This is a genomic window from Marinobacterium sedimentorum (assembly GCF_024267675.1).
GTDB lineage: Bacteria > Pseudomonadota > Gammaproteobacteria > Pseudomonadales > Balneatricaceae > Marinobacterium_A > Marinobacterium_A sedimentorum.
In genome coordinates this window covers 112,352-170,022 of sequence record NZ_JALDYX010000004.1, presented here as the reverse complement: position 1 = coordinate 170,022, position 57,671 = coordinate 112,352, and the positions used below count along the sequence as shown (strand labels likewise).

40 protein-coding genes and 1 tRNA gene (2 of these 41 running past the window's edge) are annotated in these 57,671 nt (G+C 52.6%); 2 read left to right on the top strand and 39 right to left on the bottom strand.

Features of this window, described 5'->3' with window-relative positions:
• Both MRS74_RS06230 and MRS74_RS06225 read right to left on the bottom strand, forming a co-directional pair.
• Positions 1-589, bottom strand: partial view of a hypothetical protein gene (locus MRS74_RS06230; RefSeq protein WP_254579416.1) — the 5' portion only. Its footprint begins 68 nt before the window's first position; 589 of the gene's 657 nt are visible here — the first part of the coding sequence; it begins with the start codon at positions 587-589; its stop codon lies beyond the left edge, outside the window.
• Positions 590-594: 5 nt separating this feature from the next.
• Positions 595-1,683: a ComEC/Rec2 family competence protein gene (locus tag MRS74_RS06225; protein WP_254579415.1), complete on the bottom strand. Its 1,089-nt coding sequence runs from the start codon at positions 1,681-1,683 to the stop codon at positions 595-597.
• A 382-nt stretch (positions 1,684-2,065) separates the two neighbouring features.
• On the opposite strand from MRS74_RS06225, the gene MRS74_RS06220 reads away from it, so the two are divergent.
• Positions 2,066-3,544, top strand: coding sequence for a sigma-54 interaction domain-containing protein (locus tag MRS74_RS06220; protein WP_254579414.1), 1,479 nt, complete (start codon positions 2,066-2,068; stop codon positions 3,542-3,544).
• Positions 3,545-3,598: 54 nt separating this feature from the next.
• Here the strand turns inward: MRS74_RS06220 and MRS74_RS06215 are convergent, their stop codons facing one another.
• The 28 genes from MRS74_RS06215 to MRS74_RS06080 form a co-directional block, all read right to left on the bottom strand.
• Positions 3,599-4,525 (bottom strand): protein NO VEIN domain-containing protein, encoded by a 927-nt coding sequence (locus MRS74_RS06215; RefSeq protein ID WP_254579413.1) that lies wholly within the window; start codon positions 4,523-4,525, stop codon positions 3,599-3,601.
• 38 nt (positions 4,526-4,563) lie between these two features.
• On the bottom strand, positions 4,564-5,253 hold the full coding sequence (locus tag MRS74_RS06210; protein ID WP_254579412.1) for a uracil-DNA glycosylase family protein: 690 nt from the start codon (positions 5,251-5,253) through the stop codon (positions 4,564-4,566).
• A gap of 154 nt (positions 5,254-5,407) precedes the next feature.
• A complete protein-coding gene (gene brxL, locus MRS74_RS06205) occupies positions 5,408-7,483 on the bottom strand; it encodes a BREX system Lon protease-like protein BrxL (RefSeq protein WP_254579411.1) in 2,076 nt (691 codons plus the stop codon).
• Positions 7,484-7,486: 3 nt separating this feature from the next.
• On the bottom strand, positions 7,487-9,976 hold the full coding sequence (locus MRS74_RS06200; protein WP_254579410.1) for a PglZ domain-containing protein: 2,490 nt from the start codon (positions 9,974-9,976) through the stop codon (positions 7,487-7,489).
• A gap of 141 nt (positions 9,977-10,117) precedes the next feature.
• A complete protein-coding gene (locus tag MRS74_RS06195) occupies positions 10,118-10,732 on the bottom strand; it encodes a DUF4276 family protein (RefSeq protein WP_254579409.1) in 615 nt (204 codons plus the stop codon).
• Positions 10,733-10,734: 2 nt separating this feature from the next.
• Positions 10,735-11,973: an AAA family ATPase gene (locus MRS74_RS06190; RefSeq protein ID WP_254579408.1), complete on the bottom strand. Its 1,239-nt coding sequence runs from the start codon at positions 11,971-11,973 to the stop codon at positions 10,735-10,737.
• On the bottom strand, positions 11,970-15,995 hold the full coding sequence (gene pglX, locus MRS74_RS06185) for a BREX-1 system adenine-specific DNA-methyltransferase PglX (protein ID WP_254579407.1): 4,026 nt from the start codon (positions 15,993-15,995) through the stop codon (positions 11,970-11,972). Before pglX ends, MRS74_RS06190 begins: the two co-directional genes overlap by 4 nt.
• Positions 15,996-15,998: 3 nt before the next feature.
• Positions 15,999-19,637 (bottom strand): BREX system P-loop protein BrxC, encoded by a 3,639-nt coding sequence (gene brxC, locus MRS74_RS06180; protein WP_254579406.1) that lies wholly within the window; start codon positions 19,635-19,637, stop codon positions 15,999-16,001.
• Positions 19,638-19,660: 23 nt separating this feature from the next.
• A complete protein-coding gene (locus MRS74_RS06175; protein ID WP_254579405.1) occupies positions 19,661-20,239 on the bottom strand; it encodes a BREX protein BrxB domain-containing protein in 579 nt (192 codons plus the stop codon).
• Complete coding sequence (locus tag MRS74_RS06170; protein ID WP_254579404.1) at positions 20,220-21,002, bottom strand: BrxA family protein; 783 nt, start codon at positions 21,000-21,002, stop codon at positions 20,220-20,222. Before MRS74_RS06170 ends, MRS74_RS06175 begins: the two co-directional genes overlap by 20 nt.
• Positions 20,999-21,505 (bottom strand): BrxE family protein, encoded by a 507-nt coding sequence (locus tag MRS74_RS06165; RefSeq protein WP_254579403.1) that lies wholly within the window; start codon positions 21,503-21,505, stop codon positions 20,999-21,001. The genes MRS74_RS06170 and MRS74_RS06165 overlap by 4 nt, the downstream gene beginning before the upstream one ends.
• A complete protein-coding gene (locus MRS74_RS06160; protein WP_254579402.1) occupies positions 21,498-22,409 on the bottom strand; it encodes a helix-turn-helix transcriptional regulator in 912 nt (303 codons plus the stop codon). The genes MRS74_RS06165 and MRS74_RS06160 overlap by 8 nt, the downstream gene beginning before the upstream one ends.
• Positions 22,410-22,597: 188 nt before the next feature.
• The gene (locus MRS74_RS06155) at positions 22,598-23,476 is read right to left on the bottom strand and encodes a DUF7281 domain-containing protein (protein WP_254579401.1); all 879 of its coding nucleotides are present in this window, start codon (positions 23,474-23,476) and stop codon (positions 22,598-22,600) included.
• Positions 23,466-24,695, bottom strand: coding sequence for a hypothetical protein (locus MRS74_RS06150; RefSeq protein WP_254579400.1), 1,230 nt, complete (start codon positions 24,693-24,695; stop codon positions 23,466-23,468). Before MRS74_RS06150 ends, MRS74_RS06155 begins: the two co-directional genes overlap by 11 nt.
• Entirely contained in the window at positions 24,692-25,339 is a 648-nt protein-coding gene (locus MRS74_RS06145; RefSeq protein ID WP_254579399.1) for a condensin complex protein MksE, read from the bottom strand. Before MRS74_RS06145 ends, MRS74_RS06150 begins: the two co-directional genes overlap by 4 nt.
• Positions 25,336-29,085, bottom strand: coding sequence for an ATP-binding protein (locus MRS74_RS06140; RefSeq protein WP_254579398.1), 3,750 nt, complete (start codon positions 29,083-29,085; stop codon positions 25,336-25,338). Before MRS74_RS06140 ends, MRS74_RS06145 begins: the two co-directional genes overlap by 4 nt.
• 46 nt (positions 29,086-29,131) lie before the next feature.
• On the bottom strand, positions 29,132-30,946 hold the full coding sequence (locus MRS74_RS06135; RefSeq protein WP_254579397.1) for a hypothetical protein: 1,815 nt from the start codon (positions 30,944-30,946) through the stop codon (positions 29,132-29,134).
• Positions 30,943-33,378, bottom strand: coding sequence for an AAA family ATPase (locus MRS74_RS06130; protein WP_254579396.1), 2,436 nt, complete (start codon positions 33,376-33,378; stop codon positions 30,943-30,945). Before MRS74_RS06130 ends, MRS74_RS06135 begins: the two co-directional genes overlap by 4 nt.
• Entirely contained in the window at positions 33,378-34,835 is a 1,458-nt protein-coding gene (locus tag MRS74_RS06125) for a hypothetical protein (protein WP_254579395.1), read from the bottom strand. Before MRS74_RS06125 ends, MRS74_RS06130 begins: the two co-directional genes overlap by 1 nt.
• Positions 34,819-38,115, bottom strand: a complete 3,297-nt coding sequence (locus MRS74_RS06120; protein WP_254579394.1) for a DEAD/DEAH box helicase — start codon at positions 38,113-38,115, stop codon at positions 34,819-34,821. The genes MRS74_RS06125 and MRS74_RS06120 overlap by 17 nt, the downstream gene beginning before the upstream one ends.
• Before the next feature lie 6 nt (positions 38,116-38,121).
• Complete coding sequence (locus MRS74_RS06115; protein WP_254579393.1) at positions 38,122-39,498, bottom strand: protein kinase domain-containing protein; 1,377 nt, start codon at positions 39,496-39,498, stop codon at positions 38,122-38,124.
• Positions 39,498-40,196 (bottom strand): PP2C family serine/threonine-protein phosphatase, encoded by a 699-nt coding sequence (locus MRS74_RS06110; RefSeq protein WP_254579392.1) that lies wholly within the window; start codon positions 40,194-40,196, stop codon positions 39,498-39,500. The genes MRS74_RS06115 and MRS74_RS06110 overlap by 1 nt, the downstream gene beginning before the upstream one ends.
• The gene (locus MRS74_RS06105; protein WP_254579391.1) at positions 40,196-41,014 is read right to left on the bottom strand and encodes a vWA domain-containing protein; all 819 of its coding nucleotides are present in this window, start codon (positions 41,012-41,014) and stop codon (positions 40,196-40,198) included. The genes MRS74_RS06110 and MRS74_RS06105 overlap by 1 nt, the downstream gene beginning before the upstream one ends.
• Before the next feature lie 34 nt (positions 41,015-41,048).
• On the bottom strand, positions 41,049-41,270 hold the full coding sequence (locus tag MRS74_RS06100; RefSeq protein ID WP_254579390.1) for a hypothetical protein: 222 nt from the start codon (positions 41,268-41,270) through the stop codon (positions 41,049-41,051).
• A 44-nt stretch (positions 41,271-41,314) separates the two neighbouring features.
• Positions 41,315-41,662 carry a DUF4258 domain-containing protein gene (locus tag MRS74_RS06095; protein ID WP_254579389.1) on the bottom strand — a complete coding sequence of 116 codons (348 nt, stop codon included), beginning with the start codon at positions 41,660-41,662 and terminating at the stop codon, positions 41,315-41,317.
• 231 nt (positions 41,663-41,893) lie between these two features.
• Positions 41,894-46,609, bottom strand: coding sequence for a DUF3320 domain-containing protein (locus tag MRS74_RS06090; RefSeq protein WP_254579388.1), 4,716 nt, complete (start codon positions 46,607-46,609; stop codon positions 41,894-41,896).
• 488 nt (positions 46,610-47,097) lie between these two features.
• Positions 47,098-47,763, bottom strand: coding sequence for a D-Ala-D-Ala carboxypeptidase family metallohydrolase (locus MRS74_RS06085; RefSeq protein WP_254579387.1), 666 nt, complete (start codon positions 47,761-47,763; stop codon positions 47,098-47,100).
• 290 nt (positions 47,764-48,053) lie between these two features.
• Positions 48,054-48,323 (bottom strand): hypothetical protein, encoded by a 270-nt coding sequence (locus tag MRS74_RS06080; RefSeq protein WP_084783899.1) that lies wholly within the window; start codon positions 48,321-48,323, stop codon positions 48,054-48,056.
• 128 nt (positions 48,324-48,451) lie between these two features.
• Between MRS74_RS06080 and MRS74_RS06075 the strand changes: the two genes are divergently transcribed.
• Complete coding sequence (locus MRS74_RS06075; RefSeq protein ID WP_254579386.1) at positions 48,452-49,345, top strand: WYL domain-containing protein; 894 nt, start codon at positions 48,452-48,454, stop codon at positions 49,343-49,345.
• A gap of 266 nt (positions 49,346-49,611) precedes the next feature.
• On the opposite strand, the gene MRS74_RS06070 is transcribed toward MRS74_RS06075, so the two are convergent.
• The 9 genes from MRS74_RS06070 to pheT form a co-directional block, all read right to left on the bottom strand.
• Positions 49,612-49,872: a hypothetical protein gene (locus tag MRS74_RS06070; protein WP_067384991.1), complete on the bottom strand. Its 261-nt coding sequence runs from the start codon at positions 49,870-49,872 to the stop codon at positions 49,612-49,614.
• A 177-nt stretch (positions 49,873-50,049) separates the two neighbouring features.
• Positions 50,050-50,259: a hypothetical protein gene (locus MRS74_RS06065; protein ID WP_254579385.1), complete on the bottom strand. Its 210-nt coding sequence runs from the start codon at positions 50,257-50,259 to the stop codon at positions 50,050-50,052.
• Positions 50,260-50,352: 93 nt separating this feature from the next.
• Positions 50,353-50,715, bottom strand: coding sequence for a hypothetical protein (locus MRS74_RS06060; RefSeq protein WP_254579384.1), 363 nt, complete (start codon positions 50,713-50,715; stop codon positions 50,353-50,355).
• A 90-nt stretch (positions 50,716-50,805) separates the two neighbouring features.
• Positions 50,806-51,384 carry a hypothetical protein gene (locus tag MRS74_RS06055; protein ID WP_254579383.1) on the bottom strand — a complete coding sequence of 193 codons (579 nt, stop codon included), beginning with the start codon at positions 51,382-51,384 and terminating at the stop codon, positions 50,806-50,808.
• 442 nt (positions 51,385-51,826) lie between these two features.
• Positions 51,827-54,055 carry a PDDEXK family nuclease gene (locus MRS74_RS06050; protein ID WP_254579382.1) on the bottom strand — a complete coding sequence of 743 codons (2,229 nt, stop codon included), beginning with the start codon at positions 54,053-54,055 and terminating at the stop codon, positions 51,827-51,829.
• A gap of 509 nt (positions 54,056-54,564) precedes the next feature.
• Positions 54,565-54,641 (bottom strand) — tRNA-Pro (locus MRS74_RS06045).
• Positions 54,642-54,727: 86 nt separating this feature from the next.
• Complete coding sequence (locus MRS74_RS06040; RefSeq protein ID WP_254579381.1) at positions 54,728-55,081, bottom strand: MerR family transcriptional regulator; 354 nt, start codon at positions 55,079-55,081, stop codon at positions 54,728-54,730.
• Positions 55,065-55,382 carry an integration host factor subunit alpha gene (gene ihfA / locus MRS74_RS06035; protein ID WP_497536483.1) on the bottom strand — a complete coding sequence of 106 codons (318 nt, stop codon included), beginning with the start codon at positions 55,380-55,382 and terminating at the stop codon, positions 55,065-55,067. The genes MRS74_RS06040 and ihfA overlap by 17 nt, the downstream gene beginning before the upstream one ends.
• Positions 55,382-57,671 carry the 3' portion of a phenylalanine--tRNA ligase subunit beta gene (gene pheT / locus MRS74_RS06030; protein WP_254579379.1) on the bottom strand. It continues 89 nt past the right edge of the window, so only the last 2,290 of its 2,379 coding nucleotides appear in the window; its start codon lies off the right edge, out of view; the stop codon is at positions 55,382-55,384. The genes ihfA and pheT overlap by 1 nt, the downstream gene beginning before the upstream one ends.

The following is a 57,671-nucleotide window of genomic DNA, read 5'->3' as shown; positions in this document are numbered from 1 at the left end:
CGCAATTGTGTGCTGCCAGCCCCATCAGCAATGCTTCAACGTAGATTACAATTAGAAATCCCATTGATACTTGCATCGACTGAAATAAAAACCACGCCTCAGCAAGGTTTGATACGTTCAGCAGCAAAGCTATAACCAGCAGTGCGGTGGCGGTATCACGATAGAGCAGGAATGCTTTATGTACCCCTTTGACAAGCTCAGCATCCCTAACTGGCTGATAGATATGCCGGTACCAATAGATGTTCTGCGCAGTGCCCTCATCAGCCAAAGTAGGCAGGTCCGGCAACAGCGCTTTTAGCCGTAGCTGATCCACGCGAGGATCAAACGCCATCAGACGGCAAAAACGGTGCGCGGGCAGAGCATTGCTGAAACGAAGATATATCAAACAATGTTTCATGTTTGCCGGTAGCAAATAAGTTAGCAGTACACTCAAAGCAGTGATGGCGGCCAGACCGCCCAGTTCAGCAATCACGTGCTTCAATTCAGGTAGCTCATCGACTCCGTAGGTCAAAATTACAGCCAACAACAGCGACGAAAGCACCAGTAGCCCGAGAGGTGCCACATTCTGAGCTTTAAGGTTTTTAAGCATAATCTCTAATCCTCATCCAGCTCGAAGTAATAGGGTTCTGCCGTTACAGGCCCCCATCCTTCCCGTCTGGGCGCATCATTGTGGTGACAGATACAGGAGCCACGAGTTGCCAGCACTCTGGCACCACGATGAGTGAACGCATTGACGACAGCTTTCCGGGGGTGCTTGGGGTCGCCTTGTTTAGCCGTAGACGCAATCGCGATAATATCGCGAGTTTCACCTTCGGCGATTGGTTCTCCTACCAACCTATTCAAAACCGACGGCCCAACATTCCGCTGACTGCCATGGTGCGGAACTTGAATAAAGGTTAGAGACGCCGGGTCAGGGCATTGATCGAGTTGATCAGCAGCATGCCCCAGCGCCTCGACTCCAGCGTCAGCAGTGAAGACAAATCGACGACCATCAATAATGAGTTGAGTAATGACACTTGCATTATTCTTGGCGGAAGTCACACCGTCATCGGAGATTTTGTCCTCCCCCCAACTAACAAAAATCTTACGCAGCTGCTGCATTGCCCTTTCTAGCAAACCGACAGGTCTGGTTCGGGCCTGTTGCTTTGGTCCAGCCATACCATCGAAACTGGGAATCAGCCCTTCGTAATATTGTTCCGAAGGCCCAAGCACTTTCACACACCCTGAAACATCCACGAGCCCTAAAAATGGCTCTTTAACATTCACTCTCTGGGCTTGTGCGACCTTGTACAGGCCATATGCCTTTTCAAGGCTCTCCTTCAACTGCTCACCGAGACTGTTATCAGTAACACGACCATCCTCGAATTTGGATGCCAGACCTGCATTATGTTGCCAGGGTAGATGCATCCATAATTCATTGACGGTCAGTTCCGACAAAACAGTTTCTAGCCCATTGATATGGTCTTGGTCCGGATGGGTACTGATCACCAAATCCACTATCCTGGTCCCGAAGTGAGTTACGATATGATTGACCAGTTCATCACCGGTATCTTTAAACCCTCCATCGATAACCACGACAACTTGTTCTTCACGGTTGCCATGCAGGTTGCCAAAGCGGATGGCAATTGCATCCCCACTTTTCGACTCAGCCCCTACACCAAGAAAATCAATCTGATAGCCCATGCCAATCTCCAAGTTAATATGAGAACATACTAGAGAATGCACAAGGCATACCAAAAATAAAAACTTCTTAATATTCAATCAATTACGAATAAAGTACTGCAACAAAACATCTATTTATGTAATTTTTTTTACAATTTGATAAATTTTTTACAGATCTATTTTAGCGCAACCAAGCAGCTTCCCAGAAAGATCAAGCGACGGTGGCCAACGAGCCTAGCAAGGAGAAGCCTGATAGCGCGCGACGCCAGGGACACAACTGGTAACTACATTAAATTTTCGTAAGCTGCTAAACTCCCGTAAATGATATTTCAATCTTGTAAATAATCTTACATAGCAGCTACTTATGAAACGGATACTAATCAGCTGGCTAGGAAGCCAAGACTTGGCGGCCGAGGAGAAAGATGAACTTGGCCCGATCGGCTCGATCCTTCTTCAATCTGAATGGCCATTCGACGAGCTGCGGTTGCTGGCGAACAATTGGTTCGATCAGATTCCCCGGTATGAGGCTTGGCTGAACAAGCGCCTCAGCGAACAAAATCGTACTATGCGCATCAATTGCCGAGAAGCTGAGATCAGTAGCCCGATCGATTACGACGGCATCTACGATGTGGCCCGTGACGAATTAGCTGGATACAGCCTGCCAGGGAACAAAGTTACGCTGAATCTCACGTCGGGCACACCCGCTATGATTGCAACCTGGCTGCTGCTGGGAAAGGGTGTATTCGACTGCGACCTGGTCCAGACCTCGAGGCAGCATGGCCTCGAAAAGGTCGACCTCCCCTTCGATATTTCTTTGGAGTACTTGAAGCAGCAGGATGGCAGGTTGCAGGCACTGGCATCTGGTATGCCGAACCTGGATGCGCACTTTGAACATATCGCCGCGGTTTCGCCAGCGATGGCCCAGGCTGTCTCTATCGCGAAGCGACTCGCTCCTCGAGATGTGCCCGTGATCATTCTGGGTGCCTCTGGTACCGGCAAGGAGGTAATTGCTAACGCAATCCATGGAGCGTCGCTCCGCTCCGGCAAGCCCTTTATTGCCGTTAACTGTGGCGCAATCCCCCAGTCATTGATCGATTCGCAATTATTTGGCCATAAAAAAGGGGCATTTACCGGGGCGGAGGAGACCCGAAAAGGGTTCTTCGAAGAAGCAGATAGCGGAACGTTGCTTCTCGATGAGCTCGGCGAGCTGCCATTGGAAGCCCAGGTAAAGCTATTACGGGCTCTGCAACAAGGTGAAATCAACCGTGTTGGTGAGAGCAAACCACGCAAGGTAAATGTTCGTGTTATTGCCGCCACCCATCGGGACTTGCTGTCGATGGTCGACGACGGCGCCTTTCGAGAAGATCTGTTTTACCGGCTGGCTGTTGGCGTCATTCAGCTTCCAAGTTTGAAAGAGCGACAGGATGATATCGACATCCTGGTCGATGACTTGATGGGTCGAATCAATGACGATGCTACGTCTCAACCTGGCTATCAGCATAAGACCGTTTCCGACGAAGCCCGGCAGTTTATTAAACAGCAGTCCTGGCCCGGCAACGTACGTGAACTCTGGACTACATTACTACGGGCATCCATCTGGTCAGACGGCGAAACCATCGATGCTGAAACGTTACAAGCCGCGCTATTTCAACGCCAACAAAAAGCTTCAGCAGAAAACCTAAACTTCGATGTACGAAGCGGAATCAATATTCATGAGTTACTCGACGAAACAAAGCGCCACTGCATTCTTGAAGCTCTGAAAGTGACAGCAGGACAACGAACAAAAGCAGCCAAACTACTTGGGTTACCTAACCATCAGACACTGGCGAACTGGATGGAGAAACTAGAGCTTACTGAAGGGACGGGCAGTTTAGAGGGCTGAAGTGTAGTAATGCACCACACACTCAAAACCGCCCAAGTACGCTCTGGCCAACTTCTATTTCGCAACCGCCTCCCAAGCAAACGGTTCTAGTTCAAAGACGCGACTGACCTCACGTGCATTCAAGATTGCCACCTCCGGATCCTCAAGAGCATTAGTTACCATTCCCAGACGCCATTGAGGATGGCGCATATACCTATGCTCATTGCGCGTCATATAGAAATGAGGATGATCTCTAGACGTTCCCTTAACCTCAATATGCAATTCATCACCGTTTTTTTTGTGACGCGCAAGCAGATCATAACCGCAATTGTCTTTCTGACGGTCAGCTATGCTGTATTCACCAGATAACTGCTTTATTACCGCATCGACAGCTGATTTTTCGATCCGTTTTCGAACGTCAGCATCAGGAAAAACAAGTGTCGGCGGGTTATTCGCCAGCAATTCAGCCTGCTCATGTACAATAGCTTCTGCCAGCTCAGCCCCCCCCTCTCGCCACGGATCATCAGCACCATTGCCGCGTAAGTACATTATGGGTGAACGCTTTATTCGGCCACCCGTTATAGTGTGGCGTCGGTCTGAGGTTGGAATCATATATGCTTCATCTGAGCTGATACAGTAGGTGAACGGTTCGTCGTCCTTGTTTACTGGAAAGTCATCTTCCAAATCGTATTCCGGCCTCGGAATGTATTCATCATGGATGATCGCATTTCTGTACCATCCGACAACCGTCAGTGGTCCGGAGCCTTTGCGTGCCGAAACGAAAAGGATCAGCCACCCATACTTCTCTCTTGGTTGAGGGGACCGTTCGTTCTTGCCGATCGGTGGAATATATGCATAGTAGCGGCCATCTTTACACTGTCTAAAATTAAAGCTCTCTCCAGCTTCTTCGTAATCATTAATATGGGAGTGTCTACCAACAACAATTCCACCCTGGTAGTCATCCGACCACCCTGTTTTGACCAACGCAATACGCTCGTACATGCAATCGTTCCTTGTTTGATGACAACAGCCGGGAAAGCCTAGCCTACTTTAGCTGGGCCCAATTGAGAATCCTCCAACAACTGTGCATAACAGTGATAGTTCACGAGCACCTGGTCATACAGATCCCGGGCTTTAAGCGTTCGCTGGGCCGGGTGGAATACGTTGATGAAGATACGTTCGTTCAAGCTGTGAACACGGGCAGAAACCTTCTTAAGTTCAGGATAGAGCTCTTTTTTAACAACGTTGTAAGTGCCACACAGCACCACAATCTCGGGATTGATCAGCTCGATTTGTTGGCGAGTGTATTCTGCATACACTCGGACATCCCGTTCGAGGGCCTTGGCATTTGTCCGCGCGCCACCCGATGTCTTGCGCAGGTTCAAATAGGCAATCGACAGTGGCGCCTGAAACTGTGATTTTTTAGCCTGGGTGAAGTCGGGTATCTCGCCGTCATAATGCGTTAGTCCGTAGGCCCAACGACCGACACGACGCAGTACTTTGCCTTTATGCCAACCGGTTTTCTTTTGCGAAGAGCGCAGAATGGCTTCCCGAATATCTTGCTGCCGCCGGCTATTGGTTTCTTTAAGAACAAATAGCACTTTGCGCGGCGCCATCTCCCAGTGCTCCTCCGACACAACTCCATCGAGGTTGAAGGGCCGCGGCTTGTCCCGATTGTTCGCTTCAAACTGCTTTCGCCAAGCGTCCATTAAATCGGTCATACCCTCCATAGTGAGCTTGCTCCTTGGTTGTGCGAGGAGATTCCACTGTTCACTCCACGCACGTTCGAACCCTCAACCAGTCTGTGCAAACCATCGTATAAAAAGCTATTCAGCGATTTGAGGCCATACTTCAGTCACACCACCGAAAAAACCGGATGCGCTCCTAGCTTTTATAAATATCCACCTTCGTCTCCTGGCACTTACGCAAAGTAAGATCGTTCGCCCCCACACCGAACCAACCATCCGGTCGCTGGAAGAAGTCGAGTCCCCGGCCGATCTTGACGGTCCAGCCGTTGTCGATGCGGATTTCGCGGTCATGCATGTGATTGTTGATCTTGATATCCAGTTCGATATCGATGTCCAACAGGCTTTGCTTCAGCTCTTCGAGGCGCTCTGACAGCTCCTTCAGATCGGTATCATCGTCGTGGCTCGTCGTAAGTGTGATCTTTCGCAAGGTTGGCGATTTGATGCAAGCCTCGCAGAACCGCACGAGGTTGTGTACCTGGTGTGTGGCGCGAATGTAGGGATCCTCAATATCGATGGACTTAGCTCCAGTCAGATAGGGACCCATGATGGACTCATAGCTAAAGCCGGTAGCCCCGTAATGGATCGTGAAGTGTTGCTCCTGGGGCTCCTCGACGCCTGTGGCGACCTCCTCATCACTCTCCGACGGCGCTGACGTTGGGGACTCCACCGGCTCTTTCGCGGCGCTGGGTGCTCGGGGCGTTTGCGGAGCGCCTTCAGACTCACTATGAATATCGCGCCTTAGTGGTTCTTGGGTAGCGGAGGCTAACTTCGATTCTGGACAGTAGACGACGATTTCTTTCCCATGCGTATCAATGTAAGAAAGATTGATCAGCGCGAACTCATCGTCTGATTTACGCTTGTTCATCTGCTCTTTGACGCGGCGACGGCATTCGACCGCGTAGGCCACGTACTGTTCGAACTCTTCGTCGGACGGCGCGCCGGAGGGGTGAAGTATCTTCAGGAGGCCTGCAACCGTCTTCTTGATCCCTTTCTCGTCACGACCTTCGACAGCACGCCCCAGGCGGATGCGCTTGCTGACTTCTTCGTACCGATTGGTGTGCTTCAACTGATAGTGGAATGCCTCTGCCAAATAGTCGGTAATGAAGCCATAGTTGTTGGTCAGGAACTCGCTGCTGTTTTTCGGCATTTCCCAACCCGGCAGATAGCAGGCGAAGCGGTCCATGATCGCTAGATCGAACTCTTTAGGTAACGGCTGGAAGAGGTCATACACCTCGGAATTGACGATCTGTTTAACGGACAGATCCAGGTTTCCGACAAAGGCCATCGAAGCGTCGGCGATGACCTCTACGCCACGTGAAAATCGTCCGTTAGCCATGAAGTCTTTCATGATCTGGATAGTATCCGGATCTTTTACCTTAATGCCCCCCACCTCATCGAAAGCCACCGTATCCCAGAACCCCACCAAGCCGATTTTTTTTCGCTGATTGTGATAGAACAGCGTCGCCTTAGTGGCCTGACCGCCACTGATCAGCGTCGAATAGGGTGAAAACTCGCTAAAGAAGTAGGACTTGCCGGTCCCGCGCGGCCCCAGCTCGATAAAATTGAAGTTGGGCTCCACCAGCGGTAGCAACCGGGCAATAAAGTGCATTTTCACGCGCGGGGTCAGCTTGCTCGGCTCCAGGCCCACCGAGCGCAGTACTACATCGACCCAATCGTCACGGCTGAACTCGTTTCGCCCTTCGCAGTACTGATCGTAGTTGAAGCGGCTCAGCTGGATGGGGCTCAGGTCTTCGATGTAGAAGGCGTAATCGTCGTCTTCGATCTCGTTGTAAGCAATCGTGACTTCGCACCAAAGCCCGCCTTGCAGCAACCGGTCGTTGTCGCGATAGAATTTTTCGCTGATGGCGACCTTACGGGAATCGAAGTTTTCCAACGCGGCCCAGTGCCGTCGATCCTTCTCGACGTAGTTCACGTGTACCTTATCGATAAAGCGATGCTTACCTTTGGTTGCCACCACTGACTGCGCCTTGTTCGCCTCGTTAGGCCGCACGTAGTTATCCTGTAAGGATTCCAACACAGCTTCCATGCCGGCCTGAATTTCCTCTTCGTCATCACTGGCACAGTAACGCGCCAGCAGAAACTCCAGCACGAAAGTCGGGACGTTGGTGCCCTTCTTGATACGGTGCACGAGGTCCTTGCGGACGACTTTTCCGTCAAAAACTTGCGTAATATTCTGGTCAAGAGTGTCCATGGGTTACACCACAAGATAGTCAGTTTCGAGTTCTAGCTGACAGTAGACCGCCAACGTGGTCGGGTTCAGGGCTTTCACTTTGAACTTACCCTCAAATCCCTTCTGCATACGCAACATGATCTTTGCCTTTTCGCCTGGCTGCAGTGTGATCGAGCCGGTGGCAGCATTCACTGCTCCACCTGGCTTAGCTTCACCCACGACCTCACCCTTCTTATCCTGCGCTTCCAGCAAGACCTCAAACCCATTCCCGACAGAGAACATGTCTTGGGTTTCAACACTCAGCTCAATCACAGGCATCGGGGTCGTAATACGTTTAGCACCATTTTTGTAGCTCAGCACCACACTGGCCTGCTGGATCGCCGGCTGCGCCGCCGCTTTCAGCTGTATTTCCAGTACCGGCACCACACATTCCTGCAAGGAAGCGCCGCCGTGGTAATAAAGCAGCCCCGAACGATACGCAGCCATCGAACGTGGGCCTGCCAGTTGGCTAAAGTCACCGCGGATACCGGCTTTTTCAGCACTCATCTGGTAATGATGGCCATCACCCGCCCCCTCACCCAGCAGGCAGCGCTCATGGGTATTCAGCCAGTTACCCTGCAGTTTCTGGCAGGTATCACCGGCACCCGCATGAGTATTCATAAAGAAGCCATGATCGGTGGCAATCACCACCTCATTAAAGCCCTTATCCTGCAATTTATGCACAGCTACACGGATGCGTTTGAGTGCATTGAGGATCTCGTTCGGCGCGGTATCCGGGTGGTTCTCGAAATGGCTGTCGATCTCCACTGAGCGCAAAATCAGCAGCTCTGTTGTCTCGTCCACACCGAATTTGTTACGGACAAAGTCTTCCAGGCGCCCTTCCTGAAAACGCTGACCATAGCGCTTGCGCACCCACTCCATGCGCTGTGCCACTGTGCTGATGGGCTGTTCGCCCATCATCGGCACCATCCCTGAATCCGTGCGCTTGAGGGTCAAACTGGAGGCCGCATCCGGTAGCAGGCTGGCCATGCCCACCAAAGTGATACTGGGCAACTGCACCAAAGCAGGTTTGAGTTCGACCTTACCGTCTTCTTTCAGCTGCTGTTCCAGGGCGACACCCAGCTCGTAGCGCAACGCGTCTACCATCAGGTACGCCACCTTCTGGCCGCTCTGCTGTAGCTTGGGCGCGACCAGTTTGTCGAACACCTCGTTGTTGGACAAGTACCCGGAGACCGGCCAACCACCCTGTTCCAGGTGCTTGGTAAAGGGGATCTGCACCTTCTCAATCAAGCGGCCATAGGTCTGACGCACACGCAGCTTGATTGGCTCCATGACCCCGAAGGTATCCTGCCAGTCGTAGTCACTGACCGCCTGCTCAAACTCGCGATGCAATCGATCCACATCGCGCAGCTGGCACACATAGAACTCCAGCAAGGCCTCCATACTGCGAGCATAACTCGACAACTCCTGCTCACGCTGCTCACAGGCCTCTAACAGCATCAGCGCCGAGCGCAGTAAATCCCACTGCGCCTGACTTTCCCCCTTGCCGGTCCAGACTGAATGAGCATGACGACCCAAAATATCCCGAACGCGGTTACTGTCATCCTGCTGCAGCGCCTGCAATGCCTGAAGCATAAAAGTCCGCTCTTCAAACGGAAAGGTGTCCTTCTGGCCCAGGTCGAACATCTGTTTACAATACTCGACCAGCTCCAGATCAGACTCGATACTCTCTGCCCGATCAATATAGGTGGGTTGAGTACGGCGGTCGCTGCGCAAACGTTCACACAGGTCCTCAATCAAAGGCGCAGCCTGACTCGGTGCGTGCGGTATGTTGTCCAAGGCTTCCGGCAACGCTGCAGGCAGGTCGAAGGCGAATTCACTAAAGAGCAGGTACGACCAAAGCTCATCGGCAATGGCACTCCAGCTCTTCGCTCGGGTCCGCAGCTTCAGGCCGATGCTGTTCAGTAACAGTGTCTTGACCTCAGCCACCCAGGCATCAGTGGTTTTTAGCGCGTCTTGCTGCCGCTCACTAGGTACCAAGAGCGCAAACAGAATGTCGCGGCTAGATTCAACATCCAACAGCGCGCGCAGATTGGGCCATTCCAAACCGCCCCCCACCGCATCAATGACGGCAAAGCTTGGGTTAGCGTCCTTCTCGAATATGCTGCGAATCTGGGTGGCGTGATCCGGCTTCGCTTTCAAGCACAGGTTGAGATACTCATCGCCATCACTGTCCGGAAAGATCGCTCCACAGGCGGCGTAAAGTGCAAAAGGGTCCTTCTGCCGCGCTTCATCCTCAAGTGCCTTGGCGACCGGAACATATACCAGCAGTTGCTCGATCCCCTTCTCTCCCAGGCGCTGCAAGGCCGCCAATGCCTGAGCACGGCTCTCGATACTCGACTCTGTTACATCCACCACAACACGCCGCTCATTGGCCATTTCCAGACAGAGCTGGCGATAGCGTTGATCAGGGTCATACACCACCAATATTTGATGCGAATCAGCACCGGCCAAGCGCGCGGCAAAGACGTCCTGCTGGATAAAGGCTGCTATGTTCATCCTGATAAATCTCCTGCTTGTCGCTCATCTATGAGCGACAACATGCGCTGCGGATCTTTTTGCATGAACCATGATCCACAACGGCTCATATTCTGATTAGTCCCAAGCCCGCGCGGCCTCAACGGCTGCGACCATGGCCTGAAAGCTGGCCGAGCGGTTTGCCTCTGGGATCATGTGAGCCGCCACCTCGCGGGCACACTGCAACTTATTGATGCCGACCGAGAAGTAGCCCGCTTTTTTCAGCACCCGCTCCAGCGCTTCCCAGGTGCCGCCTTTGATGGCATCGGGATCACGAAAAGACGCCTTCTGCGGAATATTTTCCTGCACGCGGGGATAGGCGGCTTTGACGGCCACCCAGTCGCCAAAGAACCAGGCTTCCAGCTCTTCGATCACAATGCGATTGGCCACCTGAAAGCGGGCTACACCCTGGCTTTTGGTCTGCAGCCCTGCGGCCTGAGCAATACCCTCCAACTGCTGCTTCAGTTCACGACAATCACTGTTATCCCGATCCACCAACACCAGAATGGCCCACTCCGGGGGCAGCCAGGTACTGTAGGCACGCAGCCGGGCGGGCAGGTTTTTCAGCAGGTCATCTTTGCACTGAAAGCGGAAGATCTCGAACTCGATATCATCCAGCAACTTGGGCATCAGTTGCTCCAGTGCGGCCTCCATGGAGATCTCTTCCACAAAGACCATCAGCTTTTCCAGCATACTCACTTCCTTGTTTTGTTGCGCGGCGCCCCAAGGTTCACCAGCGGATCGCCCAGCCCAAAATGACCTTCCATCCACAGGTAGCCGAGGCTGGCCCCTTCCTGCACGAACGCCTTGATGCCACGGATATCAGACACTCGTACCGCCTGGGTAAAACCCTGCTCATCGCGGTACAGCACCCGCACCTCCTCCGGGCGCATGGCATTGAGCAAGAACGGCGAATGGCTGGTGATCAGCAATTGGGAATTTGCGGCTGCATTGCGGCACTCTTCTGCCAGCTCTGGCAACAGACGTGGATGGAGGAAATTTTCCGGCTCTTCAATACCGATAAACCGTGGCGGCTCCGGGTCATAGAGTACCGTGAGGTAGGCCAGCATCTTCATGGTGCCGTCAGATGCATAGCGGGACAGCACCGGCTGCTCGAAAGGCGCATCCTTGATCTGCAACAACAGGCGGCCATCCGGCATCGGCTCTGCCTCCACCCGCTCCAGGCGGGGAATGCGCTCACGCAACACGCTGAAGATCTGCTCCAGACGTTCCGCGTGCTGCTCTTTCAGGTACTGAATCACATTGGCCAGGTTCTCGCCGCCTTTGCTCAATCGCTCCTGCGGCCCGGCTTCCGGCTGGTTACGGGTCTGGTCGATGGAGAGATAGGACACATACCAGTCGGTAATAAACTCACGCAGGGCTGCAATCCGCGGATGATCAGAGAGCTGACCCAAGGTGTTCACTGCAATCAAATCAGGCGAGCGCAGATTCACCTCTTCCCGCTGATTATCTTCATCGGGCGTTTCACCACTGGCTGCGCGGCCCTTACCCCGCGAAAACTCCAGAAAGCGGAAAGGCTTGCCCTTGGAACCCCGCCGCCACTGCAACCACTCCTCAACCACTTCCGGCCCTTTGCCGCCTTCATCTATGGCCAGGCGATAGGTGATGATGGGCGTGCCTGGTCGTTCGCGGTATTTGAGCTCAAAACTGATCGGCCCGGTCTGTCCGCGGCTTTTCAACTCACGGCCACGGCCACGCCGGTCCCATGCGTGGCGCAAGCCAAACTGGAAGCATTCCGACAGGAAGTTGAACACATCAAACACCGTCGACTTGCCGCTACCGTTGGGGCCGAGCAGCACCGTCAGCGGTGTCAGGTCTTTCAGCTCGATCTTTTTCAGCGCACGGTAGTTCTCCACCTTGATCGACTCAATGCGGGGAATACTCTTGCGAACAGGTGTGCTATCTACACTCATAAGCCTCGTTCCTGCCGGATACGTTGGATCAATGCCCGCAGCTCGGGCTCAGACAGATCGCACTGCTGCCATTCCAGCTTGGTCTCGCCGGTTTCCTTGCCGCGGCGTGACACCGGTACTTCCACCGCGTCCCAGAAGTTGTCTTCAACATCGTGGGCGATGGCCAGGCTGCGGTCTGCGTGACATTTGCGCAGCACCCGCTCCGGCCAATAGTTCAGTGCCAGATGCGCCCAGTCGTAATCACCCTTCTCCAGCTTCTTCCAGGTGTCTTTCAGCACTTTCTGCCAGGGTTTATGCCGGAACAGCGACCAGAGTGGTGCGGCGCTGATCTGCACGCCGTCGTCCTGGTTAGGGCGATAGCCAGGAGCGATCTCCAGCAGGGTATCACGTAGGTCTGCCAGCTCCTGTTCAAGATCGTCTAACGCTTCGAGTTGCTTCTCTTCTTGCTTGCTGCGACTGCTGCCTTTAGCTCGCAAGGTATTCAGATCTTCACGTACTTTCTCCAGCTTTGGTTCAATGAAATCATTGACCGCTGTAAATAAAGTTTGACCGTTAAGCTCTGGATAATAGATCCACAAGGTATAGGACATGGAAGGTGTAGCGAGCGGCCAATAAATAGGTGCCTTTCTACCACTTTTTGAATATTGCTGGAGATGAAACTCAAAAAAACCATTAACTTTCCGCAGAAAACTTCGCAAGTCTTTAACCTGTAGAAAAGAAGAAAATTCAATCTCTATTGATCCACTATCATCACCCCACAAATCTTCAACCATAGAGACAATAGCTTGAATAATATCCGATTTACTATCAGAATCATCGACAAGAATCGGAATTAAATTTTTCGAATACAAATCAGCTTCACTTTTCAAAAGCGCAGGTAACGGAGCTATTGACTGAAGCCCGAACAAATCTATTTTTGATATTTCATCAATTTGAGAGATTGAAATATTGGCATTCCACCTCCCAAATGCACACCCTATCAACCAGCTAAACAACTGCCCGCCAAGCTCCAATAGATTTTTTGATTCTGATAGACATCGAAAACAATCTTCTTGTGAACTCACAACAACTTCCGACTCATCTAAACCATCAGTTATTTCTTGACCAATAAAAGCAGACCGAGATATTTCTGAAATTGCATCTGAAGAAAGTTCGTAAGCTTTAAAAACCAGACTATCTATTTTCGTTTGGATTTCATCAACAACAACACGCCATTCTTCTTCTCTTAAAATACATGCCTGCGCCGCATCCGCAAGAGTCCCTTCTGCGCGATAGAATGCTAGGCGAGGCGCGAAAAACATGCGATCAATCTCATCAAAAACACTTAATTTTCTACTCGTTACTGCTGCACGCACTGCCAAGTCAGATATTTCGTCTCTGATTACCTTTAACAAAGCAGGTTTAGGTAAATTACGAAGAACACCAACTATAAACTCTGGGAAGTCTGTTCGACCCAGAGCAGCCTTAAAAAGATAGTCTAAGGTTGATGAATTCATTAACCCAAGAAAATAAGGAAGATTATCTTTGTCTGCAAAAAGACACTGACTGCGAGCACTGAATGCAGTTCCCTCGGGAAATGCCTGTGCAGACATTCGTGGCGCTCGAAGCGGCCACATAATACCAGGCTTGAAAAAATAGTCTAGCGAGGCCGGCCTAATATCTGTTCTATGAACTGTACCTAAGTAACCTTTGTAAGTAGGAACCTTAGGATCCCACATAGCCAAGAGATTCACATCGTAATAATATCGTTTACTAGATCCACCTTTCGCATAAGGAACCCAGTTCCCGTTTTCACCAATTGATTTTGAAACACACTCCCAATAATTACGTAAATACCGAAAATTATCTGCGGTAGGATTCGTTACCCGAACAACAACATCATCACTTTCAAAACGACTGTGCTTTTTAAATAAATTCCGAATTTCTTCGCCAACCCAGTAACTAAATGGAGAGCCGGGGATCTTATTAAAAGAACTCGGCGAAACTCTAAAAACAGACTTTAATTCACCACCTTTCTGAAAGTCTTTTATTATACATTTTAGATTTTCATTCCGATTATCTGCCTGACCAAGGCGAATGAATGGAATATCGACTGTTGAATCCGAATTCTTTTTCAAACAATACGCAGCTGTTTCCACCATAGCAGCATCAAGTACACCATGCCCGAGGTCAGCAACAATTAAAGGAGGTGCCACATTCAGCAGTGTCGATTCACGCCACTCTGAGAACGAGGTAAGGAAAAGTACTGTTCGTGAGGTTATGCACCCAAGAAGGCCTCCATCGTTCAATAGCTCCACAGAACGATCTATAAACACGCATAGCAAGTCGTTTCTTGCATGACTGAAATTCCGGTCAATATAACCTTTTGATGATTTACTTGGAGCCCCAAACGGAGGATTCATAACCACCACATCAAACTTTTCCCGCGTCAGATCTATCAGCCGCAACCCCTGCAAGGCGTCCAGGGCAAACAAACGGCCCTGGTAGCTACCGCTTGCCTGTTCGGTAAATGCAATCAATGCCTGTCGCAGCCGCTGCTCTGCCTGCTGCCAAGTTTCCTGTTCCTGATCGGCAAAAAGACCTGTACCGCTGCCACCGTAGATTTCCTTGATCAACTTGGGCAGCTCCTGCTCTACCTGCAGCAGTACACCCAGCTCTGGCAGGTTATGCAGCAGTTGCAGGGTTTTCTCGAACAGTTCGGCGTCCTGGCTATCCAGCCGGGCCGCAAACTGCTGACGCAGATCCTTCTCCGCCGGCGGTGCTATGGCGGCAACCACATGGCCCTGGCCGATCACCGGGCGCAACTGTGCTTTGACATCCGCATCGTGCCAAGCGCGCTGGGCACGCAACCAGAGTGCCAAGGTCGCTATCTGGGCGGCGCGCGGGTCGATGTCCACGCCGTAGATGTTGTGCTCAATAATCAGGCGCGGCACATCGCGCAGGTAGGCCGCTTCATCCCTGTAGGTCTGACTCAGCGGCTTTAGGCCCGCTTCTGGCTGGGTGGAAACATCCAGGCTACCGGGGCCTTTATGTTGTTCCCATTGCCAGGCTTCACGGTATATCTCTAGAAAAAGGTCAAAGGCGTAGAGGCCAAAGTGCATGGAACCACAGGCCGGGTCCAGCAGTTTGAGCGTACGCGGGTCGCGCAGCGTTCGCGGTGCTGCTTCCGCCCGCTTGGCGTCCAGCTCCTCCGGTTTCACCAACAGGTATTGGCAACGGTCGTAGAGGCTGGTCTGGCCAGCGGAGGCATCAAACCAGATGCGCCCCAGAGTGTTATCCACCAGAAACTCCACCACATAGCGTGGGGTGAAGAATTGGTTACGCACCGCCAGTTCGCGGCTGTTACGCGGCGCCTGGGACTCGGCGCGCATCTTTTTGCGCTCTTCCTGGGAATTGAAGTACTGATAGATCCAGCCGATGGTTTCATCCTCACCCCAGAGGTGCTCGATTTCGGGGTGGTTGATCTGCTCCAGCAGTTCCAGCAGTGCTGCCTCCCGCGGGAACAAGCGCCCCTGGGCGCTGTGGCGGTCGAACAACAGCTCCAGGTCGATACTAAACTCATCGAACAGGCTGAAAAGGTAGTTGCGGTAGGCATCACCGGTTTCGCCCTGGCTGCTACCTGCCAGCATTTTATAGAGCTGAAAGCCTCTGGAGTTGTAACCCTGGCCGATGGATTCCATCAGCACACCACGGGCTTCCGCCATACGCAGGGCGGCCATGCGGTTGAGCACGGTAAACGCCTGCTCGCGCACCAGCCGGTCCAGTGCCTGCAGGGTTTTGTCCTTGTCGTTTTTACCCGGAGTGGCGGCAATATAGTGTTGCAGGATCTCGCGCAGCAGCTGTGCCGTCTGGCGCTGACGGTTATCCAGGTGGGTGAGCTCGTCCAGCCGGGCGATAGTGCCGTTTCTCGGGTCCAGGCCGTAGATCGCTTGCAGCTGGCGGGTCAATTCTTCACTGAGTAGCTCCCGGCTGACACTGACAAACTTCTGCAGCCGGTTGCGGGTGCCTTGATCAAACGCCATCGGTCAGTCCTCGTCCTGCAGTTTTAGGGTCAGCTCGAACTCGTGGGCGTAGTGCAGCTCGCCGCGCAGGCGGCTCAGTTCGCTGATCAAGGCATCCAGTTCGCTAAGACTGGTAATGCGCGTTTTGGGCGAGAGTTGGCGCTGCATCCGCTTGGGTTTGCCCTCCTGGACAGCCTTGTCCTGCTCCTGCTTCACCTTCTCCTGCAAGCGCTCGCGGCCAATTCGCTGAATTCTCTGCTTGAGGTCCTGAATTTCGGTGTTGATGTTGTATTCCTGGTTTACCAGGGTTTGCAACCCGGCCAGATCCTCACTGGCCTCAACGATTAACTGTTCCAGATCCGCCAGCAGATTGTTCTGTTCTTGCTGGGTTAGCTCAGGCCATTCCGGCAAGCGGCGCAGATCCGGCTCGATGGATTTCAGGCGCTGCTTCTGCTCTTCGAACAGCGCGATCACGCCATCACGCACACGGGATTTGAGTGTGGTCAGGGTGCTGGCAAAGTCGCTGCTGTACTTGAAGAAGTCCGCCTGTTGCAGCCGTGCCTGGGTGTTGCTGATCTCTTCCACCAGCTCAGCCTTGAGTTGGCCGGGTATACCGCTGGCCGGCAAGGCATTGACGCCGCGGATATGGATTTGCAACTGCCGCAGCGTCTCTTCCAGCCCCTGCTCCAGCTTAATACGCAGATCAGCCGCCCATTTCAGGTTGTTGAACAGGTCGGACTCTTCCCCACCCAGTCGCTGCGGCGCATCGGAGGCATCATTGAACAGAATATCGCGGATATCCTGAGCCAAGCTGTCGAGACGGTCACTGCCCGGCAGGCCCAGCGCTTTGAGCTTCTCGGCCAGCGGGCCGTACTCATGCTGCAACCGTGGTAGCAGTTTGACCGTGACCTTGCTGATCTCATCTTCCAAGGGGACGACGATATCGCCGGTCAGCTCAGTCAGGCGCTCGGCAGCGCGGGCCTGAACCTCCATCGAGGGGCGCTCTTCACGCAGCGAGATCCCGACCGCCTTGAAGCTGTTGTTGGTTTTGAGCGCATCAATCGCCTGCTGTCCGTTGACGGTAACTTCACGACCGCCAGCCTTGAGTTTGATTTCACCGGCGATCAGCATGGCCGCAACCAAATAGCGCAGGGTATCCGGTGACCAGCCAAAGGGCGCGCTGGTGAAGATATCGGCCAGCCGCTTACCTTCGATGGCGCCCTGGCGCTCGATCATATCGCGAATGCTGATAATTGCTTTGTGCTGGGTATTGATACTGGGCGTGCCGTTGCTGGTCTGTACCAGATTGAGTGGATCGAGCTGGTGAGTTACACCGGCTAGGTTCCCCAAGCGCAGGAACTTCTCTGCCAGGTCAGTGCCGGCACGGACAGGGGCTTCGGCGTTGCGGTCAAATACCTGTTCAGCCACATCCGCCAAGTGTTTACGCGCAGCTTCAACCAGGTCCTGACTCAGGCTGTCGACGGCACTCAAGGTGCCACGGAACAGGAAAGAGCCCTGCTGCAAACTGCGACGAATCTGCCGCTCCAGGTCGTTCATCAGACGATTGGCGCGGTCGGTCTGGCCCGCGCAGTAATCCTTAACTTCCTGGTCCGGCTCGTTACGGTAACGGCTGGACACTTCACGGCAACGGAAGATCTCGGTGGTAAGTTCATCCATCTCCGGCGTAGTACGCCCCAGCAGATAAATGTTGTATTGCTCGGCCTTCTGGCGGCTGTCATTGGTCAGCCGAGTTTTAGCGTTGTCATACTCCACCGGGTCGACCAGCTCAATGATGGTTTGCACCGCGTTGCGCTCACCCATCAAGGAAGTGGCTACAGAGCCTGCGGTGGTCTGCACCTTGAGGCCGGTCTGGACCGACAGGGTGCCATTCAGCTGCGAGGCCGGCAGCGGTGAGTAAACCTCTTTTAACGCCTCGCTGACGATACGGCGCAGCTCCACCGAACGGGTAGCGATGCTGGCACGTTCCTGCTCGATTTCGTTGAGCTTTTCGCTGAAAAAGCAAAGATTACCGTCCTGTTCACCGAAAGGCACGATAGCGTCGGAGATCAGTTCTTCGACAGCAACCGCTACCTTTTCAGATACAGAGGACTGAGCGATGCCCGAATGCAGCAGACTGGCCACGTTCTGACGTGATACCGGCAGGTTATTGAGGATCTGCAGGATACACACGGTTTTCGCGATATCCTGATGCAGAGTTGAATCCGGGAAACGCAGTTTCACCTTATCGACCGAGCCGTACAGGGAGCCAAAGGCGCTGCGGATATCCTTTTCCAGAGCGTCGAACAGTGTCACCGTATTGGCCAGCCAGCCCACCGGCTGATTCGCCACCGGGGTGCGGCCATCGGAGTCTTCCACCAGAATGTCCTGTACCACCTTTATGGCTGAACGCAGGCCATAGCCACCGGTGGACTTCGCCAGCGCACCCAGCAGGTGCAGCAGGATATCGAAGTGGGCTGGCAGGAAAGGGTAGAGGTCGATAAAGGTTTGCCGGTTGAAGCCTGCGCCATAGGCCCGCGCCTCCACCAGTTTGGTGTTGTGGCGCAGCGCTTGGCCGTGCTGATCAAACAGCTGTCCCAAGTCCGCTTCGCCGGCCGCGGACTTACCCAACAGCCGGGTATAGCAGATCTCTTTGATATCGTTGGCTTCCAGGTCTATCTGGATCGGGAAGCGGTCTTTCAATTTATAGAGTTCGGCCGAGTTAAGCGCAGCCTTGTTATCGTCTTCGGTCAGTGTCTGCTGCGCGGTACCGATGATCCAGACCTTACCGTCTCCGATGTTCTTCAGGTTCTTGGCCAGGCCATCCAGGTTGAGGATCAGGTTCTGACGTGAACCCACGTACTGCCCGACCTCATCGACGATGAAGATGATGTACTCTTTGCCCGTCGCTTCACGGGCAATCTGCAGCATCTCTTCGACCCGGTCGTTTTCAAACCGAATCACTTCGCTGGTTGCCGTGCTGAAAGCGCTCGGATTTTTGAACAGCTGGGGATAGAGCTGATGCGCCAGCTCCGGAACAACGCTGTCGACGACCAGTTCATCGTTGCGATAGTTTTCCCATTCCTCCCCTTCGGTTTGATCACGGAACAACTGCAGGAACTCGTCGTGGCGCCCTTCCTGCTTCAGCCTACGTTCCAGCGCTGCAACCTTGAGGTTACGAGAGTAACCGGCCCACTGCAGTACCTTGTAGTAGAGGACCGTGGACACCTCTTCCATGGTCGCGCCCGCCACCTGCTCACTCGCCAGGTCGAGCATCAGTACAGATGCAGGAAAGCGCTTGGCGACTTTATTCAGCAGAGCTTTGGTGGTGTTCTTTTTCAGACGGTCCTGCAGATGCTGAATAAACGGCACACCGTCGATGTACAACTTGTCATCGAAAGCCAGGCCCAAATACTTGGTAAATGAGCTTTTACCTGAGCCATAGAAGCCCGAAACCCAGACGCCAACTTCATTCTGGCCACCCGCCTCCATGGCGGCATCCATCTTTTGCAGCAGATTTTCCAGTTGCTCTTCGATGCTATCTGTGACGACATACTCGGAGATCTCTGCCTTGAGACGTTCCTCCTGAGAAGCACCGTAGGTGATCACCTTCTCAATGGTACGGTAGATATCTTTGTTGCTGTCAAAGAGGGATTTAATTTCCATTGTCATATCCTGTGACCTGTCCTTTACCCGCCCACATGGTCAGAGCGGTAGTTGCCATCTTCCGGGTAAAAGCCCAAAAACTTCAGCCGGGTCTTGCCTGTGCGAATGCCCGGGTAGAAAAACACCGTGGGCACAGAAAACTTACCCTGCAGCTCCCCTTCAATCATGCCAATACGCATGTAGGGATGCAGGGCTTCCAGATCGACCACCAGCAGAATCGCATTGGGATTGCCCTTCAGGGTCTCCAGCTTTTCTTCGAGCTTCTGTTTCAGCGCGCCCTGCTCCAGCTTGTTGGCCAGGGCGCTGTTGGTTTTACCCCACTCCAGCGGTGCTGCAGCATCCTGCTTCTGCCAAATGGTTTTCATCATCTTGGGCACAGCATCGAAAACCTCCTGGATCGCACTGGCGATGGAGAACTTATGTACCTCCCAGCCGTCGTTAGCCAGACGCGATTCCCAGGCTTTCATCTGCCGCTTTACATCCACTATCGACCGGGGTGAAAACACCAGATAGTAAATGGGCTCATAGCTGGCATGGCCGAACTCACGCCCGCGTTTAATCCTTTCCATCAGTTCGTTGAAGTCAGCATTCAGCGATGACATCGACGATCTCCTCCATTGATTTGAACGGCCAGCTGATGCGGGTAACATCACCCGCGGCCTGTACGATCAGCCAGTTGTTGCGCGCCAGGCGCTTGAGTTCGTTGCGAACATCCATAGGTTCCAACCCGAATAGCGCCCAGGTGGAATGACTGATCACCGCGTTATCCCCCAGGCCATCAAAATGCAGCTTGTACGCCAGATACAGCGCAGTTGCCTGTTCGAGCCGCACAGGTTGAATAGTGCGCTCAGCAGTACGACGAGACGAGAGTAAACCGTAGTCTGCACAACAGCCGATCAGGTAAGACGAGATCCGCTTGATCGTAGTCTCTGACCAGGGCTTTTGCGTTTTGCCATCACGCACTGCTTGCTCAACAAACCGACGCGAGTCCTCCAATGAAATGCTCTGCGCACCGCCAGCATAACGCGCCCAGAACTCTTCGCAGATGAAATCGGACAGAATCAGATTGGCCTGTGCCGTGTAGTAGAGAAACAGCTGATGCATCACCGATGAGCTGGCATGTCCCTGCAGCGCCTGCAGATGGGCGACGGCGCCAGTTTTGATATATCGAGGTGAAAAGCATTCTTGGACAATATTGCGCAAACGACGCGCGGATACGGTCGGGAACATACCAGAACTTAGCGCCTTGTCGTAAAGCGCTGCGCTACTCTGCCCGGGCTCATAGAGCGAAAGCAGCAGCTTGGTTTCTTCAATCAAACCCAACCCTGCTTGTAGCTGGGTGGTATAAAATGCAACTGCCTTCACGCGGCCTCTCTTATATACGGATAACAACGGCCGCCTTGCTCGAATGCCGCCAGATAATGCGCAGCAATCTGCTGCATTAGGCCGGATAGAGTGTCATTGTCATAGGTCCCCAGCATAACAGGCCCCTCTTGAGCCACCATTTGCTCGCTGGACATATCACGTAATGCCTGCAGTGCTGCTGCCCCATCGCTGATAATTGCGGCATACTGATCTGCCTCAGATGCCTGGAACAGGCGATCCACTTCAAGCTCAATCGATTCAGGCAGACGGAACAGGTGATAGGTGGAGCCCACACCGATCAACTCATCATGCACCAGTGCCGCCGCTTCACTAACGCCACGGTGTTGCGACTGTAACAAAGTACGCGGGAAAATCGGTGTCAGATAGGCTTTGGCCGACGGCGTGAGGAATTTGCTAGGCCACCAATCGTGGTGATCCTTCTCACCCAGGAAGCCTACGATGATGCGCAGATCAGCTATGCGTTTAATTACATCCTTATCCATGAATATTCCCGGTAGTTAACGCTTCTGTTTGATTCCAGTTCGGTGCCAACACGAGACTGGCAACATTGGACAGGTGTTCGCGGTTGTTCAGTGCCAGCAGGTGCGATGGGTTGCTATTGACGGTACTTCCTGCCCCGCAATCTACATCCCAAAGCCGCATCAGATAACCGGCCATCGCACTGCGAACCTGGAGCCTGGCGACTCCGTCTTTCATCCCGTATTCGGCTTCGATGACCTCCGGATGCCTGAGCGCAGGGTGCGGTACCAGCTCCAGCAAGACATGGAGATTCCACTGTTCATCGGCGACCTGTACTTCATGCGTATCTGCCACCGCCGCTAACTGTGTAACGGACTGGACCCGGTTGAGGACGAAATCGGAAAACCGGTGATTGTTGCGATCATAACCACGCACGTGCCAACGAACCCCGCTATCGACCAGCGCATGCGGCACAATAGTACGCTCGGAGCATCCCGTGGAGACCGAAAGATACTGCATGCTGACCGGTTTGCCCTGGTAGATGGCTCTGGAGAATGCAGCCAGGATGTCGACATCCGGCAGGTGGTAACGAAAAGGACTATCGGCGCTCACCGCTGCCGGCGCGCGAACCACGGCATCATCCCCTAACCCGGCGCACAACCCGGTGAGGGCCTGATCGCAACTGAGATCGAAACAGGGAGTGAAATTCGCGGACCGTACATAAGCCTTACTGTAGGGATCATACACCAGATTGCCTGGAGCTATCGTCTTGTAGAGGCGGAAGTCCCGAGTGGCAGCAGCCGGCCGAATCTCGAACCTGAGCTCCATATCCTGTCGGTTGATGATCCCGAAGAAGCGCAAGCGAAACTCGATGTAAAACAAGCGTTCCCGTTGCGCCTGGCTGATGGTGTCCATTTCGGTGCCCAAGCCGCTCTCCCTGAATGGCACTGATCAATTTGATGAGAGTGTAACAGCTAAGGGTGGGGTGGGCCATGCGACTGTGCAGGAATCTGCGGTGGATTTCGAGAAGCTACTTTCAAGGTTTTCTGTTTTTCTTAAACAGCAAAAGTGAATGCGCACAGAAAGCCAAGCCAATGGTAAGGCACTGAATATCATCAGATATTCAAAGCAACGAGTTCACACTCATCCCGCGTCATATGCTCTTGCATGATCGCGATCTGGTGGCACTTCACGAAGTCGAATACCTCACCCAGCCGGCCGCTGGATATACCTGGGTGTTCCTGAAAATATCGTTCTAGCCCCCGCAGCTCATCATACTGCTGAGCATGCACTTTGGACTGATTCACTTCTTGCAACCAGGAGTTCGCCTGGTGCCACTGGTCTTCCAACTGAGCTGGGATAACCAGAGCGTCCACCTTGTACTGGAGGGCCATTGTGATGCCGGCAGGATCGAGATCAAAAAAGCCATACAGCCGCGTAGTCTTCGGTCTGTTCTGGATCAGATTCCGCACAACCGAACTATCCTGACCATGCCCGCGGTAAATAATCAGTGCATCACCGACTTCCCGCGGGTATCGATAACAGTCCCAATACACCGCAGCGCTGCCGTTTTCGGTCAGGATCACATTCGGGATATCGTCCAATAGGAGGTAATTCTCTCTTACCGATAGCAGCGTACCGGGCGGCGTTAATGCGGCACAAGTCGATCCCGCTATAGGGATGGATGCGCCATTTAGTCGCGCCACCTGCAGCAAATTGCCAAATACGCTCTGCGACGATAGTTTCTCGTTCGCCGCTTTTTGGGCCATTTTAATACGGCTCCCATGCAATGACTCATGCACTGGATCGTGGCCGGTCTCTTTGTGCATGAGCTGGCGTAGAAGCTCGATGTCACCAGACTGGAAGATCAGCATGCGACCTCGAATTTCTCCTATCTCCATTTCATGGTGAATGGCTTCCCAGGTTTTGTTGAGGCTGACCTGGTTCAGCCCCTTACGCAGCGCGTTCTGGATCACCTGGAACTTAAGCCGCATGTGCCCGCCCCTGCACTATGATGTCATGAATCAACAGTAGGTCGGGCCATAAGCCCGTGGCCTCTTCGCAAAACCGCATCTCGATATTATGGCGGACCTCACGTGGCATCGCTTCGACCTGGTTGGCCAATGCCAACATCCAAAGTTCCGGGCTGTCGCTGTATTGATCCAGATTCATACGGACATAACACTCCAATGCGGAGAAGGACTGCAGCCCTTCTTGAGCCACCTGGATAACGGCCAGTGCCGCGTCTTGCAGAGGATCGCTATCGATGGCCACCTCTTCACTAACGTCCACCATCAATGGCTCGGCATCGGGCAGCGGCTCGGTGCTGCCGTCGATCTGATCGCGAAGATCCACGACTAGCTCACCCAGCCGCCCTTCCTGAATTACATCGTAGATATCTGCATAGCCGCACATCGGTAGCCCAGCGGCAGTATTAAGCGCTGCTGGAAAGTTAACCAGGTCGTCAATACTAGGCGTAAAGCCGTGATCCTGGAGATAACGTTGTTCAAAAGCATCTATCAGCCGAGATATGTGCTGGTTTTCTTTTAGCTTCGTCAGCATCTGTCGGAGCTGACCAATTGAATGCACAAGATCCCGGTTGCAGTGGGCGATCGCCCTGGGCAGATGGTATATGAACAACCGGTTCAACTCTCGAATCTGACCCGGGCGTTCATAGAGCTCGATTGGATCGAAGGTATCCAGTAAATCATTCAATGTCCCCGCCATCTTCAAAACTCGATGGTTTTCCTGGATGCGCAGTTCGATATCGCTGGTGAACGCAAATCCAGACGCCACGAACTGTGCGAAGTGACTAACAGCACCCCTCAGGTTTTCAATCAACTCTGCGGCGCTCTCCTCGATTTCCTCCAACAAGTTCTGGCGATCAGTACTGTTGCGTTTACGGGCTTCAGCAAACTGGTCCACCAGCATGATCAAGTGTTCCCAGTTATCCGCAATTTGAGCATGAGATGAGCGCCGGCGGTAATGACTCGTGGCCACATCGAGAATATGCTTCAAATCTCGTCCGAGACGTACGTCATCATGCTGATCGATGGACCAGACAAGGCGGTATTTCATCAGATCCCGGATCGCGTTTTCGTGTTCAGGAATGTCCTTGATCACGCTACGATTGTCGAAATATGCATCCAGCAGCACATCGGCATGCTTGTTCAACATCGCCAGGGCTTTTTTAGCCTCCACCCGACCACTCATAAGAACAACTCCGACTGGGATTCCGACTCCGTAGGGCTGTCTTCAATCTCCAGGCGCTCATGCGCCCTGATAAACTCCATTACGTCGTAGAGCCAAGACCAACGCGCCGTGGCCTGATACTGAGCACCGCTATGCCCAACCTGGACGAGATAGCCAAACTCGGTGAGCTTCCTGAGCACTTGGCGTAGCTTGTCCCGTGGCTGGGAAGCCTGGGAAACGAATGCGCCCTTGCGGCACAGCTCATTCAATTGAGTAGAAAGTGCCTGGGACTGCTCGATGGCATAGAGAAGATCCGACTCCTGCAGCATATCACCTGCCAGTAGTGGGCCTTTGTAGGGTTGGGCGCCCTGTACCAACTTATGCCAACGTACGAAACCGGCCAACTCGTTCACGACCTGGCGAAACTCGTTACGGATAGCGCTGCGAACGTTCTTATCGTCCAGATTGGCATAGGCACAGATAAAAGCTTTGCCATCAGTTGTTTGCCGAAGGCGACGATTAAGATGCGCCAGGTAATCGTCGACTCGCTGGCGGTTAACTTCGTCGCTCAGATAATTGAAACGGTGTTCCTGCGTGATCTCACAAATTATCTCCCCGGCCAATAGCGACTGCACAATACTCTGGAACTCAGACCGGTTGCTCATGGTAGGGTCCCCTCTTCAACGGAGAGCGGCACCTGCGCAGACTTAGTCTCCGCTTCGGTTTTCAGGCTCTGCTTCATTGACTCGATCAGTGCCTGACTCTTTTTCAAGTTGACACGGCGCACACCGTCCTGGATGGACAGCAGGTTTTTGGACTGAAAGAACTTCAAAAGGGTCGCGTCCGTACTGGGAAAGGCACTGAACATGACGATGCGATTGACATCCATCATCGCAAAGAGGTTCGCAACATTCTCGTTACTCAGTGTAGCCAGCTCATCGATCGGCCACACCAACTGTACCCGTGTGTCCGGACACAGATATCGGCTCATACCCATGAAGACGATGCAGATGGCCAGGTACGATAACCCGTTACTACTACTGGCATTAAAGTCGGCATCACTGCTTATCGTTACCGGGCGCTGATTATGCCCCTCGATCATCGTAATTTTAAGGTTGATCAGCGATGTGATGTCATTACTGATCTTGGCCTCATTCAGACTTTCGCAGGCCTCACGCAACCTAGTCAGCAGAGCATCTGAGGGTAATTCATCTTCGCTGCGATCTTCATCCCAACGCTTCCATTCACTGGAGAAACGCTCCAGATAGCCCCAGCACTCGAATGTTTCGATTCGGGACTCCAGGATGACATTCACATCACGCAACGAGCCAATCAACTGGTTGGTGTTGATACGTTCACCGAGCTTTCTGGACGCAGACTTGATGCGGCTAGATGTGTTGCGCAAGCTCTCATAGTAGCCCTGGATCTGCCGGCCGAGTGCACGCAGCTGTTCCAGCAACCCGCTGCGGATTTGGGGTATCTGGTCGTGGTACAGCACACAGAGATCTGCAGCCTGCTCGATCTGGAAGCGAATATCACCCTCGTCGTACTGGCTATTATTGCGGTGGGCGTTTTCGAGAAACTCCCAGGACTCGTATACCTGAGAATCGCCATAACGTGTGATAATACTGATGATTTTTCGAAGACTCCGGGTAACCTCTGTGTCCAGTTTTTCTGCATCCTCAAGAAGCTCAGTCGACAATTGACAGAGGTATCGGAGGTCGTCTGAGTTGTAGGCATCGCCGACATGCTCATGCAGAACGTCTTTGTGGCGTTTCAGGAGGTCCTGGGCGTCCCCTAGCATCCTCTTGAGGTTCAGATTTTCAGCTTTCAGTGCCCGTATCTGGGACTCTCGCTCGCGGTCTTTAGATTTATGCTCGGCCGCCAAGCGCTCCATATCCTGCTTTAGCTTCGAAGTCAGCTCTCGTAGTTCAGCCTCCTGCTGTGCCAATGACTGCGCAGTGGAAAAGTCCTCGTCGATGAAGCGATTATATTCACGAATCTGATCCAGGTAGTTTTCGACCGTCGAGACCTTCGCCTGTGCCGCTTTTGCTGCAGACTCGGCTTTATCAATTACACGTCGATCGAGCCCTTGTTGTTGCAGCGACTGATTGAATACTTCTTCGACCTCTGTTTCTCGTTGTCCGAATGTCCGGGCAAGGACTTTGAGCAGTTGATCCTGGGCGTTCAGAGCGCTCTCAATCTCACTCAGCTGGGTAGCATAATAGCCCTTCAGCTCCACCGCTTGATCAAGATAATGCTCCACGAGGCGCTGTTTATTCTCTTTCAGTCGGGTCTCTGATGTATTGAGTTCTTTTTTAGCCCGCTCCAACGCCCGCTCCTTGTCGGCTCGTCGCTGGTTAACTGCCACCCCGATCTCATCTTTAAGTGCCTTGAAACTGTTACGCTGGGCCGTCAAATCCGCCTGGGCTGAGCGCCACGCTCCTTGCGCCTGCTTGGCCCGGGTCTCCAGCTCACTCGCCTCGGATTTAGCTAACAGTGCACGGCGCTCCTCGTTTTTGATCTCCTCAAGAGCCAACCTGAGCTCTCGGTCTAGCTTTTCAAGGCGAGCTTTTATTTCTTCGTCACTATCCGCTATCGTCGGCCTACCTATGTTTTCCAGCGCCAGTAGCCAACCAAACAGCCCGTCCTCGCCAATTTCCGGCTGGAATGTCGGTGCCAGGTCCTTCCTGGATAGCAGCTTCGGATCGAGAACTTTACCAACCGTATCCCCCCAGTTCGAATCGGATTTTTTGAAATGGGCCAGCAAGGTGTTGTCCTCGGGGTAGAGCTGCGACATTAGCTCGGTACGTTCGCTCTCCCGCTTACTGTGTTGGGACTTGGCACGGTCATGTTGAGCGACAACGCTTTGATGATCTTTTTTAGCTTCCTCTGCTGCAGTATTAAGCTGATCTAGCGCGGCCTTAGTATCATCAACCCGAATACCTGTCTCATCAATGGCCCGCTCAGCCGCTGAAATACGCGACTCTTCTTCCTCAAGGCGCCCCGTCGATCGAATTTCAGTTTCCAGTCGAGTCACCCGCTCCTGGACCACCAGCTGGTCTCGATGGCCGGCGTTGATAAGATCCAGTTCTTTTATATGCTGCTCGTCGCGCAGGTCAGAGAGGGCCTTAGACTCTTGTCCTTCAACCTCGGTCCGTCGTGCTTTCAACTGAGTTTGCTTTTCTAGAATCGGGGATTTCTGAATCTCGCGCTCATCGCGCAGCCGGTTCAACCTAGCATCACGTTCAGTCACTAGGCCGCGATGGCCTTCGGTCAAATGATCAGCATGGGCCCGGGCGGCCTGAGCTTCGTGCCGGTATCCCGGCAGATGATCGTATTCGTTAATCTTGGACTGGATATCGATCTTGTTCGAGTGCCATTCGGCCTGCTTCTTATGCAATACTTCCAGCCGCCGAGCCAGGCGTTCTTGATTATCATTTTCTTCATGGAGGGTGGTAGCCCGTTCACGGTGTTCACTACGATAATCTTGTTCAGCTTTTTCCCGTGCCTCAGCGGCAGTATTGATCTGCTCGCTACGAGCATCGTAGAGCTGCTGCTGAGTCTCGACTGCCTGTTTCAAACCGGTCAGTACGCATTGCAAACTACCTGCTACGCCTCGATACTCCTGCGCCTTGTCGATACAGTTTCTGATGTCCTGCTCATGCTTTGAAAACTCACGAATGCTGGAAACATCATCCATTAACTTGGAATTTTGAAGTTGTGCCGGTCGATCAACCGCTCCACAATCACCGAGCATAGAGTGCGCGATCATCTGTCTAAGGTTGGGCATCATATTGTCGCGCCGCAGCAAAGAGGTCGTCAGGTGGTGCAAATCCGACGTTTTGCAGTCGGGACCACCCAAGCAGAAATCACGTGCCTCTTGGCGCAGGTTGTTCTTAATTCGTGCGCCTCGACGCAGCTCGGCATCATCCTGCTGAATGATCGAGCGGTAATCCACTACAGAGGTCAAAATCCTAGATACTTCAACCCCTTGCTGAACGATCTCCTTGATCGCATCACTGATACCAAGGCCCTGACGCATCCGCTCTTGTAAATCCGGGTTACCGAACGCTTCTGCATAACCTCCTTTGACAAAGCGATATGTCAGTTTATTCGCGCTCGGATGCCGATAAAGGATGACGCACCGATCACCGTCTTCACGCCGATACTCATACAACACCATGCTGTTGTAAGCAGGGAGATAGAAGTCGAGAAACGAGGACTTGCCGCCAGCCTTCGTCACCAGTTTCTCAGGCTCCTTGCCGTAGAAGACCGGTATCAGGATCAAGGCCGACGTTTTACCGGCGCCATTTCCACCTGAGTTATTAGTGTGACCTTCACACTCAATGCAGGTTACTTTCCCTTTTATATAGGAGTTATGTAATACAATTTTTTTCAGCCCCAGCATATTGCGCTCCTTGACCTGCTATTGAGTTATCTACAGCTTCGCAGTGTCAGGCATCGCGCCTCACTGACAACTCCATGCTGCGCCGGCCGTTGATCCTGAACGCCTTCACATCCCTGAGCGTTTGTTGGTATTTCCAGAGCCCCGTTTCGGCTTTACGCCAATAACGCTTGGTATCGCATGATTGACAGTGGCTGGTGAACTCACCGTCTCCTTGTGGAGTCAAGTTGGCGGAGGAACCACATACCGGGCATTCAGAAAGAGCTTGCACTAACTGCAAATGCAAGCCAAACGCTTTAACCAGCTCCGGCCGAGTATGCTGTTCGAACAAAGCCTTCACCTTACAGGCATCAGCATCAGACAGAGGAGCAACCACCTGTAGTCGCCTACCTTCAACATTTACATTTAAGCCCTCGATGCCTTCAGCGCCTCTTGAAACTTGAGTTGGCAACGGCTGAAGCGGCGTCGCGTACTCAGAAAGCAGTACCTGGTTCAGCACCCGATCAACGACATACCCCATACGCTCCACGACATAGAGATCCATGGGCGACTGGCGTAATGCCAAGCGGGTCATCGCATGATCAAGACAATCCCCTTGCTCGATACCCGGCCAACAGATAACCCTCGGAAACTGAGCCTGTTCAGTATCTTCGGGCAATACGTAGGGACAAGCCCAGGGTACCAACTCTAAAACCACGGTCTCATCGACCTTCAAATGCCAGTTGAGGCCTAGCTGACACACACTCAAACGGTGGCCAGCCCAGTCAGACCTATGGTTTTGCTGTACATCGTAACGATGCAGGGCATACCGCAGCACAAGCCCAATATAGAGGCTATAGTCGTGCTCCAATTGCTGATTCATCTCCAGCAGCTCCGTCGGCGTTCGCTTAACTTGCTGACGGGACATATGCAGCTCATCCCAAAGCAGCGCCAAATGCCGATAATGCTGGTCATGGGTCAGGATATTAGTGCGATGCAGCGCGGGGCCAACCCGCAGCGCGCGGGGCACTTGTAGATATAAACCGGACTGTTTCAAGCCCCTTATAGTTTGCAATTGGGCTCCGACGACATCCCGCGTTTGCTCGGTTGTTTCGAGTTGTTGCTTGGTTTGTTCCGGACTGTACGTACTGCCCCACAACTGGCAGATGTCACGGATAAGCAGATAATGTAGTCCGGTGCTTTCAGAAAACTGCAACGCTTTTGTGAGGCCCTCACACAATGCATCAAGGCGCCGAAGTCTGAACGTTAAATGCTTATCCAACTCATCGAGCAGCCGCGCGTAAACGAGGTTTTCATAAATTGTATAATCATCTTCGCTGAATCTCGCCAACACTCGCCGTGGTTGTACGCCACTTAAGGTTTGGCGTTGCCAACATTCGGAATGTGACGCTAGATGGGTGTAGGTCCTATTCGTCAGTCTCCTGGCCCGAGACACTTCTGTTACCGACTGCTCGTAACGGAGATCGATGCGTGGCCGTTTGGAGATCGAATGCAGATGTCCTGCGCTCAATACCTCTTCTAATAGTCGCTCCAGTGTAGAGAGATGACTCTGCTCGCTGATCATGGCTGTTGGTAGTAACGGCGACGGCTGTTCTTCGCCTGCGGTCACCAATCGCGCGATGGTCGTTATGGCTTCCGTAAAGAAAGCGAAGTCGTCTTCAAGAGCTACATCAACTGTTGCAAATGGCGCAATCGCGCTGGCCAACTGACAACGGCCTGCTCCGTCACTGCAAAGCAATTCATCGACCTCAAGCTGTTTGTGGCGATTCAGGGCCGCTTTCTGCCGAAGCTGAAAGCGGCCCGAATACACTACGTTAGGCAGCGTATTGAGGTCAGCCCCGGTAATCCGGTCATACAGTCTCATACACCACGTTCCTTGCGGCGACGGTCTTCGTCGATCAGCCGCTTGGACTGCACCGCTTCATTACCGCCCAGCTCCTTCCAAAATTTGTCTAAGGCATCCTCTACCTGTCGAAGATTCTCGACGCCAATATCGTAACGACCGGTAACTTTGCCGCTGCGCATTACCCGCGTAGACAGCAGGTGGTCAAGCGCTTCAAGCTCGGTAGCGCCGCACGCTATCATGACAGGAATGAACCGCTTGGCCTGGCGTTCGAAACGATTACCCCAACCAAACCCGAAGCTTTCCTCCAGCACAGAGGTCAGATCGCTGTACTTGATCTGATCTAACAAATCCAACACCACATCCTGGTTCGCCGACACGGCCCCATTAAACCGCTCTTGCAGAGAGCTGAATGAATACCTGATACGCTGCAGGTTACGGACTTCGAAGGTCTCTTCCTGACGGGGCAGCGTCATCACGTGAGCCCGGTCATAAGTTTTGTCAGCCAACTCGTTGGTGGTTTCATCATGGTTGGCAGTGCCAATAAACCAGACATTTTCCGGCACCAAAATCTTGCGCTGCTCCCTTAATAAACTAGGCGCATCCGCCATACTGTGCTCACTCAAAGTGATCAGGCGTTCTCGGGGATTATTTTTCTCCAGTGCCGATAGAAACTCTGCAAAGTACTGCTCAGGTCGCGACAGGTTCATTTCATCGAGCAGGATGATATTGCAACGATCCTTCCAGCCATCTGTCTGCGCCTGATAGAGTCCTTGCAAACAATCCTTTTCGTAAAACCGTTTTTCAAACGCATTGTAGTGACCTAACAGATCATCGCGATCACGCCAGCCAGCCTGCACAGCTATGTCTGTACAAAAGCCCCCCATCGCTTTAGCGAATGCTTTAGCAAGACTGGTTTTACCCGTTCCGCTGATACCTTGAAACACATGTAGCTGACTCATCGCGAGCCCGCCCAACAACGTACGGATATCTTCAATCGGATAATAGAGCCGCGTTCCGGGCTCGGCCTGAGCAATCCGCTGCTGCAGTTCATCCGCAAAACCTTTCAGATCCTCAGGGACGGGTTCCAGCACAGGGGGGATCCGGCAGTCATCTCTGCTATCCATCGCCGAAAGCGCAGGGAAGGCAGACTTGGCTTTACTTGCCTCGGTCAGATGATCGATTCGGGATTCCAGCTCTCCCATGTGCACACTCAACAACTGCTTGTGCTTTTCCAATGCCCGCTTTTCAGCGGCCAAAGTTTCGAGCTCCGCAGCCCCCATACGTCTTCGGCTCAGCTCAGCTTTTGACTGCTCCAATTCAGGGATCAGATCACGCTGCCTGCTTTCCAATGCAGCCACCTGCTCATGAAGTCTTTCATTTTCCTGTTCCAATCGCCCCATGTCTGCTGCAAGCCCATTGGCTTTGAATGCGGAGTTTTCTCGGCGAAGCTCCTCCAACTCATCAAGTAGCGCTTGAGGCTCGCGATCACCCAAAACAGCCACGAGCTCTTGAGCACCTATATTACGATCCTTTAGTTCGTCGAGTTTAGAGTAGGCTCGGTTCAAGGATTTCTGCTGCCGTTCAAGATCCTGCTCATGGCGGATTCGCTCTTCGGCCATAAGGTTATCAACCAGAACCTGAATCTGCCGCTTTTCTTCATCCAGCTCGTCTTGTTGACGCTGTAATCGCCCTTGCTTTCTTTCGAAGAACTGCAGGTTAACTACGAGCTCCCTTTCCCGCTGTTCCAAAGCCGACTCTTGAGCTCGCTGAGCATCACTCAATGCATTTTTTTGAAGTTCGACTTCAGCTATTAATCGATCATGTTCGATTTCAAGCTTATGAATTTCCTGCTTTAGCCCGCCCAACGCCTCCTGTTTAAGGCTGACAAAACCGTTACGGGCTTCCATTTCGCGCAACTCCAGAGCCAATTCCCGATCAACAAGCTCCGCATCCTTACGTGTCATTTCCTCGAAACGAGGCTTCAAGGCCTCTACTTCAATTTTAACCTGCTCGCGTTCAGTAAAAAGCAAATCCCGTTGCTTGTAGAGAGACTCTTCCTCTCTCTTCAAGTTATCTAACGCTTCTTCCCTTTCGTCTTCGATCTCTTTGTGCCGCAGCCTCAGAACCTCTTCGCTCTCTGCAAGTTTTGCCTGATGCTCCTTTCGGTCCTCGTTAAAGGTCGTAGCCTTCTTATCCAGCTCCTTACAGAAACTTGTAAATCGATCCAACCAGGGGACAAAGCGATCAGCGGCCTCAGTCGACAGGCTCGAGCGCAGCTCATCGAGAAAACCAGTATCAAGCTTAAGCTCGTCCGCCAGTTCAGGTTTGTCCAAACCTCGGGATCCACCCAGTATCGATGCGGTCAACGCTGGAAGCCTGGTACTCAAGCTAGCTGATACGCTTCCTGTTGCGGGCTTTGTTTGCATACGGTTAGGTTTTTTCTTAGCCATCACATCCAATCCTTGAATAAAAGTGTCCAGTTCAAGGCGAACTCACCCAACTGAACGACCTTGCCTTGTTCGAAATCTTTTCCGCTCGCATGAGCAGCGTCATTACGTAAATCAGCAAGCTCAAGCACCTGATCCAGCGCGAGCTTTTCTGGAGCGATTTTTCTTAGAGGGTGAGACGAATCATTGAGCGTGCTTAATAGTGCACCAAACAGCATGGCTTTGAGCGACTGACTCTGCCCTTCCAGCACTCTCAAAACCAGTCTCAGGTTCTGGCCTGCAAGAATTCTCACAACGCGTGGCGTTAGTGCTGAGAGTTCAAGGGCCTCAAGGAGGCTTTCATTCAATCCTCGATCGTGCCCTTTTATGCCGGGGAAAAGACCAACATCAGCCCTGAACTTCTTCAGGATCCACTGGCATACCGCTTCGCAGAGTTTCTGGGCATCATTGAGAGTACTCTCAAGCTCGTACTTACCTAAACCTTGTTCAATTATGATTAAGCGACGTTTGAGAGTCGTGTATTGACGCGCAATAAGCGCTTCACGACTCGCCCACGCATGCTCCACCAACAACTCCAGATCTATAGAGCGATCCATACTCTGCATCCACTCTTCCGCGCTTTGCCGTTCGGGCTCAGGCTCGCCAGTAATGCGGGCCAGCTTTTTGATGAGCAAAGGATTGCGCGGTAAAAGCTCGGTGAATGGGCCTTCCAACCACGGTACCTGTTGCCTGAGGTCGAATGGATCACAGAGCCGCCAGGGTCTTTCGCCTGAGGCATCTTCCGCAACCCAAGTGAGCACGTACATGGGCTCCGGTGTTTCTTCCATGAGCTGAATACCGAATGCCTCTACCTGTTCAGGAAGGCTTTCCCCACCATACAGTTGCTTCGCATTGAAGTAATCGAGACGATAGGCGCGATATGCCTCCAGTACCTCCCGATTATCTAACTGCGAATTAACAGGTTGGCTTGGCAGCAACACATACGGACGCAAACTTTTTCCAGTCGATCGGCTGACACGAAATACCGGGAACTCACCTGACCCAGGTAAAGGCTCCATCTCCTCTAGGTCACCCACAATACGTGGCCAAAAAGCACCGTTCAGAGCATCTCTGAACAATAGTCCACTTCGTAGTTCGAGATGCCGGTCTTCGTCTTCCTCCAGCAGAGATATGCCACTTTCAGTTGGTTTTCCCAAGCCATCTAGCCAACCGTTGCTATTACACTGCGCCAGAATGAGTAAAATCATCTGTAGGTGCAAACCTAGCAGTTGAGACATTTCCTGCGGATCCAGACAGCCTGCACGCGACAAACCTATTACTGCTCGCTGAAAAAGGTTTAACTGTCGTCCTCTTACTGCTGGATAGGTCACACGATAGACATAGACAGGCCAAAGTAGAGGGTCACGCTTTCCATATGGCTCTTCCCGATATCTTAGGTAGCGCTTAGCGAATACAGCCATATGACCCCCTACACAAATCTGCGAACGCAACCAACGCCGGCACTGCTTCCTGCGCCTCTTCACCTTCAGCCATGGCTCGATCACCCACTATGACCAACAGCTTACGCTGACGACTCATGGCAACATTCATCCTGTTGGCCAGGCGCAAAAAGCCGTATTTGCCGTTTAGCTGCGCTTCTCGCTGCTCAGGATTATCTGTACTTGCAGAGATTTTCCTGTTGCTGGATCGTACATTTGAAAGCAGAACCACATCGAACTCCTTCCCTTGGAAGGCATCTACAGACCCCACTCTCAACCGCTCTTCTCCATCGCTAGTTAACCTGTACTCATCAACAGGTTGATACCCTTCTGGGGTCTTTTGCATAACACCGATACGTTCGAGTTGCTCCATGATCCGGCTGCTCTGTGCGCTATAAAAAGTGATCACTCCTACCGAAACGTCCTCGTTGGACGCTGCCAAAAGCCTGGCCACTTCTTGCGCAACACGCTCGGCCTCTACCTGGCGAATACGGCTAGTACCGAACTTTCGCTCGTAGCCTAGGTCACCCGGCACATCCAACCAGGCACACACCTTTCCTTCATATCCAGGCAGTTGATGGACAAAATCCTCGGCACCCCGTCCAGACAATACCGTCTCCATACCGACGGATTCATAGAAGTTCTTGCTAACGAAGTCTCCCAGCACAGGATGCATACGAAACTGGGTATTCAGCATAACCACACGCTGGACACCGTCCTCTCGTTCAAGGCGCTGCAACTGAATCCGTAGTCGTTCGAACAAGCTGGTCTCAAAGGCCTTACGCTCTACTGTGGTCAAATCATGCTGAGCCGCGACTTCCTGCTCTATTTCTGGCTCTAATAAATGCGGGAGCTGGCGATCATCACCCACCAGGACAATACGCCGTTCCGCCATGGCCATCGGCACAAAAAGATCTAGGGGGTTAGCTCGGGCCGCTTCATCAACCACGACGGTATCGAAAGAAATTGACGAATGTTCCAAGCCGGCAACCTCCTTAAGATTGCTCATCTGGGCTCCAGCTGCTTGCTGGCAGGTCGCACCAACGACCATCGCATACTCTTGCGTTGTACTTTGCGCCGCCAAAGGATCGAAATGTAAGGCATTGCTCAACTGCTCCAGCACCCCCGCGATACCTTTACGGCTCGCAGTAATACCCTTTTCTAAGGCTTTTTCTAAATCTGCAATCAGGACCAAACCATCGCTATCGAGACGACTCCGGATTTCAGGCGGACGATAGTCTGGCAGAATACGATCCATCAATTGGTCACGTAACAACCCCAGCTCTGCAAGTTGGAGATCGTCAAGCAATTGCGCATCGGCTGCCTGCTGCAAAAGAGACTGATGATTCGGCTTTAACTCGATACCTTCCCTGCGCAGCCAACGCTGCAGGTCATAAGCGCGATCAGCACCATCGTCAGCAAATCCTTTTGGCTCAATTCGCAGACCTCGGACTCGTAATAGCAACGGCTTCCGGTCATATTCAGACCGCGTTTTATGTGAGACTTCTAGCTGATTTTCAAGATATTCCTGCCACCTAGCCTCTAATGAGGCCGGAATAGGAGAACCCGAGGCCTGTACTTGACTCAACAATTCTTCTGCGTTTTGCAGGGCATCTATACGCCCAGCTATATCCAGCCTCGCCATTCGCAACAACTGAAACTGTTTACGCAATGCTTTGATATACCCGAGCAAGGGTTCTCTCAGCTCAAGATCTTTAACGCAACCATCCAGATGACTCGCAAGTTTGCTACTCCAGTGCTCGAACTGCCCACTGACTTGGCCATCAGGCTGGCGTCCCCCCACCCTGACCGGAGGCAAGCCGAAAACATCACTGCGACTAAGCGCATTATCAACCGCATCATGCTGGTAGCTGCTAACCAGAACCTGACCACGTAGGTTTCGCCCTCCGTTTTCCTCAGCAAGACGACGCTGTAACGCAGCAATTACCTGAGTCTTCCCCGTTCCAGGGGGACCAATAATGAGTGCGATATCGGGTGTATTTAACGCGACCGACAAGGCACGCCGCTGTCTGTCCGTTGGGATCCCTCCCTTGAAGGTTTCTTCAGCATAACGGGTAAGATCTTTTAGCTTGCGATGGCGGTCGATCGGTACCGAAACTCCTTCGAGCAAATACCTAAGTTGAGGCAATCGCTTACCACTGTCGATGGCGCGCTTAGCCTCCTCTCGTCTTTTACCGGCAGTCCGGTCTCCTGCTAGGGAGTAGTAGATATAACCTTTATCAGGCGGTTTGCTATTCCTCCGCCTCGTATCAGGCCATACGGTTAATGAGCCCTGGTCAAATGCTATAACACCACGAACCATTTTTTCCTGGCTATCTGCTCCGATAAGATCTGCGGTCCAGTCCGGTTCTTGCTCTGAAACCTCAACTTGGGTGGAATCCGGAATCTCCAACTGTTTCCAAAGCTCTTTGAACTTATGGAAGGACTCCATGCTTTTCGGTATCAAACGCCAAGCGTTTCCTCCAGGAATTTCAAAGGTATTAAAACCGTCGTATGGTAGCGCTCCCAGCCTGCTCGCAGACCCTTGAGCACGCTTCCAAGAAAGATCGTTATACAGCTTCCAAAGTTCAAGATAGGCAGTGTTGCTTTGAAGGGTCGCTTCAAGCATCGCTTTCTGAGCCGGGTCCTGCAGCCGAGTCGCAGCACTTGCATCTATAAATGTATATATACCCTCAAGCACATTCACGGAAGATGGCCGTTGCGTCTTCCGTGCGATGCGACGCAGGAGGTAACCACCATCCTTAGCGGGTTGAATATCAGCACGCCATTTGCGGCCAATGACCTGAAAGTCCTTTTCGCCAGAACCTTGAAAACGTGAAACTATCAGTTTCGAGATAGCCCCTTCAACGACAAACTCATGAGTCAACCACTGGCAGGCCTGCCCCATGTCTTTTTCAAGGATTTCTGTTTCCTTATATAGAAATTCAACAACCAATGCATCCACACCAATATCTAATGTAATGGGTAGTCGCTCGCTGGTACTGATAAACCGAAGATGAAGCTGTTTTTCTGTTTTTTTACTTAAGATCCATATTGTTTCACGACGCCCCGCCAGCCCTTCAAAAAATGCTGACCCATTTGTGATAACTACAGGCTTTACGACATCACCTTGGCGGCCATACCAATGATCAGATTCCAAAAAAAACTGAATTTCGTCTTTATCCTGAAACTCGCGGTTCCCTTCTGGGCAATTGAGAATAACAATCTCACTGGAGAGCAACGACAGTTCATTTAACTTCATCAGTAGTCACCACTTAAAGCGCCAGACGGAATGAGAACTGCCAATATCACCGATATGCATGAAATACCAAGCATCGGTCTTTCCTCGAAGATCAGCCCTTAGCTTCATACGTTTTGGTACCGATACAACTTTTGTCTCACGCTGCAGTGACAATTGGGATTCCAGCGGATCAATCTCCAGCCCCTCAGATGTGAACTTGACATGAGCGGAGTTGGAAATCGATAATCCATTCCAAAGTGATGGAACATCTCGCCTGATAGCGACCTCGTTACCCTCCTGTACGACAATCACCCGGCCTGTTCTCAGCCAACTATCACTGACATCATTGTCGTTCCAGTTCGGCAAATGAGCGGGTGGGATGTAGTGGTACTCACTCAAAAGAACAAACCCTGCCTCAAGCGACTCATTGCAGAAGGGGCAACTAATTTCTTTATTCAATAAGTAGCTACTCGTACAACCCTGGCAATGCACTACTCGTTCACTGGTCTCATGCAGCGCTTCCAACCAACTAGCCATCGATGGGCGCTCAAGTGGATCCGAAAGACCAGCGTTGAAGCATTGATAGAAAAGTTGACGGAGCTTACCAGTAACCACCCCATCGAGTGGTATCCCGAACTCGCATGCATTACTTCTGTCTTCAGCATGTTCGATCCAGGGGAGCTCTCCTCGCAGAGCTTGTTCCTCAAGCTCTGGTTCACCGTAGTTAACCATGTCTCCCTTAAAGGGATGATTACCTGTCAGAAGCCGATAGGCGATGACAGCAAAGCTCCAAATATCAGTCAAAGTAGAGAATTCAGCTTTGCCATTAACAAGCTCGGGTGCACCATAGTCCGGTGTATAAAGAGCGCGACAGGGTCTTGATTCAAAACTAATATTGTCGCAATCAATCAACCATGTCTCAGCGTGCTCAACATCAGATGAGATGTAAATATTGTCAGGCGACAGATCACCAAAGAGCATGCCGCGTCCATGCATAATGGCCAATGTCGAAGCCAGTTTTTTCAGAAGCTGCAGGCGCCGTGATAGCCCCCCAGTAACCAAATACCCCTCAACACCCTCTTCGACAAACTTCTCCAGAAGTTCAGTCAATGGAATCAGGCCGTCCATTAGCTCCATTACATAACCGGCTCGCGGCTCCTGCAGAAGAGCGACAGGTCTCGCAATATGCAGATCTGTAAGGTCTTGGCGCATTAACCAAGAGATTTGATCAACCCACACCTTGCGTAGATCAGGATCTTTATTTGTAAAACCCTTAATCAGCACTTTAGGAGTATCAGTTTTCCAAACAACCCCCTGACCACCTTCCCCCAACTTTTCCGTCAGGACATAAGCATGGCCAAATACATCCTTGACTTCACGCTTTTTAGCGTTATCTATATCCATTAGTCTGACCTAAAAATCGCTACAATTGATTTGTCATCGCCATGCATTGGAGTCGACCAGTTTTGTAGCTCATTGTTAAGCCACTGGCGTCCAGCTCGGCGCCCACGCTGGGCAACACTCCGATAAACCGCGCTAAAAAAATCCTGTAGCATATCAGGAACAATATCCTCAGAAACGCCGTCCGTCATAAGCAAAATGCCATCTCCCGGTTGAGACAACACAATATCAACATGATGCCAATGCTGCTCCTTATACTCATCCCAGAGCGCTAATGTCTGGTTACCGAAACCAAGGCGATTAGGTGTCAGCTGAAACAGTCGTCCGGCACTCCTATACAAAACCAGCCCGTCTCCGATTTGACCAAGCCTGCAAAGTCCATCAGCCGCTACCGATGCCCATAAACAAGTGGTCGCAACGTCTCTCACGGCATAAGGCCTGATTTTTTGAAACCACTCCTGATGCAGTGCCGCGCTTACCGATGCCGTTGAGTCGATACAGCCCCTCGAAAGCACTTGACGTAATGAATCGCAGGCCGCGGCAGAACCTACATGACTGAATTCACAAGAACCCAGACCATCACAGGCAGCCGCCATCCACCCTCCTCGATGCCCCCTCAGTAAAATGGAGTCCTGATTCGGGAGTCCCTGCTCAACATGCGCTGGTCCACGGACACTGCTTCCTGCAGCGAAAAATTGCATCAGAATTCAATATCCATGGGATCATCATCAGGTAATTCCGGGATTGCGAATTGCGTCGTTTGGTTTGGATTCGGACTTTGACTTTTTGCAGAAATGCTCATGGTCACTGCCCGGAAGAAGCGATGGATATCACGAGCATTATCAGCCTTGAATAAAGGGGCTTCCGGATCGTTGGCGAATGTTTTCAGCATCGACTCAGCGGCATCCGAGCCAATAGCCATAGCAAATCTTGACGCTTTCTGTGCTCGGTCTGAAGCCTGTAGCTGGCTGAAAGCTTCTTGCCAGTCGTCAGTCGGAAGACCATCCGAGACCAGAACCAGCACCGGGCGATAAGCGCGGGAAGGGATCAGGTCTTTATCTTCGAGTAGCTCTGTCGCTAATTGAAACGCATGTCCCATCGGCGTTCTACCTTCAGCTTCGAGCGTTTCCATCCGCTCAATTTGATGCGCCGGAGTTAGTGGCAAGTGCGCATTAGCAACCTCTCCACCGAACGTTATAAGGCCTACCTGTATTTCCGCACGCAGGCGACTCTGATCTGCAAACGTTTTGATCATATCTTGCAATGCTGCGTTCATTGCTTTTATTTTGTCATCCGCAATCATACTGCCACTAACGTCGGCTAGCACGATGACGGGTAAAGGGCGTGCCGAACTCATTTGAAACTGTTTTAATCCAGACACTTTATTCATTCCTTCCTTAGTTTTTGAATTACGCTTAATGTCGTGTACGGGCTCCGACGAACCTAATCTCGGCTCTCGATCCCTCGTATCGTTGACATAACGACTGACAGTATCTTCGTAATATTTACCGAACCCCACGATGCATCCTCCTTTTTTGGGCGTACCCTAGCACCTAGTAGTCATAACCTTCTGACCATCCATCGTTGTCAGCATGTGCCGTAAACACATCGTCTTCGACACCCGAGTAGTTATGCAACGCCCCAGTGTCATCGTGCTCGAAATTTTCGCTACCGGCGTAACCGTAACCACTGTGGTTGCCAACGACTCTTACTTCATCACCTCGATCCAGGCTTTCTTGATCAAGACGCTCAAATAACTTTTCAGACTGTTTCATTCCAACCACCGTTACCCAGTCATTGTTAGTCGACGATTACGCAATCAATGCAAATGCCGATGCTTGCGCTTAAACGGACGAATGCAACGAAGGTCATGGTTACGATAGACAGTCACCACTGTAGAACAGCCGGAATCCATTAGGACCTGCACACCATCCAGATCCTTCAGGGCCGGCTCTTGCTCACAATACCGGGCGATTTCCTTACGTCCAATCACATAGAACACTGCACGACGCGCATGGATTTTCCTGCCATAGCGGAGGGTCAACTCCACATCATCATCACCCAGGCCACGTTGACTCATACGCTTCATCGCGTGTTCCGTAATTTCGAGCTCTTCAGTTTGTTCATTGTCGAACTCGTGCACTGGTGCTGATACCTGCTTGCTCATATCTAATCCTCCGGCTCATTGACTAGATACTTGCACCTACCGTACCAACAAAAAATTACCTATATAAATCAGTTAGTTAAAGAAATTCGCATTTCATCGGCGCCGAAAAAACAATAATCTTTATTACTTTTATTCAAAAAAAAGTACCAACCTACCTATGAGCACTATTCAAGCCTGTTATTCGCGAAAGGTGCCATGCCACTCCTCTACCAGTCAGTCGCTCGATTTACGTCACAGGAATTCCGTTCGCACAAGACTACTAAGTTGCACCCGCCCACCGCTTTCGACAAAACGATTCTCGCCGATTAAGCCGTCAATAAGCCCATCAAGGCGCACCTTGATGGCCGTGGTTAGTCGCTTGAAACCGATTAAGCTTAGAGCCGCACTCATGCAGTCCGCGCGCTCCAGGCTATAACCGTCACGAACAGTTACGAGTAGCGCATGCCGCAACTCATCGTTGGACACCATTTCAAACTTGCGCTGAGCCGGAGGCAGGTCGCTCCAGTCACGCAGAGCAATCACTTGGTTGGGTATCGACACAAAATCATCACGCCATTGGACGAAGCCAGAAGCTTGCAGTGTAACGATACAGGCAACCATTTTGCTCTGGATACGCTGTCCGGCACGACTGAGGCCGGAGGCTACAAGCAAGCGGCTGGTCAGTAAGTTGATGTGTACCGGACCTTCCGCTTCAGCTATGGCCTTGATGGCCGTGCACACTATGCTGTCAGGAATGCCAAGGAAATCATTAACGACGGGCATCCCGAGTATTTTATGGCTGACTGGCTTATAGGGGGGAATTGTGGCGCTATCGTCCGCTAGTTTCGACCTCACGATCTCCGGGGCAACGACGGCTGATTCATTCTTCGGTAGTGCAGCATCGGTCTGCGAATCCAGATTATCCTGATACCTGATGGACCCTTCTATTACTTCTTTCAAACGCCCGGTTTCAGCCGCCGCATTTCGGAACCACTCGGTGCTCCAGATACGATGGAAACGCCAACCGAGCCCTTCCAGGACGGACTGCCGCAAGCGGTCGCGGTCTCGTGCTGCCACTGAGCTGTGGTAGCTGGCGCCATCGCACTCAACGGCAAGAATAAAGCGCCCGGGTTTATTCGGATCGCGCACAGCCAGATCGATATAGAACCCCTGACATCCAACCTGGGGCTCCACCTCGTATCCAAGACGCTCGATGGCTTGTTTGACCTCAACTTCGAAAGGCGAATCCGGTTCGCGGCCTGTTTCCTGGCTGGCAGGCAAAACTCCTGTTTCGGCATACTTCAGGAATACTTTCAACGCACGCAGCCCGAACGCAGAGCTGGCATCAACCTTGAGTTCATCTGCAGTAAAATTACAGAACACCTCCATCGAAAGCCTTGCGCGTGAAATCAACACATTGAGACGACGCTCCCCTCCTTTGCTATTGAGGGGGCCAAAATTCAGCCCAAGAGTACCAGCAGCTGTTCGTCCGTAGCCGATGCTGATGAAAATGGTATCGCGCTCATCCCCCTGAACATTCTCGAGATTCTTGATAAAGAACTCATCACCGCCGGCATGATACTTAAAGAACTCTTCAGTCTCTGGGTATTCACGGCGCAGGCGCTCCACCTCCAGTACAATTACTTCACGCTGCGCGACACTGAAGGCAACCACTCCGAGCGATTGAGTCGGCTTGTGCCGGATATGCTCCAGCACTGCTAACGCTACGGCCTGCGCCTCCCCGAGATTAGCTCTCGAACCACCTCGGTCATAGTGCGCATCCTTAACTAGGTTGAGATTCAGGCCCGTAGCATGCGGGTTGGCGCCAGACCCGGGGAATACCAGCAATTGATTGTTGTAAAACTGGTCATTAGAAACGGCTATCAGCGAGTGATGGCGGCTACGGTAGTGCCAGCGCAACATCCGCTCGGGCGAGCCACGAGACAGCATGAGGCCAAGAATACTTTCAACATCCGCTGTAACACTCTCTTGCGCGTCTTCTTCATCGACTTCTACCGAGCGACTAAAAAAGCTGGTTGGCGGCATCTGCTTGCTATCGCCAACCACCACGACTTGAGCACCACGCATAATAGCACCCAGCGCCTCAGGGGCCGGTATCTGACTCGCCTCGTCAAAGATCACCAGGTCAAACTCAACCTTGCCTTGTGGCAGATAAGTAGAGACGGACATCGGGCTCATCATAAAGACCGGCTTGGCCTGCTGAATGACATGTGATGCTTCACCGATGAGACGCCTGATAGCTATATGACGGCGCTTTTTACTGAATTCACGGCGCAGAACGTCCATCTCGCCTGGCGCATTAAGGCTTGGAAGCGATTTGTGCAGCTTTACGACCAGCGCCTCCTGCGCATAGCTGAAAGACGCATTATCAAGTTCAGCAAACTCTTGGACTAAACGCTCGTGCGTAAGCCTATCGAACTGCCCAATTTGAGGTAATTCAGCGTAAGCAGCATCAACCAAGCCAGAGTAATAGCTGTAATCCAACCAATGCACCAACACAGTGGGGGCATGCGGCCATTTGCGAATGTCCCCAACCAAAGAGCCCAACCCTGCTTCTTTTAAATCATTCTGTAGCTGATTGAATCGCACTGCATTGTAAAGTGCTGCGGTATCCTCCCAATGCTCAAGGCGCTCACTCCAGTCATCGAGATCATCGTCATCGCTGAGCCCAGCGGACCAATTAAGAAACTTGATCAAACCCTTCAGTAAGCCATCCACTTGCTGGTATCGGGGTTCAAGCGCATTTATCTGACTCTCCCAGGCCTTCAGATCCGGCTCGGCCTGGAGGAAATCAGTCAGCCCCTGAGGAAGCTCTCCATTGCCGATCGCTTCATAGAGGTCGACGATCCACTCCTTAAGGGTTTTCAGTACGGTCCAGTCAGAGCGCTCTCCTTGCCACTGCGCGCCAAAAAGCGCAGTCCCGGTTGGCTCCAGTTCACTGAAGCGTCTTTGTTTCTTCTGAAGCGCCAGCAAGTCATCCACCCATCCCAGCCAGTCGACAGGACTCCCTTCCAGCTTACCCTGCGCATATCCACTAAGCGCTTGCCTGGCACGACGATACTCGCCCGAGAAGCTTCGCCACCACTTATCAGCCCGACCAGCCAACCCCATTCTGATGGGCAACAGATCCGCCTCAAACACAGCATCAATGAAACGCTGGCTGTGATTCGAACGAATTTCAGCCATTGCTACACCACACTCGATCAACTCGTTGATCTCGTCACGACGTACCTGCCAATCCTGCGTCGTTAGACGAACACCACTTAAATGCGGTGCGTCTAAGGCTCGCTTGCCAGCCCGATACAGCACCTGAAGATCAGCGAACGTTTCCACTTCCGGTAGATGCATCTGACTGGCGAGTTCGTCAGCATCATCCACCAGCGTATCCAAAGACTCCCGAGCCTTTTTGACATACTTGCGTAGATCTTGCTCCTGAGAAGGTGACAGGGTTCGGCGGGATGAGCTGCTGTAAGGGTTCTCGTCAGGACAACCAAACTCAATCAGAAAATTCTGCGTTGCCGTAAGCGCCCGAGTCGCCGTTCCGAGCTCCTCACGTCCCCAGTTTCGCAGCAGGTCGAAACGGATACGTGCCAGCTTTTCCAGACGTGGATCATTCTGAACGTCGAGCATACGCCCCAGACACTCGACAAAATTCATTTCGGAGTTGAGTATCGGTTGGCTGATAGCCTGCACATACTCATCTAGCTGAGTACGTGCAGCGCTCAGACGCCGATACTCAACTGAACGGTCTGGTGACTGTGGCTTTCCCTGCCCAAATACAGACTGAAGAGAATCCAACACTGCGGTCTTATTACTTTTATGACTATGCAGCTCTAAAACAGCATCCCCAAGATGGCACTCGTCCAGCCTGGCTTTTACCACTTCCAGCGCCGCCATCTTCTGCGCAACAAAGAGCACTTTCTTGCCCCGCGCAACCGCTTCGCTAATCAAGTTGGTGATGGTTTGGGACTTGCCGGTACCTGGCGGCCCCTGAATGACCAGATTCGCCCCCTCCATTACGGCCAGAATCGCTTCAAGCTGGCTGGAATCAGCATCCTTGATCAGGTGAAGTATTTCAGGGGTGCTGATGTGCTCGTGATCGGCAATATTTTCCAGGAGGTCAGCATCACGCAGAAAGCCCTTATCAAGCAGCTGCCCTAAGAGAGCACTATCCGGCCCCGTTCCTGCCTCAGGCCAGTTCGCGGGGTCCAGATCTGCATACATCTGAAATTTGCCGAACTGAAATAGACCAAGGCCAATACGATCGGTATCCACTTTCCAGCGTGGCTGCGCCTGCACCGCTTTATCGACAGCGTTCAGGTAAACGGACAGATCGAACTCATCATCGAAGTCTGGCAGGGTGGCCCGAAACTCCCCTTTTAGCTTAGCTGCCAGGGTAAGGTTCGGCCCCAGGTCAGCCCCGGTATAGTTGAGTTTGAAGCGATTACGTGCCGACTCCCTGACTAACTCAACCGGAACAAGTACCAGTGGCGCGTGGCGGGGTGTCGAGGCATTCGGGTCCTCGTACCACTCAAGAAAGCCGAGCCCGAGATACAAGACATCGATTCCCTGCTCATTCAGCAGTGTATGCGCTTCGTTTTCGATTTTAAGAAGCCGAGTATCCAATTGATCGGACGACAACCTTGTCTGCAGGAAAAGATCTCCATAACGCGAATCGCCCACTTTCTGATCAAGATATTTGTCCAGACTCGGCAGCCGTTCTGCCGGCTCTTCGTCACCGGCGCCTTCTTTCTCATAGGCCTCAGGCAACGGCAGAAACCCCATGGGCTTGCCATCCTCGACGAGAATCCGAAAGACGCCCTCGGAGCGTTCTTCCACGATATCCAAAAACTTGGTCGTTTTCGGCACATGCAACAACGGATTGCCTCGCAATCCCATGTCCAGCAATTCGAGCCGTGCCAGCTCAAGCTTCGTTTGGATACTCACGGAAATACTCCTTTTCCTTTCCAGATCGAATCTGGATTCTGCTCAGGGGTGCTGACCACAACCTGATATCACCACAAAACCTTCAACAGATTCGTGCTCAGTACCTGATTCAAGGTAGCTCAATCACCGGTTGACACGGGCCTCCTCCCAGGCAAAGCTGAGTGGGATATCATGCTATACAGAGTGACCAATGTGCTGCAGGCGAGATTTGCTCCCTGACCAGAAAATATCGGGGCCGTGTCTCATATTACCGGTACCCAACAATGCTCGGCAGGCTGGATCGCCGCAGCACCGCACAAGCTTTCTCTGTCACTAGCGGCATGAGCATCTAACTCATCGCCCCTTCCCTGGCTACTATTTGAATTAAATCCGGAACAGCACGTTAATTCTGCGATTTCGGATGATACCTGTTTAATTGGTCCGCCAGTGTAATACGGAACCCCCACGGCAGGATACGAGACTGTTGCATAATGGCTACAACTGGAAGCTCAACCTCTAATAAGTGCATCGATCATGGCCTGGGCCGCAGCAAAGCGCTGCGGCTCAGACATTGAAGCGTAGTACGGATGAATCTGACCCTTACTGATCAGCGCTGACTTGTCACCCGTATCAGGGTTCGGCAAAAATGAACGGATGGTCCTGTTGCCGTCATTGCCCTGGTACCAGCGGATATTGAAGGCGCAGAGGTTCTTGAAGAACACCATCTCGTAGTAGCCGGGCACCTGATGATGAATCCACCAGGCCAGTGACGCCCAGTCGCCCGTCTTTTCGAACTGATCCAGCCAGGCGGGTATAACAATGCAGGCGGTTGCACCCATCTGGCCGCTAGCGTCCAGCGCATCCCAGATATGGGCAGCCCGATTGCTCTCGTTGCTGGCGCAATTCATTTTTGCACTGTTGCCCAGGGCATTGACCTCGGGCGATCGATAACCGGATCGAATATGAACCTTGCCCCAGGCCGCCTGAATTGGCTCCAGCACTTGCTCGCACAGCTGCTTACCCGCTTCGATCGCCAGCTCCGGATTTTCCGGCGCGTTGGTTAAACCATGGGCCTGGGCGATCTCGGAGTGCAAAAACTCCCGCATAAAAAAGTTTTCCGACAACCGGGTACGACCCAGCCCTTCCAGCTTTGCGTAATTCCATTGATTTGCCATGGAATTTCCTCCATTTTTATCGTTTTTCAGGATCAGCTGAGTTGGTTTAACTATCCGCCAAGACCAGCCTGGTGCATTGCACTAGAGCACGAGTGCAGTACATAGAGCAGAAACAACCCTCCTACCACGCCGACAATACCGATCGCACAGGTGTCAGCTTCGCTCGGGTTACTTGCAGCCAGCGCCCCAAGCCCCGCGATTAGCGCACCCCAAAAGGGGTGATCCATCATGACGGCCAAACCAACCAATATAAGCAGCATCGCCATGGTCATCGCCTCGGTTTGAAAGCTTCAGTGACGCTTGGTCTTGAAGTGGCAGGTCTTGTGCCCAACGGTGACCACGATGCCAGCCGCCATCACCAGGTAGCAGCGGCGCACCTTGTCGAGCACTTGCCTGGTACAGGGCAGCTCCCGGCATAGCTGTCGCCAGCCACGCTTGTCGAGCCAGATCACTTGTGCGCCACGGTGGTAGTCGACTGCGCCATAGTCGATCAGCAGATCAACCATCAGGCCTGAAACACCGCGCTGCTGCATACGTTGTGTGGCATGTTTTGAAAACATCACCGCCTCCGTTATCCATCAGCCGTTGTTGAGAGCCCAATACTAGGTTATATTTTGATCACATGTAAGATTTGTATACATGTACATGTCCCATTAACAGGACATGTACCCTGAAAGGGACAGGTAGGATGCTGACGGCACTGAAAGATCTGAAGTGGGAAGTATTACTGCGTTATCGCTATATCGAGATCATTGCCCTGTGGGAGGGGCGCCTGACAACCAATCACCTGTGCAACACCTTTGGCATCAAGCGTCAGCAGGCCTCCCGGGATATCAATCAATACAAGCAGATGGTACCGGAGAACCTCGATTACGACGCTCACCTGAAGGGCTATATACCTTCAGCAACCTTCACCCCGCACTTCACGACTGGCACCGTAGATGAATACCTGAACCTGCTGGATTCACACAGCTTCCTTGAAGGCTTTGTTGAACGCATCGCCCTGTCACAAAGCCACACCTGCGTTATTCGCCCACCCCAGCGCCGGGCAGAACCACGTATCGTGCGTCAGGTAGTCGAAGCCTGCCGGACAGGCCAGCGGCTGGAGCTGACCTATGCCTCCATGACCAGCCCAAAGGGAGAAGAACGGATCATAGCTCCGCACTCACTGGTCTCCAGTGGCTACCGCTGGCACCTGCGTGCCTTCTGCGAGAAAAACCGGGATTATCGCGACTTCCTGCTCGGGAGGATTCTGGCGTGTGGCGAAATACTTGGCCCCCGGCTGGAGGACCCGACGCACGATAGGCTCTGGCAGCGGGAGGTAGAACTAAGACTGATCCCCAACCCTGGGCTGACACCGGAACAGCAGACCCTCATCAGACATGAGCGCTGTTTCAGCGACGAGGTGCTGTGCATTAAAACCCGCGCTGCCACGGCTATCTACCTGCTGCATCTCATGCAGGTGCCGACAGCTCCGCCTGAGGTGGAGGACATCAACTTCTGCAGGGCCAACCCCGTGGTACTGGAAGACTATTCACAAATAGAAGCATTGCGGTTTGAAGGGGCCAAAAAGGCGCCGTAGATATACTGAAACGGGTTTCTGGCTCGGAAAGAACGCCTAGCGAACGGTTAAACCCTGCGGAGATCAAGTGGGATATGGCGCAAATACGAATTAAAAATTGAAAGTACTGAGGGGCCCGGCAGCATCAGGTCACGTTACCCTGAACTGTGGCGCCTTCAGGGTGCCGCTGTGAAGTTGGCACTCCGCCCACGGCAGGTTAGCCATCATGCTGAGCGCGGTGTACGCTTCAGACTGGCATTTGACCCTGTGCGAATACGTCGTATTGATCAGTTATCGATATAGGCTTTAACAGCGCGTCCTTCAAAGTACATCTTCCCTTTCGTCACACGATTCAGGGCCGGCGGATTCTTCCCCTTTAGCGGCAGGTTATGCTGCACCGCATGCTTCAACTCGGTGATCCTGACGCCCAGGACACAGGCAACCTCTTCGATAGACAGCATGCGATCCCAGTAGCTTGATGCCTGGCTGTTATGCCAGCCAACGCTACCTGTGACGGCCCATGACTTCGACGATGTATCCTGTGTCATTTCAATTCCCAGTGATCTGATGGTTGAGCATAGTTGTACCTAAAATAGGCTATCGCGCTCAACGCTATGAGACTCTGAGCGCCATGATGGTCGCTAGACGACACAAAGGGGACATTAACGCCCGCGTAATAGGCGCGAGCTTGCGAGCGTCCTAATTGACGCGCTTGTTATATAAATTTACTCAGGTAGGTTTAACTCTATTTCAAACAATTTAGATTCAATGTCTTCCAACTTATCTAGGTGCACTTTACTGTGGGAATGCTCTTTAGTCCAATCAAGCTCTTCATTAATAGTAGCCAATTCAGACTTAATATCACAGAGAGTATCAAGCACATTTTCATTGACTAATACTAGTCGCTCTAAGAGTGCAATCACTTCATCATTCATATTTCATTTCCTTAAAAATTGACACTTTAATTTATATAACGCTAAGCACAGCGGCGCCTATCGGCCGCGTACTGATGCGACTTGTTAACTAGATTATTTCACCACGAACACTAGAAAATTAATGAAAGACCTAAGTGCCATGGTGTTATCGAACTCGAATGCCCACCCGAAATTGCATTCGGTTTTGCCTTTGTGTTTCTTTGACGGGAACCTAGTCATATCAGCATTATGGTAGAAGGGATCTTTAGGGCGCACTCCCTCTATTTTCCCAAGCTCAGGCGCCACTTCGTGAAAAGCTGGACGAACAACAATTTGAGGGCATCGATTCTCTACATGCACGTAAAATGGTTCTTTCGTTCCTGGCAGCATGTATTCCGTTACCTTCTTCACTTTATGGACGGTGCGACACCCTAACTCTTTTAGCGCGTCTTCCATGTCCGAATGACTTACTGTCAACTCTCGTCTCCTTGCTTACAGTTAACGCTGCCAGCCGGCGCGGAAAACCGGAGCAAAGCGGAGGTTTTTACGTCGCGCTGACTGGCCTTGTTAGGGCATGAAGCCATAAGTAACCGCATTATAAGCACCATACATTGCATAACCGAATACACCGAACCCAACAACTACAGATGCAATAGTGGCATACCTGAAGGCATGCCCCCGCTTTTGATATTTATCATCGTCCTTCTCGCTTTCTGAGTAACACGCCTGGCTAAAGTACCTAAATGAGAACCCTACAGCACCTGCGAGAACTCCCACACCGAATAGCAGTAACGGCAGCGCAAGCATGCTGGCGAACTTGGCACCAGAATCTTTTCCCGCCAAACCTCCTAGAACACCGAGAAGCGCGATTACCGCGCCGCCATTGATTATTAGCAATGCATGAAGCGCACTTTTTCCAGCCTCCAAGACTGCTTTTAACATCTCAATGCTATGTTGGCTTTGAGCTGAATAGTGGGCAAGCATGCCTTCGTGCTCTTGTCGTCGATACTCTTGGGATGCCCCGGCGTCCCGTTCCAAGGCGTTAAGATAATTCCTTAGCGCAGAAACCTGCACTTGATCAACACCTTGAGCAGTCACCTGATCTAGCTGGTTACGAAATGCATCAATGACTTCTTGGCTTTCCATGCTTTGAGACCTAACATTATAATACTGCGCATGCCGCGTTTAAGCGCGGCTAAGCAATTGAACAAAATAGAATTTCGAGATACCACAGCCATTTTCCTCCGTTGAAAACGAGCATGCGCGTTTGTGTGCAAGGCTGTGCGCAGTATCCGCCAGCCGACAATCCCTAATGCGTTGATATTGTACTAATTCAGGTCCTGATACCAGTGGAAACCGAGCACTCTGTTGCGACGATTCGCGCATGCTTGCTAGACGATACTCAATATACTGTATGAAAACACAGTTGTCAGCGAGGACTTATGCACAGATTCTGAAGACGTCGGCTGACGTCCGCAATGGGTCTACAGCAGACAGATCTCTCTGCGGCACACAGCCATACCATTAAATAAATCAGTATCATCAGCAATATCGGAAAATTCAGCAAACAATCATTAATTTATCCCTGTTAACTTGCCGCATTCCAGACCGTTTCCTGCTCGACTGCGTTAACGAAGTCCCGGCCGGAAATACCATTCTGATAAAGCGATCCAAATTCCTGCCCTGCCTCCGCGGGCTTCGCTGCCAGTACCGGTGGATTCCGAAATATGCCAGCTGGGTCATTCAGATAATGCGCATTGTCCCACAGGGCAATCAGGACCTCCTCGAGCGAAACCTTCAGGAAGCCCGAAAAGCGCTCATGGTCATGCTCAATCGACGTATCTACAATCCAGCCATGGATTTCCAGGCCATCAGCGCCGTGCTCCAATCCTAGTCTAGTTGCTAGGGTCATATCGGTCTTCAACACCTCGGTAACAGCTTCGATCTTCCGCTTTACTTGCGTCCCGGCTTTACGCAGCGTCTGTGTTTTGTGCAGCCAGGCATCGAACTGCGAACTGCGCAAGAAGGTAGACTTGACCTCCAGCACTAGCAGGCAACCATCCCGCTGACAGATCAGATCGATTTCACCCGGATCATCGTCATCCGTCTTAGGGGGCTGATAATTCGCTACGACTCTGAATCCACGCGCAGCAAACTGCTCCGCCAACCGTGTCTCAATACGTTCGGTCTCATCCCGGGTTTCCTGTCTTCGCCTCCCAATACGGCGCAGGTTGTTAAGTGCCGCCGTAGAATTGTTCTGGAACGCCATCAGCCACGGTAACTGAAACAGGAAACGGCCCATCTTCAGCACTGGCCGCTCATGGAGTTCTGGTATCGGACCGTGGCGCTTGTCGCGCAATTGGGCGGCCCGTTCTTTCAAGTCCGAGGTCCAGAAATCGAGTATGGCTTCTGCCGCTTTCAGGCTACCCTTGGGTAGGGCCTCGTTCACGGTCCAGCTACGTATGGCTTCAATCTTTTCTTTGCGGTCCGAGAACGTGATGGGAAATCGGTTCTGCATCCCATCCTGAAGGCCTTCGATTGCCAGAAGGCACAGCGCTTTACACCAGTGTCCGGTTTCATCTAGATAGCGATTGAATGGCTCTATAAAGGCTGCATTGTAAAACGCAGTCATTAGCTCCATTGATAGTAGGGCTTGATACAGATCAACGCGAAGCCCGCTGTCCGTCAGCAGGTGATCGCTTAACCCGTACACCTCGGTTAGCTGAAGCTGAATCCGTAATGTCTTGATGACTGCTGCCTGATTGCGCTCGTGGTTATCAGGGAGCCCTATTACCTTCCCCTCCATGCCTGATCGGGAAAATTCAGCCACTGCACGGTAATACCAGTACTGGTGCAACCTTGCGAGCTTCTCACCGCCACGCTTCCATCGCTGTCGTTCTTCGACATCCACCTCAACGATGGTCAAGTCATTACCCACCAGTTTGAAGCGGATACTGTCGTCGTAACAGAATGCGTCGATCGACCGGGACATGAAACTGTTGTACTCGAGCTGCGCCGCAACGAACTGTACGAAAGACTGGTAGATGGCTAGGTGTTGGCCGGAGTGCTCGGGGGACGGAAACAGGAACGGCGACATGTGCTGCTGTAGCGACCGACCGATATCGGCTACCGATAGATTGAGGGCACTACAATCAAACGATTCCAGCTTCCACTGCAGGATGTCATTGAACGCATACCAGTGATCTTCCATCTCGTTGTCGGAGCCAGCCCCCTGACCTAGCACCTTTTCAGTCGGAATCAGGTACTCGAACGCGTAGAGACTGGAGTATGAAAGCAGTTCCAATGGTGTCAGGCGCGTAAGTGGAGACCGAGACTCTTCCAGCAGCGATAAACGATCTTGGTGCGCTATATGAAACCGACGGCAAATGGCGACCAGTGCACCAAACTGATCGGGATCGCTGTCAGCCAGCGCCTCAACTTCTCTCCATCTTTTCGAATCAGGCCTCATAACCAGCCGCGAGTAACGAATGGCTCGCCTGACGGCCGAAGGTACAAGCGCTGCTATGCGCAACAGCAATGATTGATTGGAAACGGCGTCCTGAGCAAAGTAACGCGCAAGCGCCAGTACGAATGATTCGGATGCACAGATATCTGATGTTAGTTGCGCAAGGAAGTCACTGGTCCAGAAAGCTGTATCGCGATCGCTCGCCTTAATCGGGTTTTTCTTGCTCCGCCTAGCCGGCTTGCTGTCGAGGTACTGATCGGTGATCTCAGTTATCGCGCCATCAACGCTTAAGCCAGCCTCCCGACAGCGCTTGAATCTCGCATCGTATATTCCAGCCTGTACTTCCGACATGAACACTCCATTGTCCAGCGGGGCCCTCTCGGCCCCTCTTATCCTCGATGTAGCAAAGCCGTTGCCAAGCTAAAAGCCATCATAGCTACCCTGTACGAGGCTTGCACTCTTTCGAGATAGGCCCGATCCCCCACTGCGACTTGCAGCTTATGAATTGTCTGCTGATCAGGCGTCACGGACTTTGCTAAGTGCGATCGGCTTCATGGGTCCCGAGACGTCGCTTAAAACCGTGTCCAGGATTGCTGAGGGAAGGTCAGATACACACCGATCCGAATGTGAATACATCCGACCTGCTGGAGCTAAAGAGAATCAGAAATACGTGTCTAGCAAGGTCAAGCGCTCGCTGATTCGACCAGACACCCCTTAATGCAACGACGTGCATGGGCTACTGAAAAATCGGACTAATCCAACCAAGTTGCAAACGGTCACAGAACGGGCACGAGAAACGCTAAACCCCAGAAACGACAAAGGCCGATAGATGATCTATCGGCCTAAGTGTTTGAATTTGTTGGTCGGGACGAAAGGATTTGAACCTTCGACCCCTTGCACCCCATGCAAGTGCGCTACCAGACTGCGCTACGCCCCGACTGTGCCTGAAATGCTGCCTAATGGCTGCTGCGTTTCAAGTGGTGGGTAATATACCCTAAGGTTTTGATACTGTGAAGTTTTTTCTTAAAAACTTTTCAGTGTGCCGAGCAGTTCTTCAAGCTCGGTGATGGTCTGGCGTACCAACTGCTTGTAGCGGGCGGCGTCATCCCCTGCCTCACTGCCTGCAAGCCACTGGCGGGCTCCGCTGATGGTGTAGCCCTGTTCGTGCAGCAGGCTGCGTATCTGGCGGATCACCAGTACATCCTGACGCTGGTAGTAACGCCGGTTACTGCGCTTTACCGGGCTGATCTGGTCGAATTCCTGTTCCCAGTAACGCAAGACATGGGTCTTGAGGTCGCAGAGTTTTGCGACCTCGCCGATGGTGAAATAACGTTTATTGGGGATGGGCTCCAGCCGGGAGTCACCGGCTGTCGGCATAGGTGTCTACTCGATCCTTGAGTTTCTGGCCTGGACGAAAGGTCACCACCCGCCGTGCGCAGATGGGAACCTCTTCACCGGTTTTGGGGTTGCGGCCGGGGCGCTGTCGCTTGTCGCGAAGGTCGAAGTTGCCGAAACCCGACAACTTCACCTGCTCATTTGACGCCAGACTGGCACGAATCTCGTCAAAGAAGGATTCGACCATTTCCTTGGCTTCACGCTTGTTAAGACCGAGCTCTTCGTTCAAACGCTCTGCCATTTCAGCTTTTGTCAAAGAGCCCATGCCTTTCACCTCTGTCATTACTCTCGCAATGTCGCGCCGAACTCGGATTTGAGCGCGCCGACTACAGCCTGGATAGTTCCGTTGATCTCTTCGTCATTAAGAGTGCGTGATGGATGCTGCCAGGTCAAGCCGATGGCCAGACTTTTTCGTCCTGCTTCAATACCTTGGCCCTGATAAACATCGAACAGGGTGACCTCTTGAAGGTATTCGCCGCCCTCTTTCAGTGCCACGGTACGCAGCGCATCAAAGGCGGTTTTTTCATCCACGATCAGTGCCAGGTCCCGACGCGACTCGGGAAACTTCGACAACTCACTGAAGCGCGGCAGGCGGCCGTTAGCCAGGGTTGCAAGCTCAAGCTCGAACAGGTAAACGGGCCCGTCCAGATCCAGCGCCTTGATCAGGCTGGGATGCAGCGCACCCATGTAGCCCACAGCCTTGCCATCACGCAGGATCGCCGCGCTCTGCCCCGGATGCAGCGCCACATGACTGGCGGACGCGAAGCTGTATTCCTGGGCAGCGCCACCGAGGGCCAGCAAGGATTCGACATGGCCTTTGAGGTCATAGAAGTCGACCTTCTGCGCCTTGCCGGTCCAGCCTTCGGGTTCGCGGCTGCCGGCAATCACACCGGCAATCACGTTTTCCTGCACCAGCTCGCCGCCCTGGGGCAGGAAACGCTGGCCGCTCTCGAACAGGCGTACGCGATCCTGCTGACGGTTCTGGTTGTACTGCAGCGCCTTGGCCAGGCCCGGCCAGAGGCTGGTGCGCATCACCGCCATTTCAGCCGAGATCGGGTTGGCCAGGGCGATGGCGTCGTACTGGTCGTCAAACTGCTGTTGCAGCCCGGCTTCGATGAAGCTGTAGGTGATCGCTTCCTGATAACCCAGCGCAACCAGGGTACGGCGCATCACGCGGGTTTCAACGCGGGACTCGACGATGGGCTTGATCGGCAGCGCCGCCATCGGCGTTTTCACCGGCAGGTTGTTGTATCCATAGACGCGGGCCAGCTCTTCAATCAGATCGACTTCGATCTCGATATCAAAGCGATACGAAGGCACGGCCACATCCCAGACACCGTCTTCGCTCGCGCTCAGTTGCAGACCCAGCCGGGTAAGAATTTCCTCGATCTCGGCGGCCGGCATGTCGAATGCCAGCAGCTGGTTCACCCGTGCATGGCGCAGGCGAATACGGGCGACTTCCGGCAGATTCTCTTCGCTTTTGACCTCGGTGACCGGGCCGGGCTCGCCGCCGACGATTTCCAGCAGCAGCTCAGTAGCACGCTCGATGGCCTTGCGCTGCAGGCGCCAGTCCACGCCACGCTCGAAGCGGTGCGAGGAATCGGTGTGCAGGCCGTAGGAGCGCGCACGGCCAGCGATGGCCAGGGGCGCAAAGAAGGCGCTCTCAAGGAAGATATCGCGGGTTTCACGGGTAACACTGCTGCTCTCGCCCCCCATGATACCGGCCATGGCCAGCGGGCCTTTCTCGTCGGTAATCAGCAGGGTGCCGGCCTTGAGTTCAATATCCTGGCCATCCAGCAGGGTCAGCTTTTCGCCGTCCTGGGCTTCACGCACCAGAATGCTGCCACTGAGCTTGGCCAGGTCGAAGGCATGCATCGGCTGGCCGAGTTCCTGCAGCACATAGTTGGTGACATCCACCACCGGATCTATGGAGCGGATCCCTGCGCGACGCAGCTTCTCGACCATCCACAACGGCGATTCGGCCTGCGGATTGATGCGACGAATCACCCGGCCCACGTAGCGCGGGCAGGCAGCCTTGGCTTCCAGCACAACGGCGAACGCATCCTTGATGACAGGCTCAACCGGTGCGGGCTCAACGAACTTCACCGCCACCTTGTTCAGTACGCCGACTTCACGGGCAAGGCCGGTGATGCTCAGGCAGTCGCCGCGGTTGGGAGTCAGATCAACATCGACAATCTTGTCGTTCAGTCCCAGGTAGTCACGCAGGCAGTGACCCACAGGCGCGTCGGCCGCCAGTTCCATGATGCCGCCGTGATCCTGCGACAGCCCCAGCTCGTCTTCGGCGCACAGCATGCCGAAAGACTCAACCTGGCGCAGCTTGGCCTTCTTGATCTTGAAGTCGCCGGGCAGTACCGCACCCACCTTGGCGAAGGAGGTTTTCAGGCCGGCGCGGGCATTGGGCGCACCACACACAACCTGGTGCTGCTCGTGGCCGTCGGAGACGACACACAGCTGCAGCTTGTCGGCATTGGGGTGGGGCTCGGCACTCAGAATTTCGCCCACAATCACGCCGGAGAAAGCGCCGGCAACTGGTACAACCTCGTCGACTTCA

Coding starts and splice junctions, on each gene's coding strand:
- MRS74_RS06225 (WP_254579415.1), bottom strand. CDS start 1,683: ATGGGCTATCAGATTGATTTTCTTGGTGTAGGGGCTGAGTCGAAAAGT.
- MRS74_RS06215 (WP_254579413.1), bottom strand. CDS start 4,525: ATGTACGAGCGTATTGCGTTGGTCAAAACAGGGTGGTCGGATGACTAC.
- MRS74_RS06210 (WP_254579412.1), bottom strand. CDS start 5,253: ATGGAGGGTATGACCGATTTAATGGACGCTTGGCGAAAGCAGTTTGAA.
- brxL (WP_254579411.1), bottom strand. CDS start 7,483: ATGGACACTCTTGACCAGAATATTACGCAAGTTTTTGACGGAAAAGTC.
- MRS74_RS06195 (WP_254579409.1), bottom strand. CDS start 10,732: ATGCTGGAAAAGCTGATGGTCTTTGTGGAAGAGATCTCCATGGAGGCC.
- MRS74_RS06190 (WP_254579408.1), bottom strand. CDS start 11,973: ATGAGTGTAGATAGCACACCTGTTCGCAAGAGTATTCCCCGCATTGAG.
- pglX (WP_254579407.1), bottom strand. CDS start 15,995: ATGGCGTTTGATCAAGGCACCCGCAACCGGCTGCAGAAGTTTGTCAGT.
- brxC (WP_254579406.1), bottom strand. CDS start 19,637: ATGGAAATTAAATCCCTCTTTGACAGCAACAAAGATATCTACCGTACC.
- MRS74_RS06175 (WP_254579405.1), bottom strand. CDS start 20,239: ATGTCATCGCTGAATGCTGACTTCAACGAACTGATGGAAAGGATTAAA.
- MRS74_RS06165 (WP_254579403.1), bottom strand. CDS start 21,505: ATGGATAAGGATGTAATTAAACGCATAGCTGATCTGCGCATCATCGTA.
- MRS74_RS06155 (WP_254579401.1), bottom strand. CDS start 23,476: ATGCGGCTTAAGTTCCAGGTGATCCAGAACGCGCTGCGTAAGGGGCTG.
- MRS74_RS06150 (WP_254579400.1), bottom strand. CDS start 24,695: ATGAGTGGTCGGGTGGAGGCTAAAAAAGCCCTGGCGATGTTGAACAAG.
- MRS74_RS06145 (WP_254579399.1), bottom strand. CDS start 25,339: ATGAGCAACCGGTCTGAGTTCCAGAGTATTGTGCAGTCGCTATTGGCC.
- MRS74_RS06140 (WP_254579398.1), bottom strand. CDS start 29,085: ATGCTGGGGCTGAAAAAAATTGTATTACATAACTCCTATATAAAAGGG.
- MRS74_RS06135 (WP_254579397.1), bottom strand. CDS start 30,946: ATGAGACTGTATGACCGGATTACCGGGGCTGACCTCAATACGCTGCCT.
- MRS74_RS06130 (WP_254579396.1), bottom strand. CDS start 33,378: ATGGCTAAGAAAAAACCTAACCGTATGCAAACAAAGCCCGCAACAGGA.
- MRS74_RS06125 (WP_254579395.1), bottom strand. CDS start 34,835: ATGGCTGTATTCGCTAAGCGCTACCTAAGATATCGGGAAGAGCCATAT.
- MRS74_RS06120 (WP_254579394.1), bottom strand. CDS start 38,115: ATGAAGTTAAATGAACTGTCGTTGCTCTCCAGTGAGATTGTTATTCTC.
- MRS74_RS06115 (WP_254579393.1), bottom strand. CDS start 39,498: ATGGATATAGATAACGCTAAAAAGCGTGAAGTCAAGGATGTATTTGGC.
- MRS74_RS06110 (WP_254579392.1), bottom strand. CDS start 40,196: ATGCAATTTTTCGCTGCAGGAAGCAGTGTCCGTGGACCAGCGCATGTT.
- MRS74_RS06100 (WP_254579390.1), bottom strand. CDS start 41,270: ATGAAACAGTCTGAAAAGTTATTTGAGCGTCTTGATCAAGAAAGCCTG.
- MRS74_RS06095 (WP_254579389.1), bottom strand. CDS start 41,662: ATGAGCAAGCAGGTATCAGCACCAGTGCACGAGTTCGACAATGAACAA.
- MRS74_RS06085 (WP_254579387.1), bottom strand. CDS start 47,763: ATGGCAAATCAATGGAATTACGCAAAGCTGGAAGGGCTGGGTCGTACC.
- MRS74_RS06080 (WP_084783899.1), bottom strand. CDS start 48,323: ATGTTTTCAAAACATGCCACACAACGTATGCAGCAGCGCGGTGTTTCA.
- MRS74_RS06075 (WP_254579386.1), top strand. CDS start 48,452: ATGCTGACGGCACTGAAAGATCTGAAGTGGGAAGTATTACTGCGTTAT.
- MRS74_RS06070 (WP_067384991.1), bottom strand. CDS start 49,872: ATGACACAGGATACATCGTCGAAGTCATGGGCCGTCACAGGTAGCGTT.
- MRS74_RS06065 (WP_254579385.1), bottom strand. CDS start 50,259: ATGAATGATGAAGTGATTGCACTCTTAGAGCGACTAGTATTAGTCAAT.
- MRS74_RS06055 (WP_254579383.1), bottom strand. CDS start 51,384: ATGGAAAGCCAAGAAGTCATTGATGCATTTCGTAACCAGCTAGATCAG.
- MRS74_RS06050 (WP_254579382.1), bottom strand. CDS start 54,055: ATGTCGGAAGTACAGGCTGGAATATACGATGCGAGATTCAAGCGCTGT.
- MRS74_RS06040 (WP_254579381.1), bottom strand. CDS start 55,081: ATGCCGACAGCCGGTGACTCCCGGCTGGAGCCCATCCCCAATAAACGT.
- ihfA (WP_497536483.1), bottom strand. CDS start 55,382: ATGACAGAGGTGAAAGGCATGGGCTCTTTGACAAAAGCTGAAATGGCA.